Origin of the sequence: Faecousia sp., assembly GCF_048519415.1 — a bacterium.
Lineage (GTDB): Bacteria > Bacillota > Clostridia > Oscillospirales > Oscillospiraceae > JAZOXB01.
This window is the reverse complement of the sequence record NZ_DBFZUT010000003.1, coordinates 1-56,831: the sequence shown is the minus strand read 5'-3', so window position 1 is coordinate 56,831 and position 56,831 is coordinate 1. Positions and strand designations below refer to the sequence as shown.

General features: G+C 61.7%; 47 protein-coding genes and 11 tRNA genes (1 of these 58 running past the window's edge). 14 read left to right on the top strand and 44 right to left on the bottom strand.

Translation table 11 applies throughout. From position 1 onward, the window contains the following. The 3 genes in view from tpiA to ACMKFF_RS00405 are tightly spaced (at most 35 nt apart) and all read right to left on the bottom strand, a layout consistent with a single transcriptional unit that may run on beyond the window. On the bottom strand, positions 1-47 hold the 5' portion of the coding sequence (tpiA, locus tag ACMKFF_RS00415; protein WP_349136638.1) for a triose-phosphate isomerase. Its footprint begins 730 nt before the window's first position; only the first 47 of its 777 coding nucleotides appear in the window; the start codon lies at positions 45-47; its stop codon lies off the left edge, out of view. Positions 48-60: 13 nt separating this feature from the next. Further along, positions 61-1,260, bottom strand: coding sequence for a phosphoglycerate kinase (locus ACMKFF_RS00410; RefSeq protein WP_367928002.1), 1,200 nt, complete (start codon positions 1,258-1,260; stop codon positions 61-63). A gap of 35 nt (positions 1,261-1,295) precedes the next feature. After that, a complete protein-coding gene (locus tag ACMKFF_RS00405; protein WP_419495691.1) occupies positions 1,296-1,778 on the bottom strand; it encodes a tRNA (cytidine(34)-2'-O)-methyltransferase in 483 nt (160 codons plus the stop codon). A 245-nt stretch (positions 1,779-2,023) separates the two neighbouring features. Here ACMKFF_RS00405 and ACMKFF_RS00400 point away from each other — a divergent pair, with 245 nt between their 5' ends. Together ACMKFF_RS00400 and ACMKFF_RS00395 are read left to right on the top strand one after the other, a co-directional pair. Next, entirely contained in the window at positions 2,024-3,346 is a 1,323-nt protein-coding gene (locus tag ACMKFF_RS00400; RefSeq protein ID WP_419495701.1) for a TrkH family potassium uptake protein, read from the top strand. A gap of 20 nt (positions 3,347-3,366) precedes the next feature. Next, positions 3,367-4,017, top strand: coding sequence for a potassium channel family protein (locus ACMKFF_RS00395; protein ID WP_419495690.1), 651 nt, complete (start codon positions 3,367-3,369; stop codon positions 4,015-4,017). Between the two features lie 483 nt (positions 4,018-4,500). Here the strand turns inward: ACMKFF_RS00395 and ACMKFF_RS00390 are convergent. From ACMKFF_RS00390 to ACMKFF_RS00345, 10 genes are all read right to left on the bottom strand, one after another. Next, a tRNA-Lys gene (locus ACMKFF_RS00390) sits at positions 4,501-4,576 on the bottom strand. Positions 4,577-4,618: 42 nt separating this feature from the next. Then, a tRNA-Gln gene (locus ACMKFF_RS00385) sits at positions 4,619-4,693 on the bottom strand. Between the two features lie 37 nt (positions 4,694-4,730). Continuing rightward, positions 4,731-4,807, bottom strand: a tRNA-His gene (locus ACMKFF_RS00380). A gap of 44 nt (positions 4,808-4,851) precedes the next feature. Next, positions 4,852-4,928, bottom strand: a tRNA-Arg gene (locus tag ACMKFF_RS00375). Between the two features lie 3 nt (positions 4,929-4,931). Continuing rightward, a tRNA-Gly gene (locus tag ACMKFF_RS00370) sits at positions 4,932-5,006 on the bottom strand. 126 nt (positions 5,007-5,132) lie between these two features. Beyond that, positions 5,133-7,727 carry an ATP-dependent chaperone ClpB gene (clpB, locus tag ACMKFF_RS00365; RefSeq protein WP_418464519.1) on the bottom strand — a complete coding sequence of 865 codons (2,595 nt, stop codon included), beginning with the start codon at positions 7,725-7,727 and terminating at the stop codon, positions 5,133-5,135. 302 nt (positions 7,728-8,029) lie between these two features. Further along, a complete protein-coding gene (locus ACMKFF_RS00360) occupies positions 8,030-9,658 on the bottom strand; it encodes an NlpC/P60 family protein (RefSeq protein WP_418468166.1) in 1,629 nt (542 codons plus the stop codon). Next, a complete protein-coding gene (locus ACMKFF_RS00355; RefSeq protein WP_418465346.1) occupies positions 9,655-10,422 on the bottom strand; it encodes an exodeoxyribonuclease III in 768 nt (255 codons plus the stop codon). The genes ACMKFF_RS00360 and ACMKFF_RS00355 overlap by 4 nt, the downstream gene beginning before the upstream one ends. Before the next feature lie 112 nt (positions 10,423-10,534). Beyond that, positions 10,535-11,104, bottom strand: coding sequence for a uracil-DNA glycosylase (locus ACMKFF_RS00350; RefSeq protein ID WP_419495689.1), 570 nt, complete (start codon positions 11,102-11,104; stop codon positions 10,535-10,537). Beyond that, positions 11,097-12,686: a D-alanyl-D-alanine carboxypeptidase family protein gene (locus tag ACMKFF_RS00345; RefSeq protein WP_419495688.1), complete on the bottom strand. Its 1,590-nt coding sequence runs from the start codon at positions 12,684-12,686 to the stop codon at positions 11,097-11,099. The genes ACMKFF_RS00350 and ACMKFF_RS00345 overlap by 8 nt, the downstream gene beginning before the upstream one ends. 149 nt (positions 12,687-12,835) lie before the next feature. On the opposite strand from ACMKFF_RS00345, the gene ACMKFF_RS00340 reads away from it, so the two are divergent. The 8 genes from ACMKFF_RS00340 to ACMKFF_RS00305 all read left to right on the top strand — a co-directional run bounded on the left by ACMKFF_RS00340 (position 12,836) and on the right by ACMKFF_RS00305 (position 19,805). Then, the gene (locus tag ACMKFF_RS00340; protein WP_419495687.1) at positions 12,836-13,267 is read left to right on the top strand and encodes a ComEA family DNA-binding protein; all 432 of its coding nucleotides are present in this window, start codon (positions 12,836-12,838) and stop codon (positions 13,265-13,267) included. After that, entirely contained in the window at positions 13,264-13,938 is a 675-nt protein-coding gene (locus ACMKFF_RS00335; protein ID WP_367927994.1) for a response regulator transcription factor, read from the top strand. The genes ACMKFF_RS00340 and ACMKFF_RS00335 overlap by 4 nt, the downstream gene beginning before the upstream one ends. Beyond that, positions 13,916-15,358: a sensor histidine kinase gene (locus ACMKFF_RS00330; RefSeq protein WP_419495686.1), complete on the top strand. Its 1,443-nt coding sequence runs from the start codon at positions 13,916-13,918 to the stop codon at positions 15,356-15,358. The genes ACMKFF_RS00335 and ACMKFF_RS00330 overlap by 23 nt, the downstream gene beginning before the upstream one ends. Positions 15,359-15,476: 118 nt before the next feature. Beyond that, complete coding sequence (locus ACMKFF_RS00325) at positions 15,477-16,853, top strand: GerMN domain-containing protein (protein WP_419495685.1); 1,377 nt, start codon at positions 15,477-15,479, stop codon at positions 16,851-16,853. A 113-nt stretch (positions 16,854-16,966) separates the two neighbouring features. Next, on the top strand, positions 16,967-17,287 hold the full coding sequence (locus ACMKFF_RS00320; RefSeq protein ID WP_349136625.1) for an STAS domain-containing protein: 321 nt from the start codon (positions 16,967-16,969) through the stop codon (positions 17,285-17,287). After that, on the top strand, positions 17,284-17,724 hold the full coding sequence (gene spoIIAB, locus ACMKFF_RS00315; RefSeq protein WP_349136624.1) for an anti-sigma F factor: 441 nt from the start codon (positions 17,284-17,286) through the stop codon (positions 17,722-17,724). The genes ACMKFF_RS00320 and spoIIAB overlap by 4 nt, the downstream gene beginning before the upstream one ends. Next, positions 17,721-18,419, top strand: a complete 699-nt coding sequence (locus ACMKFF_RS00310; protein ID WP_419495684.1) for a sigma-70 family RNA polymerase sigma factor — start codon at positions 17,721-17,723, stop codon at positions 18,417-18,419. The genes spoIIAB and ACMKFF_RS00310 overlap by 4 nt, the downstream gene beginning before the upstream one ends. Before the next feature lie 96 nt (positions 18,420-18,515). Beyond that, positions 18,516-19,805 carry a glycosyltransferase family 2 protein gene (locus tag ACMKFF_RS00305; protein ID WP_419495683.1) on the top strand — a complete coding sequence of 430 codons (1,290 nt, stop codon included), beginning with the start codon at positions 18,516-18,518 and terminating at the stop codon, positions 19,803-19,805. A gap of 39 nt (positions 19,806-19,844) precedes the next feature. Here ACMKFF_RS00305 and galE read toward each other — a convergent pair whose 3' ends face one another. From galE to ACMKFF_RS00290, 3 genes are read right to left on the bottom strand one after another with little or no spacing between them, the layout of a single operon-like run. Beyond that, entirely contained in the window at positions 19,845-20,852 is a 1,008-nt protein-coding gene (gene galE / locus ACMKFF_RS00300; protein WP_419495682.1) for a UDP-glucose 4-epimerase GalE, read from the bottom strand. After that, positions 20,849-22,351 (bottom strand): UDP-glucose--hexose-1-phosphate uridylyltransferase, encoded by a 1,503-nt coding sequence (gene galT, locus ACMKFF_RS00295; RefSeq protein WP_419495681.1) that lies wholly within the window; start codon positions 22,349-22,351, stop codon positions 20,849-20,851. Before galT ends, galE begins: the two co-directional genes overlap by 4 nt. Next, positions 22,344-23,531: a galactokinase gene (locus ACMKFF_RS00290; RefSeq protein ID WP_419495680.1), complete on the bottom strand. Its 1,188-nt coding sequence runs from the start codon at positions 23,529-23,531 to the stop codon at positions 22,344-22,346. Before ACMKFF_RS00290 ends, galT begins: the two co-directional genes overlap by 8 nt. A gap of 155 nt (positions 23,532-23,686) precedes the next feature. Here ACMKFF_RS00290 and ACMKFF_RS00285 point away from each other — a divergent pair, with 155 nt between their 5' ends. Beyond that, positions 23,687-24,544: an AraC family ligand binding domain-containing protein gene (locus ACMKFF_RS00285; RefSeq protein WP_419495679.1), complete on the top strand. Its 858-nt coding sequence runs from the start codon at positions 23,687-23,689 to the stop codon at positions 24,542-24,544. A gap of 251 nt (positions 24,545-24,795) precedes the next feature. Here the strand turns inward: ACMKFF_RS00285 and ACMKFF_RS00280 are convergent, their stop codons facing one another. From ACMKFF_RS00280 to ACMKFF_RS00270, 3 genes are all read right to left on the bottom strand, one after another. Beyond that, positions 24,796-25,524, bottom strand: a complete 729-nt coding sequence (locus tag ACMKFF_RS00280; protein WP_418488031.1) for an amino acid ABC transporter ATP-binding protein — start codon at positions 25,522-25,524, stop codon at positions 24,796-24,798. A gap of 4 nt (positions 25,525-25,528) precedes the next feature. Continuing rightward, a complete protein-coding gene (locus ACMKFF_RS00275; protein ID WP_419495678.1) occupies positions 25,529-26,227 on the bottom strand; it encodes an amino acid ABC transporter permease in 699 nt (232 codons plus the stop codon). 97 nt (positions 26,228-26,324) lie between these two features. Beyond that, positions 26,325-27,200, bottom strand: coding sequence for a transporter substrate-binding domain-containing protein (locus tag ACMKFF_RS00270; RefSeq protein WP_419495677.1), 876 nt, complete (start codon positions 27,198-27,200; stop codon positions 26,325-26,327). Between the two features lie 243 nt (positions 27,201-27,443). Between ACMKFF_RS00270 and ACMKFF_RS00265 the strand changes: the two genes are divergently transcribed. Further along, positions 27,444-27,519: transfer RNA gene (locus ACMKFF_RS00265), tRNA-Thr, on the top strand. A 130-nt stretch (positions 27,520-27,649) separates the two neighbouring features. Here the strand turns inward: ACMKFF_RS00265 and ACMKFF_RS00260 are convergent. Both ACMKFF_RS00260 and ACMKFF_RS00255 read right to left on the bottom strand, forming a co-directional pair. After that, entirely contained in the window at positions 27,650-29,008 is a 1,359-nt protein-coding gene (locus ACMKFF_RS00260) for an MATE family efflux transporter (protein ID WP_419495676.1), read from the bottom strand. Between the two features lie 371 nt (positions 29,009-29,379). After that, entirely contained in the window at positions 29,380-29,544 is a 165-nt protein-coding gene (locus tag ACMKFF_RS00255; RefSeq protein ID WP_349135805.1) for a hypothetical protein, read from the bottom strand. A 300-nt stretch (positions 29,545-29,844) separates the two neighbouring features. Here ACMKFF_RS00255 and ACMKFF_RS00250 point away from each other — a divergent pair, with 300 nt between their 5' ends. Together ACMKFF_RS00250 and ACMKFF_RS00245 are read left to right on the top strand one after the other, a co-directional pair. Beyond that, positions 29,845-30,864 (top strand): GNAT family N-acetyltransferase, encoded by a 1,020-nt coding sequence (locus tag ACMKFF_RS00250; RefSeq protein WP_419495675.1) that lies wholly within the window; start codon positions 29,845-29,847, stop codon positions 30,862-30,864. A 68-nt stretch (positions 30,865-30,932) separates the two neighbouring features. Continuing rightward, the gene (locus ACMKFF_RS00245; RefSeq protein WP_418469094.1) at positions 30,933-31,457 is read left to right on the top strand and encodes a hypothetical protein; all 525 of its coding nucleotides are present in this window, start codon (positions 30,933-30,935) and stop codon (positions 31,455-31,457) included. A 389-nt stretch (positions 31,458-31,846) separates the two neighbouring features. Here ACMKFF_RS00245 and ACMKFF_RS00240 read toward each other — a convergent pair. The 23 genes from ACMKFF_RS00240 to ACMKFF_RS00130 all read right to left on the bottom strand — a co-directional run. Beyond that, positions 31,847-31,921, bottom strand: a tRNA-Cys gene (locus tag ACMKFF_RS00240). A gap of 55 nt (positions 31,922-31,976) precedes the next feature. Further along, positions 31,977-32,052: transfer RNA gene (locus ACMKFF_RS00235), tRNA-Gly, on the bottom strand. 3 nt (positions 32,053-32,055) lie between these two features. Beyond that, positions 32,056-32,131, bottom strand: a tRNA-Phe gene (locus ACMKFF_RS00230). Positions 32,132-32,171: 40 nt separating this feature from the next. Beyond that, positions 32,172-32,248, bottom strand: a tRNA-Asp gene (locus ACMKFF_RS00225). Positions 32,249-32,254: 6 nt separating this feature from the next. Beyond that, positions 32,255-32,330: transfer RNA gene (locus ACMKFF_RS00220), tRNA-Val, on the bottom strand. Positions 32,331-32,431: 101 nt separating this feature from the next. Then, positions 32,432-33,310, bottom strand: a complete 879-nt coding sequence (gene hslO / locus ACMKFF_RS00215) for an Hsp33 family molecular chaperone HslO (protein ID WP_367927982.1) — start codon at positions 33,308-33,310, stop codon at positions 32,432-32,434. Positions 33,311-33,315: 5 nt separating this feature from the next. Beyond that, complete coding sequence (locus tag ACMKFF_RS00210; protein WP_418488022.1) at positions 33,316-34,074, bottom strand: class I SAM-dependent DNA methyltransferase; 759 nt, start codon at positions 34,072-34,074, stop codon at positions 33,316-33,318. Continuing rightward, on the bottom strand, positions 34,071-34,373 hold the full coding sequence (locus tag ACMKFF_RS00205; RefSeq protein ID WP_349134802.1) for a YerC/YecD family TrpR-related protein: 303 nt from the start codon (positions 34,371-34,373) through the stop codon (positions 34,071-34,073). Before ACMKFF_RS00205 ends, ACMKFF_RS00210 begins: the two co-directional genes overlap by 4 nt. Positions 34,374-34,513: 140 nt before the next feature. Next, the gene (gene ftsZ, locus ACMKFF_RS00200; RefSeq protein WP_417323970.1) at positions 34,514-35,596 is read right to left on the bottom strand and encodes a cell division protein FtsZ; all 1,083 of its coding nucleotides are present in this window, start codon (positions 35,594-35,596) and stop codon (positions 34,514-34,516) included. 152 nt (positions 35,597-35,748) lie between these two features. Further along, positions 35,749-36,654 carry a cell division protein FtsQ/DivIB gene (locus tag ACMKFF_RS00195; RefSeq protein ID WP_418488023.1) on the bottom strand — a complete coding sequence of 302 codons (906 nt, stop codon included), beginning with the start codon at positions 36,652-36,654 and terminating at the stop codon, positions 35,749-35,751. A 25-nt stretch (positions 36,655-36,679) separates the two neighbouring features. Beyond that, positions 36,680-37,924, bottom strand: coding sequence for a UDP-N-acetylglucosamine 1-carboxyvinyltransferase (gene murA, locus ACMKFF_RS00190; RefSeq protein ID WP_418488024.1), 1,245 nt, complete (start codon positions 37,922-37,924; stop codon positions 36,680-36,682). A gap of 42 nt (positions 37,925-37,966) precedes the next feature. Next, positions 37,967-39,100 (bottom strand): UDP-N-acetylglucosamine--N-acetylmuramyl-(pentapeptide) pyrophosphoryl-undecaprenol N-acetylglucosamine transferase, encoded by a 1,134-nt coding sequence (locus tag ACMKFF_RS00185; protein ID WP_349135244.1) that lies wholly within the window; start codon positions 39,098-39,100, stop codon positions 37,967-37,969. 18 nt (positions 39,101-39,118) lie between these two features. Further along, complete coding sequence (gene ftsW, locus ACMKFF_RS00180; RefSeq protein ID WP_419495674.1) at positions 39,119-40,267, bottom strand: putative lipid II flippase FtsW; 1,149 nt, start codon at positions 40,265-40,267, stop codon at positions 39,119-39,121. 41 nt (positions 40,268-40,308) lie between these two features. Next, complete coding sequence (gene mraY / locus ACMKFF_RS00175) at positions 40,309-41,307, bottom strand: phospho-N-acetylmuramoyl-pentapeptide-transferase (protein ID WP_417323975.1); 999 nt, start codon at positions 41,305-41,307, stop codon at positions 40,309-40,311. A gap of 3 nt (positions 41,308-41,310) precedes the next feature. Next, positions 41,311-42,672 (bottom strand): UDP-N-acetylmuramoyl-tripeptide--D-alanyl-D-alanine ligase, encoded by a 1,362-nt coding sequence (locus ACMKFF_RS00170; RefSeq protein WP_349135242.1) that lies wholly within the window; start codon positions 42,670-42,672, stop codon positions 41,311-41,313. Beyond that, positions 42,662-44,119 (bottom strand): UDP-N-acetylmuramoyl-L-alanyl-D-glutamate--2,6-diaminopimelate ligase, encoded by a 1,458-nt coding sequence (locus ACMKFF_RS00165; protein ID WP_419495673.1) that lies wholly within the window; start codon positions 44,117-44,119, stop codon positions 42,662-42,664. The genes ACMKFF_RS00170 and ACMKFF_RS00165 overlap by 11 nt, the downstream gene beginning before the upstream one ends. A 15-nt stretch (positions 44,120-44,134) precedes the next feature. After that, the gene (locus ACMKFF_RS00160; RefSeq protein ID WP_418469083.1) at positions 44,135-46,483 is read right to left on the bottom strand and encodes a penicillin-binding transpeptidase domain-containing protein; all 2,349 of its coding nucleotides are present in this window, start codon (positions 46,481-46,483) and stop codon (positions 44,135-44,137) included. Between the two features lie 139 nt (positions 46,484-46,622). Continuing rightward, a complete protein-coding gene (locus tag ACMKFF_RS00155) occupies positions 46,623-47,135 on the bottom strand; it encodes a septum formation initiator family protein (protein ID WP_419495672.1) in 513 nt (170 codons plus the stop codon). Positions 47,136-47,153: 18 nt separating this feature from the next. Next, on the bottom strand, positions 47,154-48,089 hold the full coding sequence (gene rsmH / locus ACMKFF_RS00150; RefSeq protein ID WP_418469081.1) for a 16S rRNA (cytosine(1402)-N(4))-methyltransferase RsmH: 936 nt from the start codon (positions 48,087-48,089) through the stop codon (positions 47,154-47,156). Then, positions 48,089-48,502, bottom strand: a complete 414-nt coding sequence (mraZ, locus tag ACMKFF_RS00145; RefSeq protein ID WP_349135237.1) for a division/cell wall cluster transcriptional repressor MraZ — start codon at positions 48,500-48,502, stop codon at positions 48,089-48,091. The genes rsmH and mraZ overlap by 1 nt, the downstream gene beginning before the upstream one ends. 490 nt (positions 48,503-48,992) lie before the next feature. Then, positions 48,993-52,685 carry a DNA-directed RNA polymerase subunit beta' gene (gene rpoC / locus ACMKFF_RS00140; RefSeq protein WP_349135236.1) on the bottom strand — a complete coding sequence of 1,231 codons (3,693 nt, stop codon included), beginning with the start codon at positions 52,683-52,685 and terminating at the stop codon, positions 48,993-48,995. Positions 52,686-52,699: 14 nt separating this feature from the next. Then, a complete protein-coding gene (gene rpoB, locus ACMKFF_RS00135; RefSeq protein WP_418488154.1) occupies positions 52,700-56,461 on the bottom strand; it encodes a DNA-directed RNA polymerase subunit beta in 3,762 nt (1,253 codons plus the stop codon). 41 nt (positions 56,462-56,502) lie between these two features. Further along, a partial coding sequence (locus ACMKFF_RS00130) for a hypothetical protein (protein WP_419495671.1) occupies positions 56,503-56,831 on the bottom strand: 329 nt, incomplete at its 5' end.

Below are 56,831 nucleotides of genomic sequence, written 5' to 3'. Positions count from 1 at the left end.
ATTTTCCAGTTGCCGGCAATGAGCGTTTTGCGATATTTTCTGTTCATTCCGCGCTCCCGCTCAGCGATCCTGCAGGCAGGCGATACCCGGCAGCTCGAGGCCCTCAAGGAACTCCAGAGAAGCGCCGCCGCCCGTGGAGATGTGCGTGATCTGATCGGCAAAGCCGAGCTGCTCGCAGGCAGCCGCGGAGTCGCCGCCGCCGACGATGGTCACGGCATCGGAATCGGCCAGAGCCTGTGCCACGGCGATGGTACCCTGTGCAAGCGTCGGATTCTCAAACACGCCCATCGGGCCGTTCCAGACGACGGTCTTGGCGCTCTTGACGGCGTCCGCAAAGAGCTTGCGGGTCTCTTCGCCAATGTCAAGGCCCTCCATGTCGTCGGGGATGGCGTCCGCGGCGACAGTCTTCACGGCGATGTCTGCGTCGATCGGGTTCGGGAAGTCCGCAGCGACGACGGTGTCGACCGGCAGCAGCAGCTTGACGCCCTTAGCCTCGGCCTTGGCCATCATGTCACGGCAGTAGTCGATCTTCTCGTTGTCGAGCAGGGACTTGCCGACGGAGTAGCCCTTCGCGGCAAGGAAGGTGTAGGCCATGCCGCCGCCGATGATGAGGGTGTCGACCTTCTCGAGGAGGTTATTGATGACGTTCAGCTTATCGGAGACCTTCGCACCGCCGAGGATGGCGACGAACGGGCGGGTCGGATCGGCCAGAGCCTTGCCCATGATGGACACTTCCTTCTCCACGAGGAAGCCGCAGACAGCGGGCAGATAGTCCGCTACGCCGGCCGTGGAGGAATGGGCGCGGTGCGCCGTGCCGAATGCATCGTTCACAAAGATCTCCGCCAGAGAAGCCAGCTCCTTGGACAGCTCGGGATCGTTCTTCGTCTCGCCCTTCATGAAGCGGACGTTCTCCAGCAGCATCACATCGCCGTCCTTCAGGGCAGCGGCCTTGGCCTTGGCATCCTCACCGACGACGTCCTTGGCCATCACGACGGGCTTGCCGAGCAGCTCGCTCAGGCGGTCCGCAACGACCTGCAGGGACAGCTCGGGCTTCCACTCGCCCTTCGGCTTGCCCATATGGGAGCAAAGGATGACGCGGGCGCCGTGGTTGACAAGGTACTCAATGGTCGGCATGGCAGCGACGATGCGCTTGTCGCTCGTGATCTTGCCTTCCTTGGTTGGGACGTTGAAATCGCAGCGGCAAAGCACGCGCTTGCCCTTGACATCGATGTCTTCAACGGATTTCTTGTTGTAGTTCATAATTAACCTCCTGATAGACTTGCGATACGCAGAATTCACACTTTCATCTTTCCATAGTCCCGCAGGTGCGGGAAATTCAATTGCCGCAGCGCTTCAAACACGCCGATGGCAACGGAATTGCTGAGATTCAGGCTGCGCGCCTCCTCCCGGATGGGGATGCGGACGCAGTCATCATAATGGGCCTCGAGGAACGGCTCCGGCAGGCCCTTCGTCTCCCGGCCGAAGAACAGGTAGCACCCGTCGTCATAGGAGACATCGCAGTAGGAGCGCGGCGCCTTTGTAGAGAACAGCCGCTGCTGGACAACGTTGTTTTTCGCATAGAAGTCCTCGAGATCGTCGTATACGCGCACATCGACCAGATGCCAGTAATCCAGCCCGGCGCGGCGCACGGCCCGCTCGGAGATATCGAAGCCCAGCGGCCGGATGAGATGCAGCACGGAGCCGGTTGCGGCGCAGGTGCGGGCAATATTGCCGGTGTTCTGCGGGATCTCCGGCGCAACAAGGACAACGTTCAGCATGGTGCTCCTGCGGAGAAGAGATTTTCGCGGCAGCATGCTCTCCAAAACACTGCCGACCAATATTCTATGACAAACGACCCCAAAATTCAACTGTTTTTCTTGAATTTTCAAAAATAATTCATACAATTTCGTGTCAAAAATCACAGTTGCGTTTTTGCTCCAAATCCGCTATACTGTCTGGGAAAGCAACACCGGCCCATCTGCACGAAGGCCGGTCGGAAGGAAGCGATCCTCATTTGAAAAAAATGCACCTGACCCCCTCGCGTCTCATCGCGGTCGGGTTCCTGCTGGTCATTCTGACCGGCGCGGGGCTGCTGATGCTCCCCATCGCCTCACGCGGGGAACCTGCCGGGTTCCTCGACGCCCTGTTCACCTCAACGAGTGCAACCTGCGTGACGGGTCTGGTCGTCCGCGATACGTTCACCGGCTGGACGGTCTTCGGCCAGCTCGTGATCCTCGCGCTCATCCAGCTCGGCGGTCTCGGCTTCATGACCTTCATCACGCTGACGTCCATGCTGCTCGGCAAACGCCTCGGCCTTTATGACCGCAAGGTCCTTATGCAGTCTGCGGGCAACATCACGCTCGACGGCACGGCAACGCTCATCCGCAAGATCATTCCCTTTACGTTCGTGTTCGAATTTGCGGGTGCCGCATTGCTTGCCATCCGGTTCATCCCGGAATTTGGCGTTCTGCGCGGCATCTACGCCGCCGTGTTCCACGCCATCTCCGCCTTCTGCAATGCAGGCTTCGACCTCATGGGCATGCGTGCGCCGTTTTCTTCCCTGACGGCCTATGTGTCCGATCCGCTTGTGAGCCTGACGATCTGTATGCTCATCATCATTGGCGGCCTCGGCTTCCTCGTCTGGCGTGATCTTGTCCGCTGCCGCTTCCGCTGGAAGCGCCTGCAGCTGCACAGCAAGCTCGTTCTGACGGCATCCGGCATTCTGCTGTTCGGCGGCTGGCTGCTGCTCCTCGGCTTTGAGTGGAACGCCTCCATGGCGGACCTCTCCATCCCGGAAAAGCTCCTCGCCTCTTTCTTCCAGGCCGTCACGCCGCGCACGGCAGGCTTCAACACCGTGGACCTGTCCAAGCTGTCCGACTCCGGCAACCTGCTGACGGACTTCCTTATGCTCATCGGCGGCAGTCCCGGCTCCACGGCAGGCGGCATCAAGACGACGACGCTGGCCGTTCTGGTGCTCAGTGCGCTGGCCTCGGCACGCGGCCGCATGCGCGTCAATACCTTCCGCATGTCCATTGAGCGTGAAACGCTCCGGCAGGCCAGCTCCATTCTGCTCATCTATCTCGGCATGAGCCTGACGGCCATTCTGGCCATCTGCGCCATCGAGCCGTTCGGTCTGAAGGCCGTCACGTTCGAAGTCGTCTCCGCCATTGCGACGGTAGGTCTGTCGCTCGGGCTGACGCCGCAGCTCAGCGCCGCGAGCCGTGTCATTCTCATTCTGCTCATGTACGCCGGGCGTATCGGTGGTCTGAGCTTCGTTCTGCTGTTCTCGGAGCGGCGCTCCGAGCCGCCGCTGGATCGTCCCACCGGCAAGATCCTCATCGGATAATCAGAGAAAGGAACCGTTTCATGAAATCTGTTCTCATCATCGGCATGGGCCGCACCGGCCGCCATCTGGCCAGCAAAATGCAGGAGCTCGGCAACGACGTCATGATCGTCGACAAAAACCCCGCCATCATCGAAGCGCTCTCCGGCCGCTTCACGGACTCAAATATCTGTGACTGCACGAACGATGCCATCATCAAGGCGCTCGGTGTCGACAATTTCGACATCTGCTTCGTCACCATCGGCGAGGACTTCCAGGCCTCGCTCGTCGTCACGTCCCTGCTCAAGCAGTTCGGCGCGCGCATGATCGTCTCGAAGGCCAAGCAGGACATTCAGGCAGACCTCCTGCGCAAGATCGGTGCAGACGAGATCGTCTGTCCGGAGCGCGAGATCTCCGAAAAGCTCGCCGTGCGCTACAACGCAGACAACGTCTTTGATTTCATCCCGTTGACCGCAGATTATTCCATTTATGAGCTGCCCATTCAGGCCGCATGGATCGGTCAGACGCTGTCCGGCCTGAATGTCCGCCGCAAATATCAGATCAACATCATCGCCGTCAAGCATGACAACGAGATCAACCCGAACGTCGGCCCGGATTACCGCTTCCGCGAGGGCGACCACATCATCCTCATCGGCCGCTCCAACGAGGTCTTCAAGCTGGCCGCAAAAATGTAAGACTAAGACAGAGAAAAGCGCTCCGTCTTCCGGCGGAGCGCTTGACAAAAAGGCAAAACTGGAGTATAGTATAGGTACAAAAGGGTGCTGCCAGTAGGTCGGCTCCCCAAATGACTATGAAGAGATAATCGTTCCTTTGGGGAGGCGGCGATTATCTCTTCTTATTGTTGTCCTGATAAATCAGGGCAATGACCGCAAGTATGACCATGCAGAATTGAAAGAATTCTCCCCATGTAACCATGCCTGTCACCCCCTCTCTTTCGATCGGGAGCAAAAAGAAGTTGTCACCCCCGAATGAATTCGAGGAGAACCGCCTACCGGGGTACTGGTAGCATCGCGGACAGCATATCACAGGATTCGGCAAATTGCAAGCAAGAACCGTGAGTTATCGTATTCGTAATGTGTTAATTCAATGATTCCCCCGTTTCAGGGTCATCGAAAGGTCAAAAAAACCGGCAAACGTCATCAGGCGTTTGCCGGTCGTGGTGACCCGCTGGAGATTCGAACTCCAGACCCATTGCTTAAAAGGCAATTGCTCTGCCAACTGAGCTAGCGGGTCATAAAGCAAAAAATTCGGAGCAAAGTGACTTTGCTCCGACGATGGCTGGGATGGCAGGACTCGAACCTACGAATGCCAGAGTCAAAGTCTGGTGCCTTACCACTTGGCGACATCCCAATATCCGGCGTGTGCCAAGCCCCGGCGCGGGGGAAAATGGGGTGAGTGAAGGGACTCGAACCCTCGATCTTCAGAGCCACAATCTGACGCGTTAACCAACTACGCTACACCCACCATATTTCGACCCGATCTTTGTGGCAGCTGATGCATCCCTGCGCTGGTACGCCAGGAGGGACTCGAACCCCCTACCTACTGCTTAGAAGGCAGTTGCTCTATCCAGATGAGCTACTGGCGCATTTGGAGCGAGTGATGGGAATCGAACCCACGCCCACAGCTTGGAAGGCTGTTGTACTAGCCGTTATACTACACCCGCGTGGGCAGGCTTTGCATCAGCCCTAAAATAGTAACATACTCCGACAGGATTGTCAAGTCCTGTTTTTCATTTTTGTAAAAAACAGCCGGGAAGCGGCAACCCGCTCCCCGGCTGTTTGGAATTCACTCAGACGACCTGCAGGGCGTCGTCCCGCACCTCGACGCGGAGCGTCGCGCCGGGCGACACATTGCCCTCGACGATGCGGCGGGCCAGCAGCGTCTCGACTGTGTGCTGCAGATAGCGGCGGAGCGGACGCGCACCGTACTGCGGATCATAGGCTGCGTCGATGATGAACTGCTTGGCCTCCGGCGTCAGCTCGCAGCGCAGCTGCTTGTCAGCCAGACGTGCATTGAGCGCATCCATCTGCAGATCGATGATCTTGACGATATTTTCCTTCGTCAGCGGCTTATAGAAGACGATCTCGTCCAGACGGTTCAGGAACTCGGGGCGGAACGAACGCTTCAGCAGCTGCTCGACCTGTGAACGGGCCTCCTCGGAAATTTCGCCGTTGTCGGTAATGCCGTTCAGCAGATACTCCGAGCCGAGGTTGCTCGTCAGGATCAGGATCGTATTCTTGAAGTCGACGGTGCGGCCCTGCGAATCGGTGATACGGCCGTCGTCAAGCACCTGCAGCAGGATGTTGAAGACGTCGGGATGGGCCTTTTCGACCTCGTCGAACAGCACGACGCTGTACGGCTTGCGGCGCACGGCCTCGGTGAGCTGGCCGCCCTCGTCATAGCCGACGTATCCGGGAGGCGCGCCGATCAGGCGCGTCACGGAGAACTTCTCCATGTATTCGGACATATCGATGCGGACGAGGTTCTTCTCATCGTCAAACAGCGCCTCTGCCAGCGCCTTGGCGAGCTCGGTCTTGCCGACGCCCGTCGGGCCGAGGAACAGGAACGAGCCGAGCGGGCGGTTCGGGTCCTGAATGCCGGCGCGGCTGCGGAGGATGGCCTCCGAGACGGAGCGGACGGCTTCATCCTGACCCACGACGCGCTTATGCAGCTGCTCGTCCAGATGCAGGAGCTTTTCGCGCTCGCCCTCGACGAGCTTTGCGACCGGGATGCCGGTCCAGCGCTCGACGATCTTTGCGATCTCCTCCTCCGTGACCTTGTCGCGCAGGAGGTTGCTCTGCTTGGCGTTCTGCGCCAGCGCCTCTTCCTGCGCCAGCTGCTTCTTGAGCTCGGGCAACTCGCCGTACTTCAGACGGGCGGCCGTCTCGAGGTCATAGCTCTGCTCTGCCTGCTCGATCTGCGCACCGAGCTTTTCGATCTGCTCACGCAGCTGCTGGACCTTGCCGATGGCATTCTTCTCGTTTTCCCACTGGGCCTTCATGGCGTTGAACTTATCGCGCTGCTCGGCCAGCTCCTTTCGCAGCTCCGTCAGACGGCCCTGCGAGAGCTCGTCGGTCTCGTTCTTCAGCGCAGCCTCTTCGATCTCCATCTGGATGATCTTGCGGCGGATAACGTCCAGCTCCGTCGGCATGGAATCCATCTCCGTGCGGATCATGGCACAGGCCTCGTCGATGAGGTCAATGGCCTTGTCCGGCAGGAAGCGGTCCGTGATATAGCGGTCAGACAGCGTGGCTGCCGCAATGATGGCGGGGTCCGTGATCTTCACGCCGTGGAAGACCTCGTAGCGCTCCTCCAGGCCACGCAGGATGGCGATGGTATCCTCGACGGACGGCTCCTTGACGAGCACGGTCTGGAAACGGCGCTCCAGCGCGGGGTCCTTTTCGATATACTTGCGGTATTCATCGAGCGTCGTTGCGCCGATGCAGTGCAGCTCGCCGCGCGCCAGCATCGGCTTGAGCAGGTTGCCCGCGTCCATACTGCCCTCGGTCTTGCCTGCGCCGACGATGGTGTGCAGCTCATCGATGAACAGGATGATGCGGCCCTCGGAGTTCTTCACTTCGTTCAGGACGGCCTTCAGGCGCTCTTCAAATTCGCCGCGGTACTTTGCGCCCGCGATGAGCGCGCCCATGTCCAGCGAGAAGATCGTCTTGTCCTGCAGGGACTTCGGCACGTCGCCGCGGACGATCCGCTGCGCCAGTCCTTCGGCAATGGCCGTCTTGCCGACGCCCGGCTCGCCGATGAGCACGGGGTTGTTCTTCGACTTGCGCGACAGGATGCGGATGACGTTTCGGATCTCGTCGTCACGGCCGATGACCGGGTCCGTCTTCTTTTCGCGGGCGTTCTTCACCAGATCGGTGCCGTATTTCTGCAGCGCCTCATAGGTGTCCTCCGGGCTGTCCGTCGTCACGCGGCTGCTGCCGCGGATGGCCTGCAGGGTCTTCAGGCAGTCCTCCTTGCGGATGCGATAGTCCGCAAACAGCGGCGCGACGGTCTCGTCGGCCGTGTCGAGCATGGCAAGGAACAGGTGCTCCACGGAGACGTATTCGTCCCGCATGCCCTGCGCCGTGCGCTCGGCCTCAGCCATCAGGCTGTCCATGCCGCGGGAAATATAGAATTTGTCGGCATCCCGGCCGGAACCGCTGACGCCCGGCAGCTTTTCCACGGCGGCCTGCGCCGCAGCCGTCAGGCTCTCGACGCTCACGCCCATTTTCTTCAGCAGCTGCGGGATGAGCCCGCCGTCCTGCTGCAGCAGAGCCAGAAGCAGGTGAGCCTGCTCGATCTGCTGATTCTGATGCGCCGCTGCGATCGTCTGCGCACTCTGCAGGGCCTCCAGTGTTTTCTGCGTATACTGATTCGTGTTCATAACCTCATTCTCCTCTCCGGCGGCGAATTCCGCCGAGGGGTTTCAAGAAGCATCCGACGCATTCGCCGGAGCCTCTTTAGCACTCTCATCTGTAGAGTGCTAACCTCTTTTGACCCCATGATACCACCATTTTGGATTTTGTCAAGAGGTACAGATGAAAATATTTTCTCCAAAATTACGCAATATAACAGTCATTATCTATGCAGTTTCGCACAATACGATCTTTCCCATGCTATTATGCCACCGTAAAAAGCAGGCGTGCCAAACATGACACGCCTGCTTTATATGTTTGATCGTATGGTTCATTCAAAAATGATGCGGTTCGCGCCGAAGTAGCGGGCATTGTAATAGCTCTCGCTCAGGGAGCTGATGATGACGCCCTTGCGCGGATTGGCCGCGTGGATGAAACGTCCGCCGCCGATGTAAATGCCGACATGCGTGATCTCACCGCCGGAGCCGAAGAACACGAGGTCGCCCGGCATCAGCTCGCTGCGGCTGACATGCTCGCCGTCGTTATAATACTGCGACGTCGCCGTGCGCGTGATGTTGAAGCCGAAGTGGCGGTAGACATACTGCACGAAGCCGGAGCAGTCGAAGCCTGCGGGCGTTGTGCCGCCGTAGACATAGTCATAGCCCTCGAACGTCAGCGCGTAGGCCACCAGATCGTCCGCCAGCGAGGGCTGCTCGATCGTGCCGTCCCACGATGTGGTGAACTTATAGCAGCGCAGGAAGATCACAAGCGCCTCCAGACTGCTGGTGGACGACTGCGGCAGGAGCTTGCCGTCGCTGCCCTTGACCGCGCCGATGTAGCACAGCAGGCGCGTCGGCGTTTTGGCCCACTCGGCAAGCTGCTTCAGGTCGGAGAATTCACTGAGAGAATAGCGGTTCACGCGCGGGTTCTGCTCCGTCGGATAGCCGACAGTCTGCATGAAGTTGCACGAAATTTTGAAGAACTGCTCGCGCGTCAGCGTATCGTTCGGGCCGAAGCGGCCGTCACCGTAGCCCTGCACGATCTTGAGCTCATAGGCCGCGTTCACGTCCGGATCGTTCGTATCCGTGAAGTGCGCCGTGCCGGACGGCGTGTATTCCGTGCCCATCAGGCCGTTATAGGCCAGCATGGCAATGGAGCACATCTGCGCGCGGGAGATGGGCTTGCTCAGGTCTGCATTGTCGAGGCTCGACGGGATGATGCCGAGCTTCACGACCTCAGAGAACTCTGCAACGGCCCACGCCGGGATGCCGCTGTAGCCGCCGTCGTCATCCGGGTCCGGATCGACCGGCATATCATCATTTTTGCGCAGCCACTCGCTGACAATGTAATACGCGCGGCGGAACATGGCGATGGCCGCCTGCCGCTCCGTCGTGCCCTTCGGCTCAAGGGCCGTGCCGGTGCCGCGCACCACGCCGAGCGCGACCATATACTGCGTCGGCTCAAGCGCATAGTCGCTGACGGAGGCTGCGTCCGTAAACTGGGAAAGATCGGACGGCTCGACGCTCTCGTCCTTCCAGAACAGCGCGCGCGTCATCAGGTTATAGGTGATCTTGAAGAAGTCCTGACGGCTCAGCGGCTCATTTGGGCGGAACGTCTGGTCCTCGTAGCCGTTGATGATGCCCTGCTCAAAGGCGAAGTTGATCTCCATCTCCTGCGTGTCCGTGAAATACCTGGCCCCACTGGCGCAGGATGCCTCCACGTTCATCAGGTTCTCATAGACCTCGACGGCCATTTTGCACATCTCGCCGCGCGTGATATTGGCGGAAAGGTCGGCGTTCAGCAGGCAGTCCGGCAGCAGGCCGAGCGCCTCCATCTCCGCGACCTCGGACTTTGCCCAGTCGCTGACATTCGAATAGGCCATGGCCGCAGGGGCGAACCCTGCCAGCAGGCACAAGCACAGGAGCGCGCTGAGACAGCGGATAATGCGTTGCTTTTTCATGCAGATACCTCCAGATCCAACTCCAGACCGACCGGACAGTGGTCGGAGCCGTAAATTTCCTGATAAATGGGCGCGGCCGCAACAGACTCGCGCAGGCGGTCGGACACCAGAAAATAGTCAATGCGCCAGCCCGCGTTCTTCTCCCGCGCATGGAAGCGGTAGCTCCACCACGAATACGCGCCCGTGAGGTCGGGATTGCGGTAGCGGAACGTATCCGTGAACCCGGCCTGCAGCAGCTCGGTGAACTTGCCGCGCTCCTCGTCCGAGAAGCCCGCGTTGCCGCGGTTCGGGCCGGGGTTCTTCAGATCGATCTCCTGATGCGCCACATTCAGGTCGCCGCAGACGATCACCGGCTTCTGCCGGTCGAGCGAGACGAGATAGGCGCGGAACGCATCGTCCCAGGCCATGCGGTGGTCAAGGCGCTTTAATCCGTCCTGCGCGTTGGGCGTGTAGCACGTTGCGATAAAGCAGTTCGGATATTCCAGCGTGATGAGCCGCCCCTCGTGGTCCAGCTCCTCCACGCCGACGCCGTAGGTCACGGCGAGCGGCTCGTACCGGGCAAAGATCGCCGTGCCGGAGTAGCCCTTCTTCTCGGCGGAGTACCAGTACTGCCGGTAGCCCGGCAGGTCCAGTTCGACCTGATGCGGCTGTGCCTTCGTCTCCTGCAGGCAGAAGAAATCGGCGTTCAGCGTCCGGAAGGCGTCCTCAAAGCCCTTCTGCAGGCAGGCGCGGATGCCGTTGACGTTCCACGAGATCAGTTTCATGGGCTGCTCCTTTTGTTTTTCCTTATGGTAACAAATTATTACAAAAATTACAACCGTTTTCTGCAAAAAAGAGCGCCCCGCCGCGAAAAAAATCCGGTGGGGCGGTACGGGTTCAGGCATTCGGCAGCGGGCCGAGCGTCCGCACGGCCTCGCGCAGCGTCAGCAGGTCCGTGTATGTCTCCGGGCGGCGCGCCGGGTCCCGCAGCAGAGCGGAGGGATGATACATGGCAAGATAGCGCACGCCGTTCCGCTCGAACCACTGGCCATGCTCCCGCGTGATGCGGAAATCCGGCCGGATGAGCCGCATGGCCGCAATGCGCCCGAGGCAGACGATGATGCTCGGCTGCAGCAGCCGGAGCTGCCGCTCGAGCCAGCCGAAGCAGGCGTCCTGCTCCTGCGGCTGCGGATCGCGGTTTCCGGGCGGGCGGCATTTGACGATGTTGCAGATATAGCAGTTGTGCCGCCCGAGGTCGATGATGGACAGCATGTCGTCGAGCAGCTGCCCGGCCGGGCCGACGAATGGCTCGCCGCGCAGGTCCTCCTGCTGGCCGGGGCCTTCCCCGATGAAGACGACGGGCGAGGGGCATGGTCCGACGCCGAACACGACGCTGTGGCGCGTGGCGGCAAGGCCGCAGCCCGTGCAGCCCTCGCAGGACATGCGCAGGGCATTGAGCTCATCCACGGCGGTCCTCCCTGCCCTGACGGGCTCCCGGACGGCGCGCGCGCATGGCGCGCTTTTTTGCGCGGCGGCGGTTGATGGAGCGCAGGATGGCAACGATGAGCCAGAACACCAGCGCCAGCAGCACCGGTACGGTCACGAACCACAGCCGCCACATGCCCTTCCAGATCTTCGCCAGCACACTTTCCGTCTGCTTGACAACATACTTCGGCGTGGAGCGCATCACGGCCGTCAGCGTCACAAGGTCGCAGGTCGCCAGCACCTTGCCGTCCAGCACGGCACTGACGGTACCGACCTTCGTCTCGGCCTCAAGCGGCGCCTCGAGCGGGGCTTCGGAATCATACTGCACGGTCAGCGTGATGCCGGAGGTATCGCAGCTGTCCGGCAGCAGAACGGAGATGTTGTCCTTCGCGCGCACGACAACGCTGTCGCGTCCGTCGGCATACAGCACCTGCGGCATGTCCACAAGGGCCGTGTCCGCCAGCACCTGCACACTGTTCAAATGATTGAAGCCGTATTCGAACAGCCGCTTCGTCTCCGTGAAGCGCTGGTCCGTCTCCGTGCCGTCGTCGTTCTGCAGCGTCTCGCAGCCGCAGACGACGCTGAGGAAATGCATCGAACCGCTCTCCGCCGTGGAGATGAGGCAGCCGCCCGCAGGGGTCGTGAAGCCGGTCTTGATGCCGCGCGCCTTGTCGTAGTAATACTTTCCGACGGTCTGACCGCTCGTCAGATAGTTCGTCGTGTGGAGCACGCGCTCCTCGGACTTGTTCGTCGCAGGCACCGTGTGGGATGTCTGCGTGGAGAATTCCTGAAACTGCTCACTCTGCCAGGCCCAGCGCGCCAGCGTAACGAGGTCGCGCACGGTGGTGTAGTGATTCTCGTCATGCAGGCCGTGGGCATTGGCAAAATGCGTGCCTGTCATGCCGAGGGCCGCCGCCTGCGCATTCATGAGCGCCACGAACGAAGGGATATCCCCCGCGATGTACTCCGCCACGACGTTGCAGGCCTCGTTGGCGGACGAGATCATCACGCAGTACAGCAGCTCGCGCAGAGACAGCTGCTCGCCCTCGAGCAGGCCGGCGGAGCTGCCCGCTGCATTCAGATCCTGCAGAGCCTCATGGCTGACTGTCACGATGTCGTCGAGGTTTCCGTGCTCCAGCGCCAGCATACACGTCATGATCTTCGTCAGGCTGGCGGGATAGACCTTTTCGTCCAGATTCATGCCATAGACGAGCGTATCGCTGTTCAGCTCCACGAGCGCCGCCGCCCTGGCCTGCACCGTGGTGTCGAGATACTGGCCGAAATCGTTCAGCGCGGGCGGCGTCTCATCCGTCACGGCGGCGGGAGTCCTGCCGTTTTCGGCAGGCGCAGCGGTCTCCGGCTCGGTGGCGTCTGCCGCGCTCGGCTCCGTCGTATCCGCCGACGCAGCCGTTTCCGCCGGCGCAGCCGTGGGATCGGCTGCGGTCTCCGAGGCGGACGGCTCCGTGGGATCGGCCGGTGCGTCCGTCGGCTCCGCGAAGGCCGGGAGCATCAGGCACTGCAGCAGGGCCAGCAGGACCAGCCCGGACAGAAGTCTTTTTTTCATATTCTCCTCCAAAAACGCCGCGGCGGCATTGCCGCAGGGCGGAACTGTGTGATATAATGAGTATGGGCAGGCCGCGCGGAATACCGCATGCCGGTCCGACAGACACATTATAACAAAAATCCGGATTATGTCAACGGAGCAGAGCAAAAATGGAGCAGAAACCGCGTTGGAACTGGGTCATCACCCTGGCGGCCGTCTTTCTTGCCTTCTGTCTGGGCTTTGGCGTGGCGCGCTGGACACAGCATACGGACGGCGTTACGGTGCGCACGGCGCGCACCGTCCCCGCACAGACGGAGTCTGCCCTGCCGTCCGTCCCGGCGGCTTCCTCCCCGACAGGGAAACCGACAGAGGCCGCGACGCAGCCGCCCACGGAGCCGGGTCCGCTCGATCTCAACCGCGCCACGACGCAGGAGCTGACGACGCTTCCCGGCATCGGCGAGGTGCTGGCACAGCGCATCGTGGACTACCGCGAGGCGCACGGCCCCTTCCGCAGCGTGGAGGAGCTCATCGCGGTCGAGGGCATCGGTGAAGGCAAGCTGGAAAAGCTCCGCGAACTGGTCACGGTGGAGGAAGAACCATGAAAATACTGGTCGTAGATGATGAAGAGCTGCTGGTCAAGGGCATTCGCTTCAACCTGCAGAACGACGGCTATCAGGTCGTCACCGGCAGCAACGGCCGTGAGGCCATCGAGCTGGCGCGCGATCCGGACATCCGGCTCATCGTGCTGGACGTCATGATGCCGGAGATCGACGGGCTGACTGCCTGCCGCACCATCCGGGAATTTTCGGACGTTCCCATTATCATGCTCACTGCCCGCACAGAGGACATGGACAAGCTGCTTGGCTTTGAGCACGGCGCGGACGACTATCTGACAAAGCCCTTCAACATTCTGGAGCTGAAGGCGCGCATCCGCGCCCTGCTGCGCCGCAGCGGCGGGCTGGAGAATCAGAACAACCGTATCACGGCAGGCAGCCTGACTGTCGACACGCAGGAGCGCAACGTCTATAAGGACGGCAAGCCCGTCGAGCTGACGGCCCGCGAGTTCGACCTTGTCGAGCTGCTCATCCGCAATCCGAACCGCGTCTATTCCCGCGAGAACCTGCTCGACCTCATCTGGGGCTATGAGTATCGCAGCGATATCCGCACAGTGGACGTCCACATCCGCCGCATCCGGGAAAAGCTGGAGACCGTTCCGGCTGAGCCGGAATATATCATGACAAAGTGGGGAGTTGGGTACTATTTCAAAGCGTAAACGCCGCAGCTTTCTGCCTGCCAGCTCACAGCTCCGCTATGCCGCCGCCTACATTCTCATCACGGCGGCCGCCCTGTTCCTGCTGAACCTCTATGCCTCGACGACCATCCGCAGTGTGACGTTCCACGCGCAGGCCGATTCGCTTGAGAGCAAGGCGCAGCTGCTGAGCAATGCCCTGCTGCAGCTCGACGAGCTTTCCGCAGGCCGGGCCGCGCAGGCCGTGAATTCCATGGAGGAGCTCCACACCACCCGCACCGTCGTGACTGACGCTGCGGGCGTTGCCGTATACGATTCCCTGACCACCGGCAACGCCGAGGGAAAGACGCTGCTGTTTCCGGAGCTTGTCACGGCGCTGGAGGGCAGCGACGTCTTTTTTTCCCGCTATGCCGACGGCGCCGTGGAGAGCCACGCCGCCGTGCCGCTCATGCGGGGCGGGCGGACGCTGGGCGCCGTATACCTCATGTCGTACGACACGGATCAGGGCGAGCTGATCGCCGCGCTGGAGCGCAACATTCTGCGCATCTCCTTTGCGCTGGAGGGCGGCGTGGTGCTGTTCTCTCTGTTCTTCTCGGCCGCATTCTCGCGGCGTATGCGCGCCATTCTGGATCAGGTCGGCCGCATGCGCGAGGGCGACTATTCCCAGCAGCCGCCCGTCCGCGGGCACGATGAGGTCGAGCGCCTGAGCCGGGCCTTCAACGAGCTGGCAGCAAGGCTGGAAAGCTCCGAGGCGCGGCGGCGGCAGTTCGTCTCCGACGCGTCCCACGAGCTGAAAACGCCGCTGGCCTCCATCAAGCTGCTGTCTGACTCCATCCTGCAAAACGAGATGGACCCCGAGACGCAGCGCGAGTTCATCGGCGACATCGGCCGCGAGGCAGACCGTCTCGGCCGCCTGACGCAGAAGCTTCTGACGCTCACGAAGCTCGACAGCAGCGTGGAAGAGGAGCGCGAGATCCTCGATGCCGCGCCCGTCGTGCGCAAGGTCGTGCGCATGCTGCTGCCGCTGGCGCGGCTGCGCGGCATCGGCATCGACACAACGTTCGAGCCGGACTGCAGCGTCATGACTGTGGAGGACGATCTGTATCAGATCGTATTCAATCTAACGGAAAACGCTATCAAATACAACCGGCAGGACGGCTGGGTCGGCGTGTCCGTCCGCCGGGCGGGCGATCAGGTGGAGCTGCGCGTCGAGGACAACGGTGCAGGCATCCCGCCGGAGTCCATGGAGCATATTTTCGAGCGTTTTTACCGTGTGGACAAGGCACGCTCCCGCGCCGCGGGCGGCGCCGGGCTGGGCCTTTCCATCGTGCACGACATGGTCGAGCGCAGCTACGGCACCATCACTGTGCAGGCCCGGCCGGGCGGGGGCACGATCTTCACCGTGCGGTTCCCGCATTTTGATCTGGAGGAGGACGAAACATGAAACCAGACTGTCGAAAAATCTGCCCGGTCGAAAGTTTCGAAGGGAAGAAAACTGTGAAAGGAAACCGTCAGGGTATCCTTTCGCGTTCCATAACCTGGCGCAGCAGCAGGATTGCAAAATGATGCTACAAAATTTTATTTTGCAATCCTGGAAGCAGCTTGTCAGAAAAGCCCGAAGGGTCGTTTTTGACAAGCTGAAACGCCCGCTGCTGCTTCTGCTGCTCCCGCTTGTGCTGCTGTGCGCCTGTACCACCGCGCCTGCAGAGCAGGAGGACGCTCCATTTTCCTTCTACTACCGCTGTGCTGAGGTCGCCTTCGGCGGCGAGGACGGCGTGATCCGCGCCGAGGCCGCGCCGCTCGAGGCAGACGCCGGTCTGCGCACCGTCGTGCTGCAATACCTGAAGGGGCCCGCCTCGCCGGAGCTGCGCACTCCCCTGCCTGCAGACTGGGCGCTGGAGTCCATTGGACTGACCGAGGGCACGGCGGAGCTGGTCTTTTCCGGCATACCGTGCCGGAGCCTCGACCGCACCATTCTCAACGCCTGCCTTGCCCGGACGCTCCTGCAGCTGCCCGGCGTGCAGCGCGTGAGCATTCTGCGCAGCGGCGACGGCGCGGCCGATGTGCTGGCCGCCAAAGACATCCTGCTGCGCGACAACGGCATGGAGGAGCAGGAGGAAGAGCTCGTGCTCTATGTGCCGGACGAGGCGCAGCGCTATCTCGTGCGCGAAACGCAGACCGTCGCCGCCATGAATGCGGCCGACCGGCCCGCGGAGATCGTGCGCCGCCTGCTGGCCCTGCCGGAAAGCGAGAGCGCCATTCCCGAGGGCACGGCACTGCGCAGCGTCAGTGTAGAAAACGGCGTTTGCACCGTCGATCTCTCCTCGCAGTTCCTGACGGGGATGCCGCGCAGCTGGAACACGGAGCGGCTGGCCGTCTATGCCATTGTGAATTCTCTGACGGAGCTGCCGCAGATCCAGACCGTGGATCTCTGGATCGCGGGCGCGCCCTTGGAGCGGCTGTATGTACTGGAGCTGGAGAACGGCCTTGCACGCGACGAGCGCATGATCTATGTGCCTGCACTGGACGGAACGCTGGACGTCACGCTCAGCCTGACCTGCGACACGATGCCGCTGCTGGCGCAGGTGCCGGTGCAGCTCACGCTCGCTGAGGGCACCAGCAGCGTGCAGTGTGTGCTGGAGGCCCTGCTGGCGCTCGAGGGCGAAAACGGACTGGAAAACTCCATCCCGCAGGGCACGAAAATTCTGTCCCTCAAGCTGGCAGGCGGCGTATGCACGCTCGACCTAACAGCCGAATTTCTCGAAGGCTGCCGCACGGCCGAGCAGGAGCGCATGGCCGTGCGCGAGATCGTCGCTTCGCTGAGCGCCCTGCCGGAGGTCGAGACCGTTGACCTGCTGGTCGAGGGTCTCGAGCCAAATTACCGGGACGACTCCCTGCAGGCCGTACACACGGCACGCAACTACTGGTTTGTTTCCTGATAAAATTACCGCCCGCGCATCCGCTTCGACAAACGGCGCGCGGGCAGTGCTTTATACTAAACGCACACGGGTTCCGTGTGCGTTATTTTTTTTGCTGGAGGCGAACCATACCAATGAATCTGACGAGCTATGTGCAGGACAGGCAGCTGACGATCGCTCTGCGGGGCGAGATCGACCACCATGCCGCCCGGGAAATCATGCAGGCGCTGTCAGCCAAGATCGATCTCTACCTTCCCCTTCGCTGCATTCTGGACTTCCGCGATGTGACATTCATGGATTCCAGCGGGATCGCCGTGGTCATCCATACGCTGCGCCGCATGAACACGCTGCAGGGCCGCCTGCTGCTGCAGAACATCCCGCCCCAGCCCTATAAGGTGCTGCGCGCGGCGGGCATCGAAAAAATCACGGAGATCAGGGAGGAATGCAACCGATGAAGAGCGAAAACTACATGAATCTGGAATTTCCCAGCCGCTCGGCCAATGAGGCCTTTGCGCGCTCTGCCATTGCCTGCTTTGCCGCGCAGCTCGACCCGACGCTCGACGAGCTGGGCGACATCAAGACGGCCGTGTCCGAGGCCGTGACGAACTGCATCGTCCACGCCTACCCCGAGACGATCGGGCCGGTCATCCTGCGGGCGCGGCTGCTGCCGGACAATGTGCTGGACATTATGGTCAAGGACCGCGGCTGCGGCATCGCGGACCTTGAGCAGGCCTGCCGTCCCATGTTCACGACCGGTGGAGAGGAGCGCTCCGGCATGGGCATTACCATCATGGAGAGCTTTATGACCGAGTTCCGCATCAGCTCCGTGCCCGGCAAGGGTACGACCGTCCATATGAAGCGCCGGATTGTACGCCGGGGTGGAAAAAAATGAATCAGGAGGAGCTGCTCATCCGCGCCCGCGACGGAGACCGCGAGGCGGGAGAGGCGCTGATTCAGGCGAATTCCGGCCTCGTTTGGTCCGTCGCGCGGCGATTTTTCGGGCGCGGCGTCGACCCGGACGACCTGTATCAGCTCGGCTGCCTCGGCTTTCTCAAGGCCGTGGCCGGGTTCGACCTGAGCTACGGCACGCAGTTTTCCACCTATGCCGTGCCGAAGATCGCGGGCGAGATCCGCCGCTTTCTGCGGGACGACGGCACCATCAAGGTCAGCCGCAGCCTGAAGGAACGCGCCGCCCTCATCCGCACCGCGCGTCAGCGGCTGACCGGCACGCTCGGCCGCGAGCCAACGCTGGCAGAGCTGAGCGAGGCCACGGCCCTGCAGCCGGAGGACATCGCCGTAGCCGAAACAGCCACCTGCGCGACGGAGTCCCTGCAGCGGCGCTCCGGTGAGGACGGCTTTGCGCTGGAGGACGTCCTGACCGAGGGAGAAATGGAGGAGAAAATATTGGAACGCATCGCACTGCGCGAGGCGATTGCCCAGCTCACCGAGCGCGAGCAGATGGTCATCCGCCTGCGCTATTTCCACGGCCTGACGCAGGACAAAACGGCCAAAATTCTCGGCGTTTCGCAGGTGCAGATCTCCCGCATCGAGAAAAAGGCTCTTGCGGCACTGCGTCAACACATCTAACGTTCATAAAATCTTAATCCGGGCGGCATTTCCTTTTTCGGCCTTCTGTGCTATAATCAGGCGTGCATTTTGAGTTCGAAAGAGGAAGTGCCGCCTATGCTGCATCTGCTGCCCAAAATTTTTGCCGCCATCGGCGCCCTGCTCGGCGCGATGAGCTGCTATTATACCGTCTACGCCATCGTCGGTCTGTTCGCCACACGGCGCTTTGCACCCGCACGGCGGCAGCACCGCTATGCCATCGTCATTGCGGCGCGCAACGAGGAGGCCGTCATCGGCCGCCTGCTCGAGAGCATCCGCCTGCAGGACTACCCGTCGGAGCTGCTCACGGTCTTTGTCGTGGCCGACAACTGCACGGACGGGACGGCGCAGGCGGCGTGCAGCGGCGGTGCGGTCTGCTATGAGCGCTGCGACCCAGACCACCGCACAAAGGGCTACGCGCTGGAATATCTGTTCTCCTGCATCGCGCGGGACTACGGAACAGATGCCTTTGAGGGCTATTTTGTATTTGACGCAGACAACCTGCTCAACCGCGACTATGTCTCGCGCATGAATGAGGCCTTTGACGCAGGCGAGCGCATCGTAACGTCCTGCCGCGCCAGCAAAAATTTCGGCGACAACTGGATCTCCGCATCCTATGCCCTGCACTGGCTGCGAACCGTGCGCATGGAACACCGCGCGCGCTCTGTGTTCGGACTGGCCACGCGCATTCAGGGCACGGGCTTCCTGTTCGCCTCTGAGCTGGTCAAAAACGGCTGGCACTACACCTCCCTGACGGAGGACCGCGCCTTTACGGCCGATGCCGTCGCTGCAGGCTATCCCATCTCCTACTGCGATGCAGCCGTGTTCTATGACGAGCAGCCCGTCTCCCTGCGCATCGCCCTGCGCCAGCGCATCCGCTGGGCCAAGGGCCACCTGCAGGCCTTTGCCGAGACGGGCTGGCCACTGTGGAAGCATGTGTTCACGTCGCACGACGCCCCGACGGCCTTCATGTCCTACGACATGTTCCTGCTCGTCTGCCCCCGCGCGCTGTGGAGCATCTTCACCTACGCCGCCCGGCTGCTGTGCGCCCTTGCGCTGTGGCTGTTCACAAAGGAGAGCTTCGGCATGGTCGGCGCGGCGCTGCTGGCATGGGCCGTCGGCTTCGGGAAGCGCTGGCTGCGGAACGCGGTCATCGCGCTCTATGTCTTTCTGACGGAGCGGCAGCATATGCCCGCCCTGCCGTGGTACCGGAAGCTCTGGTTTGCCGTGACGTTCCCGCTGTTCGACGTCATCGGCCGCGTCAGCACGGTCATCGCGCTGTTTTCCCATGTGGACTGGAAGCCGATCCCGCACGACTGCGCCGCCGGGATCGACGAGATGCAGACAGCAAAAACAGCCATCTCGTAATGAGACGGCTGTTTTGTTATTCCGATTCCTGACCGGACATTACTGCTTCTTCACGCTGCAGACGAAGTTCCAGCTGTCGCGGCACATATCGGCCACGGTCTTCTCGGCCTTCCAACCGAGGACGGTCTCCGCCTTGTGCGTGTCCGCCCACATCTGGGGCAGGTCGCCCTCACGGCGCGGGCCGATGACATAGGGCACGTTCACGCCGGTGGCCTCCATAAACGTGTTCACCAGCTCCAGCACGCTCACGGCGTGGCCGGTGCCCAGATTGAAGGCCTCCGCGCCCGTGTGCTCCATGGCATAGTCGATGGCCTTGAGATGGCCCTTGGCCAGATCGACGACATGCAGATAGTCGCGGCGGCAGGTGCCGTCCGGCGTGGGATAGTCGTCGCCGAAGATCGTCAGCTTGTCCAGCTGACCGGCCGCCACGCGGGCGATATAGGGCATGAGATTGTTCGGAATGCCGTTCGGATCGTCGCCGAGCAGGCCTGAGGGATGGCCGCCGATGGGGTTGAAGTAGCGCAGCAGCACGGCTGTGAAGCCCGGCGTTGCGGTGCAGTAGTCGCGCAGGATCTGCTCGATCATGACCTTCGTCCAGCCGTAGGGGCTCGTTGCGACATAGGTGGGCATCGTCTCGACATAGGGGATGGCATTGTCCGGGCCATAGACCGTCGCAGAGGACGAGAACACGAAGCGCGTGCAGCCCGCCTGCGCCATTTCCTCGAGCAGGGCCAGCGTGGAATCCAGATTGTTGCGGTAATAGGCCAGCGGGATATGGCAGCTCTCGCCGACCGCCTTGAAGCCCGCAAAATGCACGACGGCATCGATGCGGTGCGCCGTGAAGATCTCATGCAGGACGGCGCGGTCCTTCGCATCCGCCTGATAGAACGCGGGGCGCTTGCCCGTGATGGTCTCAATCTTGTCGATGACCGTACCGGACGCATTGGACAGGTCGTCCAGAATGACGACGTCGTGGCCCGCCTCAAGCAGCTCGACGCAGGTGTGGCTGCCGATGAAGCCCGCGCCGCCGGTTACCAGAATTTTCATAACGATCCCTCCTGATCTGCAGTGCCGAGGAAGCGGCGGAATGCCGCCCGCCCGGCTTCATTTCGTTTGAAGACGCCCGCGTCTTCCAGCACCTGCGCAAACACCGCGCCGACCTCCCGGCGCAGGATGTCAGCCGTGTTTTCCGGCGTGAACGCATAACGTGTTTTCAGTTCGTCGACCCAGTCGGCATGCTTGCCGAGGGTCTCGTCTGCGCGGATGTCCGCGCCGGACAGGATGGCCTGCTCCAGTGCGGCCAGCTCGCCCTTCAGGCGGGCGGGCAGAACGGCAAGGCCCATGACCTCAATGAGGCCGATGTTCTCTTTTTTGATATGGTGCAGGGCCGCATGCGGGTGGAACACGCCGAGCGGATGCTCCGGCGTTGTGATGTTATTGCGCAGGACGAGGTCCAGCTCATAGTCTATGCCGCGGCGGCGGGCAATGGGTGTGATGGTGTTGTGCGGCTCGCCGTCCGTCTCGGCAAAGACGAAGGCACTTTCGTCCGTGTAGCCGCGCCATGCGCGCAGGATGCGGTCCGCCAGCTCCACAAGGCGGTCACTGTCCGGGCCGGTCAGGCGCAGAACGGACATCGGCCACTTGACGATGCCTGCGCGGATATCGTCAAAGCCGCAGAAGCGGACAGGCTCCTCGACAGGCGCGCGCTCCATGGCAAATGTGTAGTGCCCGCCCTGGAAATGGTCGTGGCTCAGGATGGAGCCGCCGACGATGGGCAGGTCGGCGTTCGAGCCGACAAAGTAGTGCGGGAACTGGCCGACGAAGTCCAGCAGCTTGCGGAAGGCCGCGCGGTCGATCTTCATCGGCGTATGCGTGCCGTTGAAGACGATGCAGTGCTCGTTATAATAGACATACGGCGAATACTGCAGATACCAGCCGCTGCCGTTGATCGTCACGGGAATGACACGGTGATTCTGGCGGGCCGGGTGGTTCATCCGTCCGGCATAGCCCTCGTTTTCGGCACAGAGAGCGCACTTGGGATAGCCGGACTGCGGCGCGAGCTTGGCCGCCGCAATGGCGCGCGGGTCCTTCTCCGGCTTGGAGAGGTTGATCGTGATGTCCAGCGGACCGTAGGCGCTCTCGTAGACCCATTTCTGATCGCGCGCGATACGGTCGCGGCGGATATAGTTCGTGTTCTGGCTGAAGGCGTAGAACCAGTCCGTCGCCTGCTCCGGCGAAACGGCATACAAGCTGCGGAATTTAGCCCGCACCTCATGCGGAGCAGGTGTCAGCACGCCCATCAGCTTCGTGTCGAACAGGTCGCGCGCCACGGAATTATCCTGTGCAACGCCGCGGGAAACGGCGTCCTCCGTCAACTCGCGGAGCAGGTCCGCCAGCGGCAGCTCCGCCGGGGCGCAGTTTGGGTCGCAGCCGTCGAGCTGCAGGGCCTCAAGCAGACGGTTGCGCGCCCAGAGGCGGTCGTCCGCCTCGATGAGGCCGGTATCCTCCGCATAGCGGAGCAGGCCGGCGATGCAGGCGTCAATCATGGCTGCACACCTCCGCCAGAATGCCACCCTCCGGGCGGATGGACAGCACATGACAGCTGCCCTCGCCCAGAACAGCCTCGATGCCGCCGCGGAATTCCTCGAGCTGCTCATTCGGCACGAAGGCCTGAATGGTGCCCGCAAAGCCGCCGCCGTGCACGCGGCATGCGCCGTGGCCGCCCAGCAGATGCTTGGCAAGCGCCAGCGCGAACGCGACCTCCTGACGGGCCGTGCGGCCCTCGGGGATCACATTCTGCAGATACATCCACGACGAATCGCCGGATTCCTTGACATATTCGAGGAAGGCGGCGAAATTGTCGTTTTCGAGTGCACGCAGCTGCAGACGAACGCGCTTGTTGTCCTCATAGACATGGATCGCGCGCAGCACGGCGCGGTCCCCTGCCGCCTGCCGCACCTCGCCGAGGCGGGCATAGAACTCGTCCTCCGGCACATCGCGCAGGGCCTCCTTGCCGAACACACGGCACACGGCCTTCAGCTCGTTCGTGATGGCGGCATAGCAGTCCGTCAGGTCGCTGTGGCTCGCGCCGGAGTCGATGATGCACAGGCTGTAGCCGCAGGAGGCGAAGTCAAAGGCGATGGGCTGGATCTTCGGATGGGCCGGATCGGCAAAATCGATGCCGATGATGTTGCCGACGGCGGAGGCCGTCTGGTCCATCAGGCCGCAGGGCTTGCCGAAGTAGACATTCTCGGCATACTGGCCGACCTGCGCGATCTCCGGGGCCGTCAGGCCGCAGCTGCCGAGATGGTTCAGGATCACACCGATGAGGACCTCGAACGCCGCCGAGGATGACAGGCCGCTGCCCGGCAGCACCGTGGAGGTCACATAGGCGTCAAAGGCCATGGGCGAATGGCCCAGCGCGGCGAACCGCGCGGCAATGCCGCGGATGAGGGCCTTCGTCGTGCCCGCCTCGGCGGGGACGGCCTCCAGCTCCGACAGGGAGACCTCACAAAGGGGATAGCCCTCGGACAGCACGCGGATCGCGCCGCGCTCGCTGCGGGCGACGGCCGCCACAGTGTCGAGGTTCACGGCGCCCGCCAGCACGCAGCCGTGCTGATGGTCCGTGTGGTTGCCGCCGATCTCCGTGCGGCCGGGTGCGGAGAATACGAAGCCGGGCTTCGTGCCAAACTGATCTGTAAATCGCTTCTTGAGAGATTCGTACATCGGAATGACGCACCTTTCTGTGATTTCTTTTTGTTCGCTTTTAATTACCGATATCTTTATTTTAGGGAAATATGTTGCGGATGCAATGGAATTTTCAAGCGAAGATATGGAAATTTGTTGCCTTTTGTGGTATTCTGGTACGGGAGGCGGGTATCATGGCAGTTTACTTCAAGAATTCCTATAAATCCGACGGCGCCGTTCTGCCGCTGTCGGTAAAAAACGTCGGGTTTCAGCAGTGCACGCCCGGCTACCGCTGGGGCGCGGGCGTGCGGGATCACTATCTCATCCACTACGTTGTCTCCGGCCGCGGGACGTTCACGGCGGCCGGGCGGGCCTTCCCCGTGCGCGCGGGCGAGGTCTTTCTCGTCTGGCCGAACGTCGTGGTGAGCTACGAGGCAGACACGGAATCGCCGTGGGAATACTACTGGCTCGGCTTCAGCGGGCCGGATGCCGCCGCCCTGCTGGCGCGCACGGACCTGCGCCCGGACGCGCCCGTGCTGCACATCGACTTTGGGCGGACGTTCCAGCGCTACATCACCGCGATCTACGAGGCGCGCGGCCAGTCCGCGTGGAGCCGGACGCAGATGCTGGGCTATGCCTACCTGCTGCTCGGCAAGCTCATCGAGGGACGGGAAGGCCCAGAGGACCGCGGAGACGTCATCGACCGCGCGGCGGCCTATATCGAGAACAACTACGCCGAGCCCATCACCGTCGACGACATCGCCGCCTTTGCCGGGGTGAGCCGCAGCTGGCTCTACCGCGGCTTCATGCAGCGCTTCGGCCACTCCCCCACCGCCCTGCTGCGGGAGACCCGGCTGAAAACGGCGCGCACCCTGCTGCGCGGCACGACGATGCATATCTCCGAGATCGCGTGGTCCGTCGGCTACCCGGACGCGCTCTATTTCTCGCGTGTGTTCGCCGCCAGCGAGGGCTGCTCCCCGAGTGTCTACCGCGCCGAGAGGCGCACTCCGCAAGGAAGTGCGCCTCAGTTATATTCGCCGGACAGCGAGTGATATTGTCCTTCGGACAGTGAAATGATGCTTCGCATCGTGATATTGCCTGCGGCAGTTTGAGCGGCGAATAGAATATCACAAAAGCCAGGCGGCTTTTATATCACTTTCCGAATAGAAAAATATCACTCCGGGCAAAGCCCGGAATATCTTTTGTCGGTAGACACAGCGAGCATCGGATCGTGCAAAAAGAAGGCAGTGCAAATTTGGCACTGCCTTCTTTTTATTCGGTCGGCGATCCCGTTTTTTGAAACTCAAAGCACTTTTGCAAGAAAATCCTGCAGGCGCGGGTTTTTCGGCGCGCCGAAGATCTGGTCCGGCGTGCCCTCCTCGACGAGCTTGCCCTGGTCGAGGAAGAGCACGCGGTTTCCGACCTCGCGGGCAAAGCCCATCTCATGCGTGACGACGACCATGGTCATGCCGGTGTGCGCCAGCTCCTTCATGACGTCGAGCACCTCGCCGACCATCTCGGGGTCGAGCGCGGATGTCGGCTCGTCGAACAGCATGACCTCCGGCTCCATCATGAGTGCGCGCACGATGGCCACACGCTGCTTCTGGCCGCCGGAGAGCTGGATGGGATAGGCGTCAGCACGGTCCTCGAGGCCGACGCGGCGCAGCAGCTGCAGAGCCTTTTCCGACGCGGCCTCGTGCGGCACGCGGAGCACCTTTTCCGGCGCCAGCGTCATATTCTGCAGGATCGTCCGGTGCGGGAAGAGGTTGAAATGCTGGAAGACCATGCCCATCTTCTGGCGCAGCTGGTCGATGTTGACCTTTTTCTGCGTGATATCGACGCCGTGGAACAGGATAGATCCGCTCGTCGGCGTCTCCAGCAGGTTCAGGCTGCGCAGGAACGTGCTCTTGCCGGAGCCGGAGGGGCCGATGGCTGCGATGACATCGCCCTGCCGGATATCGACGGAGATGCCGTCCAGCGCGCGGATGGCGTCCTTTTTGAAATACTTGCAGAGATTCTGCACGGAGATGATGACATTATCTGCGGTCGCCACGGCTCATTCTCCTTTCAAAATACTGGATGATTTTCGACGTCGGGAACGTCAGGCAGAAATACACGCAGGCAGCGATGATCAGCGGCTCGCCAATGGAGAACGTCGCGGACTTCACGGAGTTCACTGCGGACATGATCTCCTGCACGCCGATGGTATAGCAGATGGACGACTCCTTGATGATCGTCACGAACTCATTGGCGATGGCCGGGAGGATGTTCTTGATGGCCTGCGGCAGCACGATGGACTGCAGCGTCTGGCGGCGCGTCAGGCCGAGGCTGCGGGCGGCCTCCGACTGGCCGGGGTCGATGCTCTGGATACCGGCGCGGATGATCTCGCTGAGATAAGCAGCGGAGTTCAGCGCCAGTGAAATGACGCCCGGCAGAAAGCGCTCAAAGCGAATGAAGCCGAACAGCTTGAACGACGGCAGATTCACGCCGCCGAAAACGATATAATAGATGATGAACAGCTGCACGAGCATCGGCGTCGCGCGGAACACCTCCACATAGATGGAGGCGAAAATGCTCAGAGGCTTGATGCGGCTCATACGCATCAACGCCAGAACGAGAGCCAGCAGAAAGCCAAACACGACCGTCAGGAACGACAGCGAGACGGTGCAGATCATACCCTCCTTGAACATGGTCAGGTATCGCAGGGCGGCGCGGAAGCCATTGACAGAAAGCAACGGGGGTCCCTCCTTTTTTATTTTGACAGACAGGCAGACTTCTCTCGCCGTTCCGGCGGGAGAAGTCTGCGATTTCCTTACTCTTTCAGATGTGTGCTTACCCCTGATTATCCAGCAGACCTTCGTAGGTATTGCCCTCGGCAAGCGTGTTGGCCTCGGCGACAAACTTGTCCATGGAGCCGTCCTCCTTGGCAGCGGCAATGGCGAGATTCACGGCTGCCAGCAGTGCGCCATTGTCCTTGCTCACGCCGACGACGGAGCCCTCCTGCTCATAGGGGACGTCGAACTTGACGCACAGCTCCGGATAGTTCTTGGCATAGGCCTCGGCAACGACCGTCTCGATGAACGCACCGTCCAGCTTGCCGCTCAGCAGCTCGGCAATGATGTCCGTGACCTTCGAGAGCTCCACGATATCGGCGTCCGGCGTGTTCTCCTTGGCGAGGTCGGCCTGAATGGAGCCGAGCTGCGCGCCGATCTGGTACTCCGCCTTGTTGGCGTCGGCCAGCGTGGAGAAGGAATCCGCCTTGTCCTGCACGGTCACGAACGACTGGCCGCCGACATAGTAGATATCCGAGAAGTCCATCTTGTCCTCACGGGCGGGATCAGGTGAATAGCCGGAAAGTGCAAGATCGACCTTCTTCGCACTGAGCTCGCTGAGCGTGCCGTCGAAGTCCATGGGGATGATCTCGAGCTCGAGGCCGAGATAATCGGCGATGTACTGCGCAAGCGCGATGTCGAAGCCGGCCAGCGTCGGATTCTCGTTCTCATCGATGGAATAGAATTCATACGGGGCGAAGTCCGGGCTGGTCGCGACGGTCAGCTTGCCGTCCGTGACCGTCTTCAGCAGAGGCTTCAGCTCCTCGATGGACATGGATGCATAATCGGTTTCATCTGCGTCTGCGCCCTTGCCGCAGCCCGCAAACAGAGACAGCGCCAGCGCAAGGGCCAGTGTCAGGACGATCCATTTTTTCATGCTTTCATTCTCCTTCATGTTCCGGCGGAGCGTGTCCGCTTTATCGCTTGAATTTATATACATTCTATATCAATTTTTATTCAAAGTCAATCCCAAAAACCGACGAAGAATCCATCATGCAGAGACACAATGCTGTGCAGCTTTCACAAGAACGGCCCAGAAATTGAATTTTCTGAAATAGCAAAAATATGGCTTGACAAATTCCGCAAAATGAAGTACAATAATTCACGCAAATCGCGCCATGCTACTGTGGCTCAGTTGGTAGAGCAGCTGATTCGTAATCAGCAGGTCGCCGGTTCGAGTCCGGCCAGTAGCTCCAAAAGCAGTCCTTGTTCGCAAGGGCTGCTTTTTCGTTGTAGAAACCACCCCCACCGGCTGCGCCGGTGGGGGTCCTTTTCTCAGCAAAAGCCGGCCGCCCGGAAAACCCGGACGGCCGGTTTGAAATTGTGTTACAGCAGCGCCTTTTTCTGCTCCAGCCGGTCGTAGTTATGCAGCCAGTCGGATTTAAGGAAGTAGATGAGGAAAATGACGCAGCTCACGCCCCAGGTAAGCGGATAGGCCGTGAAGATGACGTCGATTTTGGCCACAAGCGGCACGACGATGGAGATATAGGCCACGCGCAGCACACACCAGATGGCAAGCATGATGAACATCGGCACCGTCGGCTTGCCCGCGCCGCGCATAATGCCCGCGATGCAGTGGGCAAAGGCCAGGAAGCAGAAGAACAGCGCCTCCACATGGGCCTGCCGCACGCCGATCTCAATGACGGCGGGGTCGTTCTGGAAAATGGCCACGAGCGGCTCTGCCAGCAGGAACAGCACCACGCCGATGCACTCGGCCAGCGTTGTGGAGCAGACGATGCCGAAGCGCACGCCCTTCTTCACGCGGTCATACTGATGTGCACCGAGGTTCTGGCTGACGAAGGTCGTCAGCGCCATCGTGAAGCAGGTGATGGGAAGGAAGGCAAAGCCCTCGAGCTTGGCATAGGTGCCGCAGCCCGCCATGGCGTTCGAGCCGAAGGCGTTGATGTTGCTCTGCACGATGACGTTTGCGAAGGCGATGATGGAATTCTGTACGCCGGAGGGCAGGCCAAAGTGGATAACCTGCTTGAGCATAGGCAGATGGAAGCGAATCTTGCGCAGGCGCACACGGTAGACCGTGTCATAGTGGCACAGGCGGAAGATGCACAGGCCGAGGCTCACGAACTGCGAAATACTCGTGGCCAGTGCGGCAGACCAGACCCCCCAATGGAACACACCGACAAACAGCAGATCGAGCGCGATGTTCACAAGCGACGACAGGATCAGGTAATACAGCGGGTGGCGGCTGTCTCCCACGGCCTGCAGGATGCCAACGCAGAGGTTATACATGACGATGGCTATGGAGCCCGCAAAATACATCCGGAAATAGTCGATGGAGTTCGGCAGCACGTCCGTATCCGTCTTCATGAGGCGCAGCAGCTGCGGCGTGAGCGTCATGCCGAGCACCGTCAGCACGATGCCCGCCGTCAAGCCGAAGGCCAGCGTCGTATGGACGGCCGTCTGGAGTTTCTCGTTGTCCTTCGCGCCGTAGTAGCGTGCGATGACGACGCCCGCGCCGACGGCGATGCCGTTGAAAAAGCCGACGAGCAGGAAGATCAGACTGCCGGAGGAGCTGACGGCGGCATAGGCGTTCTTATCCAGGAAGCGGCCGACGATAAAGGCGTCAGCTGTGTTGTAGAGCTGTTGGAAAATGTTTCCGAGCAGGATAGGCAGGGCAAAAAACAGCATGCCGCGCCAGATCGAGCCGGAGGTCAGCGAATGCTTCATCTTCGTCTCCTTTTCTTTTCTGAAATTTTATTTAGACACAGACGCTCTGTGCCGCAATCATGCTTGAGGACCGGTAATCGGGGGAAGGAAAGAAGGAACGGAAACCATCAGGGTGTCCTTTCGCGTTCCTTCACCCGCCGCAGCGGCAAAAAATGCAAAATAATAATTCTATTTTACACTTTTGCAAACGGCTTGGCGAAAAAGTCCGAAAGGGCCTTTGGGATAAGCCGCAGACCTGCTGCCTAAAATTGGCCGCAGGTCTTTTTTTGCAGAGATTCTGCCATAATTATAGCATGGTTTTTCCGTTCCCGCAAGTCCCACTGCACGCCGCGAAAAAAAATGCTGCGGAGGTCCTCCGCAGCATCGGGCCGTCAGGGCTTCAGTTTCTGCACCGCATCCGTGATGGTCTGCTCCACGGCGTCGGCGGCCTTCTGCGCCTCCCGGCGCACGCCGGACTGCCGCGGCAGCATCAGCGCTACCGTGCCGCCTGCGGCCATGCCGAGGCCGAGCGTCAGCAAAAAGGAGCGTACCTGCATCGTTCTTCCTCCCTTCGTGCTTTTCTGCACGGTTAGCATGCCCGCGCCTGCGCAAAAAAACACTTCAGCTTTTTGCCAAGCTGCTTTCGAAATTGCAAACATGAAATTTTGAAATATTATTTTGCAATTTTGCCGCTGCAGGAGTGATGGAACGAGAAGGGAGACCCTGACGGTTTCCATTCCTGCTTTTCTTCCCCTCCGAAGCTTTTGGCCGGCAGTTTTTTGACCGTCTGTCACTTTTCATTTTTGAATTGCTGTGCTATACTGAAGGAAAATCCCATGCACAGAGAGGAACGGACTATGACAACAATCTACCTGATCCGGCACGCGGAGGCGGAGGGCAATGTCTTCCGCCGCATCCACGGCCAATATGATTCCTGCGTGACGCCGAACGGCCGCCGCCAGATCGCGGCGCTGGCGCAGCGCTTTGCAGGCATCCCCGTCGACGCGGTCTATGCCAGCGATCTGAAGCGCACCTGCCTGACGGCGACGGCCATCTACCGGCAGAAGGGCCTGCCGCTCCACCGCGACGCGCGCTTCCGCGAGGTCGGCCTCGGCCCGTGGGAGGACACGCCGTTTGGCGAGTTGGAGCGACGTTATCCCGCGCAGCTGCACGCCTTCTCTCACGATTCCTACCATTGGTATGTGGAGGGCGCGGAGTGCTTCCTGCAATATGCACACCGCTTCCTTGCCGGGCTGGACGACGTCGTCCGCCGTCACGAAGGACAGTCCATCGCCATTTTCTCTCACGGCATGGTCCTGCGCGGCGCGCTGATAGAGCTGTTTTTCCCCGGGCAGGACGAAGGCGTCAGCCACAGTGAAAACACGGCCGTCACGGAGCTGCACTGGGAAAACGGCAGCTATGAGCTCGTCTCGCTGAACGACGCTACGCACCTGACGCCGGAGCTTTCGACGCTCGGCCGTCAGAACTGGTGGCGCGGCAGCCGCTATCTGGATTTCAATATGTGGTATCGCGACGTGGCTCCGGAGGACGCTCCCCTGCTGGCCGCGCTTGGCTGCCCGCAGACGGAGCCGGGCGACCGCGTTCGCATCGCCATGCTGCGCGATACCCCCGCCGGGGTGGTCGCCACGCGCCGTCTGGACGGCGATGAGGGCGCGCTGCTGCATCTGGCCCTGCTGCCGGAGCACCGCGGCCGTGGGCTGGCGGCGCAGCTTCTGGGCGAGGCGATCTGCCCGCTGCGCGCCGGGGGCGCAAAGCACCTGCGCCTGCTTCGCCCGGTAACGGACAAGGGCACAAAGCGCCTGCTCGCCACCTATGGCATCACGGACGGCTGCTCCATCGTGCCGACGGAGGAATAACTACTTCTTGCTTTCTCCTGCCCGGCATGGTAGAATAGGCTTACAGAAAAGAAAGAGAGGTACCTCCCATGGCAGAACCCTATGTCAACCCTGCGGAGCTTCCGGTGAAGCGCCGCGAAAACATCGCCCTCGGTGTGCTCGGCGCGCTGCTCTTCTCCGCCGCCGGTGGCCTGGTCCATTTCGGCTTGCTGCAGCTCGGCTATATTGCGTGGATCAGCGCGCTGGTCGGCATGGCCGCCGGTTACTTCGGCTATGGCCTGTTTTCCGGCCGGAAGAACACCGTGCACGGCGCGATCCTCGCCGTCGTATTCACCATGCTGATGATCGTCGCCGCCGAATATTTCGGTCTGGCAAAGGAGATCTTTGATGCGCTCAAGGAAACCTACGATATCGCGTTCCGCGATGCCTTGGCATCCGTTCCCGATTTCCTGACGGAGGCGGAAATCCGAACCAGCGTTCTGAAGGACCTTGGCATCGCCTTTGTCTTCAGCATTCTGGAGGCCGTCTTTTTCATCCGTGACGCCGTCCGCAAGTCCAAGGCCGCCGCTGCCGCCGAGACAGAAGCTGCCGCAAAGAACCCCGCAGAGTTCTGATCCCCGATCTATCCAAAGAGCCGCCCACCGAGGGCGGCTCTTTTCAGCTTGTCAAAAAAGTCCCTTCGGGCCTTTTCTGCAAGCTGCTTTCCGAATTACAAAATCAAATTTTGCAGCAAGATTTTGCAATTCTGCCGCTGCGGCGGGTAATTGAACGTGAAAGGACACCCTGACGGTTTCCTTTCACACTGTCCGTCCCTCCGAAACCGTCGGCTGGGCAGGGTTTTTGACAGTCTGAGCCGCCCACCGAGGGCGGCTCTTCAACTGTCAGGAAAGCCATTCGGGTCTTTGGGGCGATGGGATGCCATACACTTCCGACTGTGTTCTGCAGGGCTTTCGATACACTGACACCAAAAAAGAAAGACACGCATCTGCGTGTCTTTCTTTTTTGGAGGTGCCGCCCAGATTTGAACTGGGGAGTCAGGGTTTTGCAGACCCTTGCCTTACCACTTGGCCACGGCACCATATGAACTTATCTCGTAAAAAAGGAACGCGGGGTGCGTTCCTTCAGTTAACGAATGGAGCGGGTGACGAGGCTCGAACTCGCTACCTCCACCTTGGCAAGGTGGCGCTCTACCAGATGAGCTACACCCGCATCTGGTGCCTCCGGTCGGAGTTGAACCAACGACACGCGGATTTTCAGTCCGCTGCTCTACCTACTGAGCTACAGAGGCATGTTGAGCCGAGTAAAACTCGGCTCAGATGCTTTAAAAATGGCGACCCGGAACGGACTCGAACCGTCGACCTCCAGCGTGACAGGCTGGCGTGCTAACCGACTGCACCACCGGGCCAGATAATGGTGGGAACAACAGGGCTCGAACCTGTGACCCCATGCTTGTAAGGCATGTGCTCTCCCAGCTGAGCTATGCTCCCCTGCGTCCTTCTGAGTGGCGATCACTCATCAGCGACGGGTCTTATTATACACGCAGGCCCCCATTTTGTCAAGCACTTTTTTCGATTTTTTTCAAGTTTCTTCAAATCTCTTTCAGGAGGTCTGAGATCTCCTCCGGCGTGAAGGTATAGACCTGATCACAGAACTGGCACTCGAGATTGATGGGCTTTCCTTCCGCGACGATCTCCTCGAGGTCCTTGCGGCCGATGGCAATGAGCGTTGAGGTCACGCGCTCGCGCGAGCAGTAACAGCGGTAGCTCACCGGCGTATTCTCGAGGAACTCCAGCTCGAAGCCGTCCAGCACGCGGCGCAGCATAGCCTCCGGCGTCAGCCCCTCGGACAGCATGGGCGTCACGGCGCCCGCAGCGCGGATGCCTGCCTCCAGCCGGTCTATGAGGGCGTCCGGCGCATCCGGCAGCAGCTGGATGAGATAGCCGCCCGCCACGCTGACCGTCTGGTCGCGGCCGACGAGCACACCGAGCGCACAGGCCGTCGGCGTCTGCTCGCTCTGGGCAAAGTATGCCGTCACATCATCGCCGATCTCGCCGGAGACGAGCGCGACGGAGCCGACATAGGGTTCCTTCATCTGCAGGTCGCGGATGACCGTGAGCATGCCGTCCGTGCCGACGGCAGCGCCGACATCCAGCTTGCCCGCATACTTCTCCAGCAGCGTGATGCCGGGATTCTGCACATAGCCGCGGACATTGCCCTCGGCATCCGAAACGGCCAGCAGCGTCCCAAGCGGGCCGCCGCCCTTGATCTGCAGCGTCAGCGTGCCGTTTTCGACCTTCTGCATGTTGCCCATCATCGAGGCAGCCGTCAGAACGCGGCCGAGCGCGGCTGTGGCCGTGGGCGTGGTGTGGTGGATCTGGCGGGCGCGCTCCGCGATCCCCGTGGAGCAGATGGCCGTCGCCTTCAGAAAGCCATCCTTCGTGATGGCGCGAACAATGTGATCCTGCATTGCAGTTACTCCTTCCATGCGGCAAAATACATGCGCTGCTCCTCCGGACCGGGCGGCGTCAGCGTGCGGTCACCGAAGCACTCTACACGCGCAAAGCCCGCCTCGCGGAGCCACTGCTCCAGCGTGTCCGGGTCATAGGCATATTCACAGTGCTGCTCAAAGCTGCGCGCCCACAGTGCACCCCTGCGGCGGAACAGATCGATGCCATAGTAGCAGCAGTTCTCTTCTTCGTCAAATTCCGCTCGCCAGACGCAGTAGGACTCGTCATTCTCATCGAGGAAGACCTGCCCGTCCAGCCCGCGCAGCTTTTGCGGCGTGTTGATGTCGAAAAAGAACATGCCGCCGGGCCGCAGCGCGCGCCAGACACGGTGAAACGTCTTGCGGCAGTCCTCCGGCTCCGTCAGATAGTTCAGGCTGTCCAGGAGGCACACAATGGCCTCCACAGGCTCCGGCAGGGTCAGGCGCTGCATGGGCTGGCAAATGAAGAACGGCGGGTTTTCCGCCATGGCTGCAGCCTTCTGTGCGGCGGCCGTCAGCATTTCCTCGGAAATATCCGCACCGATGACGCGATAGCCGCGCTCCGCCAACAGCACGGACATAGAGCCGGTGCCGCAGGCAAGGTCCAGCACGGTCTTTGGCGAATGCCCCGCGCGCTGCAGGACGGTCTCGAAAAACTGCAGCACGGCGGCATAGTCCACATCGGTCGTCAGCCCGTCATACGCGCCCGCGAGCGTTTCATAGGGTTCCCTTGCTTCGGGGCTCATTTCTTTTCCTCCGCATCGACTTTTGCAAAAGCGCGCTCATAGCCGCCCGTACCGCCCGTCAGGCAGCGGTTCACGCGGCTGATGGTTGCGGAGCTGGCGCTCGTCTCGGCGAGGATGTCGCTGTAGATCATGCCGCGATCAAGCATGCGGGCGACCTCATAGCGCTGCTCCATGGCCTTCAGCTCCGGCTGTGTGCACAGGTCGACGAGAAAATCATAGCAGTCATCGAGCGAATCCAGCGCGGTGATCGCGCGGTACAGCTCGCTGTTTTTATCTGAGCGTTTGTTCCTGCTGTCCATGGGATAACACCTCCGGATATTTGGATATCTTTATTTTAACACACTATATTGTGAAAGTAAACCGCATTCTGCGGATATTTACGGCAAATTGCGCAGAAATCTCCCCCGGTGCTTTGCGCCGGGGGAGATCAGAGCGTTTTTTACTTGTTGAAGATCTTGAAGATCTCGTCGATGTCGTTGATGTCCGAAGCGGCATCTGCGGGAATGCTCTGCTGCTTGCTGCCCGCGGCAGGCTTCGAGGAGGAATAGATCCCCTTGGACTCCGGCTTCTTCTCGTCAAAGCCGGTTGCGATGACCGTCACGCGCATCTCGTCCTCGAAGTCCTCGGAGAACGTCGCACCGAAGATGATGTTCGCCTCGGGGTTCGCCGCTTCCATAACGATGTTCGCGGCAGTCTCGACGTCGTCGAGGCCGAGGTCCGCAGCGCCCGTCACGTTGATCAGGACGCCCGTTGCACCGTTGATGGAGGTCTCCAGCAGGGGGCTGGCGACGGCGGCCATGGCGGCCTGCTCAGCCTTCTCGCGGCCGGAGGCAATGCCGACGCCCATGTGTGCGCGGCCAGCGTTCTTCATGATGGAGGAAACGTCCGCAAAGTCGAGGTTGATGATGACGCGGTCGGAGTAGCCGACGAGCTCGGAGATGGAGGTCACGGCCTGCTTCAGCACATCGTCTGCGATGCCGAATGCGTTGGCGAACGTGATCTTCTGATCCGTAACGTACTTCAGACGGTCGTTCGGGATGATGATGAGGGAGTCGACCTTATCGGACAGGGCGGCGATTCCGGCCTCTGCCTGCTTCATGCGGTTTGCACCCTCAAATTTGAAGGGCTTCGTCACGACACCGACGGTCAGGATGCCGGCCTCATGTGCGAGATCCGCAATGATCGGGGCTGCGCCCGTGCCGGTGCCACCGCCCATACCGGCGGTGATAAAGACCATGTCTGCGCCCTCAAGGCACTTGGAGATGGCCGCGCGGCTCTCCTCGGCGGACTTCTTGCCGATGTCGGGCTTGGAGCCTGCGCCCATGCCGCCCGTCAGCTTCTCACCGATCTGCAGCTTGTTATCGCACTTGGACTTATTGAGATCCTGACGATCCGTGTTCACAACGACGAATTCGACTCCGCCGATGCCGCTGGTGATCATCCGGTTGACAACGTTGTTGCCGGCGCCGCCGACACCGATCACTTTGATATTTACGACCTTATCTGTGTAAGTTTCAGACATTGACAATCTCCTCCTATGTATCCACTGTTCGGGCGCGGCGCGCCGTACATAATATATGCAGATTTATACCGTTTTATTTTATCGTGGAATGGTCCGCAGGTCAATAGACTTTCTCGGATTTCAGAAAATAATTTACATTTTCCGTATCGTTTTCACTGCTTCGGGGTGAATCTGGCCTCGCTTCCCTCGCTGAAGGACAGATCGATCGTGCCGGTCTGGTAATCCGCGAGGCTTTCGAGCACCTTTTCAAGATAGGCCAGCTTATAGGGGAGATTCTCGGAATTTCCCAGCTTGACCTCGTACTGATCGCCGTACCAGAACGAGAGCTCATAGGAGCTCGGCACGGCGACGGATGCGGCCTTCTTCGTAAGGCCGGCCTCCTCGAGCGCCTGCAGCAGCGCGCACAGCGCGTCGTGCTGGCCCTGCGCGGCGACGTCATCGTCCCCGGCGACTGTGAGCTGCTGGCCGACGACCGGGTCGGCGAGCTGCAGGCCCGTCACGGCGATGTGGCCGCGCGCGGCGGTCTCGTCGATCTTTTCCGTGATCTTGCCGTCCGCCGTGATAAGATAGGAAGCACCGTCCGCGCCCTGCGCCGCATAGGTGACGTCATATTCCGTCACGGTCAGCTCCAGCGTGTCCGGCAGGCGGCGCGTGACCTGCACCGTGCTGACATAGGGCAGCTCCGCCATGATATTCCCGGCGATGCGCGCACGGGAGAGCGTGAGCAGGTTGTCGCCCTGAGCCACGCCGCAGGCGGCGCGGATCTCGTCGGCAGTATAATATGCCGAGCCCGTCACCTCCACGGAGCGCACGCGGAAGAACAGCACCATGCTCAGCACGACGGCAGCGACGACCGCCGCCATGATGAGGATGCGCTTCCAGACGCCGGGATTGATCCGGCGGCGCGTGCGGTGCCGCGCGCGCTTGCGCTGCTTCTGGCGCAGCTCCTCCAGATGCGCCTGCTCGCGCCGCTGGTCACGGCGCTGCTTCGCAGCCTGTGCTGCGCGGGAATTTCGCTCCGGCGGCCTGCGCCGCGGCTCGTTTTTCTCGTGTTCCATGGTGTCCACCCCTCCGTGGGTCTTGTCAGCGTTCTGTAATGTCCGCGCCGCAGGCACGCAGCGTCGGCACGAGCTCCGCATAGCCGCGCTTCAGGTGCGCAGTCCCGGCAAGCTCGCTCTCGCCACGGGCGCAGAGTGCTCCGATGACCATCGCAGCCCCGCCGCGCAGGTCCGTTGCCGTCATGCTTGCACCGTGCAGCTCCCGCACGCCCGTCACAACGGCGTAGCGCCGCGCGGCATGGATGTGCGCACCAAGCGCCCGCAGGGCCGGGACATGGCGGAAGCGGTTCTCAAACAGATTTTCTTCAAATACCGTCACGCCCTCCGCAACGGCCATGGCGGCCATCAGGGGCGCCTGCGCATCCGTCGGAAAGCCGTCATACGGCGCGGTGCGGATCGGCCCCGCCGCCCGCAGACGGCTGCACCGCAGGCGGAGCATGCCGTTTTGCTGCGTGAGCGTGCAGCCCGCGCGTTCGAGTGCGGCCAGAACGGCCGTCAGATGCTCCGGCCGGACATTCGTGAGCGTCACGTCGCCGCGCGTTGCGGCAGCCGCGGCCAGATACGTCGCCGCCTCCATGCGGTCCGGCAGGACCGTGTGGCACGCGCCGGTGAGCGGAACGCCGCCGCGGATGCGCAGCAGGCTCCCCTCGCCGCGGATGTCTGCGCCGCAGGCGCGCAGGAAGGCGATCAGGTCGCCGATCTCCGGCTCACGCGCGGCGTTGCACAGCGTCAGTGTTCCCCGGCAGCCGAGCGCCGCAAGGATGAGATTCTCCGTTGCGCCGACGCTTGGAAGCGGCAGCGCGACCGTGCAGCCGTGAAGGCCGTCGGTCCGGGCCGAAATATGCTCGCCGTCAAGCGTGATCTCCGCACCCATCCGGCGCAGGCCGCGCAGGTGCAGATCGATCGGCCGCGCGCCGAGCACGCAGCCGCCGGGCAGGCTCAGCTCCGCCGTGCCGAAGCGCGCGAGCAGCGGCCCGAGGAACAGGACGGCAGCGCGCATTTTCCGCATGAGTTCTGCCGGAATATCTGACCGGCATGCGGAGCCGGCATCGACTGCAACGATCCCGCCGTGCTGCTCCACCGCGCAGCCAAGGTGGCGCAGAATGGCGCAGGCAGCCGTGACGTCGGAAATATCCGGGCAATCGAGAAGCTCGCAGCGCGCACCGGTCGCCAGCGTGGCGGCCAGCAGCGGCAGCGCGGCATTTTTTGCGCCGTGCAGCGCAATGCGACCGTGCAGCGGCGTTCCGCCGCGGATGCAGAATATGTCCATGACCGACCTCCGGATGGGAAGATGCCCCATCCTATGCGGCGGTCAGGATTTGTGTGTTTTAGCCAGATTCAGAATGATATCACAGATGCGGGACGCGGAATCGACGACAGCCAGCTCCTGCAGCGCTTTGCGCATGGATGCGCGGCGCGGAGCATCGGCCAGCAGCTCCTGCGTCGTGCGGAACAGCAGCTCGCCGTCGCAGTGGTTCTCATGCAGTACGACGGCCGCGCCGTGCTGCTCGAGGATGCGGGCGTTTTTCTCCTGATGATCGTTCGTCACATTCGGCGACGGGACGATGATGCACGGCGTGCCCGCTGCGGCGATCTCGTTGAGTGTCGAGGCTCCGGCGCGGCTGATGACCACATCGGCCGCCGCCATAAGCTCCGGCATGTTATAGATATATTCCTGCATCGTGATGAGCGGGTGCTTTTCCAGCTCGACCCCCTGCTCCTTCACATAGTCCGGCATCCAGCGCCAGCCGAACGAGCCGGTCGCATGGATATGCCGCCAGCAGTCCTGCTCGCATTCGAGCTTCATGAACTGCGCGATCTTCTTGTTCATTTCGCGCGCGCCGAGACTGCCCCAGGCAGAGACGATCATCGGCGTCTTCTCGTCGAGGCCGAGAGCGCGGCGGGCGTCGGCGCGGCGGGTGAAGACGAACTCCTCCCGCACGGGCATGCCGACCGCGATAACACGGGACGGGTCGCGGTAGGCCGAGCGGCTGTCCGCGAAGCTCACAAGGATGCGGTCGACCTTATCGGCCACCATTTTTGTAGCGAGGCCCGGCACGGCATTGGACTCGTGCACGGCCGTGGGGATGCCGAGGCGCGCGCCCTCGTGGAGCATCGGATAGCTGGCATAGCCGCCCGTGCCGAGGATGACGTCCGGCTGGAAATCGCGGATGATGCGGTCCGCCTTTTTCAGTGCGCGGCGGATGGAGAGCGCAGCCCTGACGTTATGCCGGATGGCGCTCGGCTTCAGGCTGCGCATATAGCTGGAGATCTGCAGCGTTTCGAGCCGGAAGCCCTCGCGCGGGACCAGAGTGGCCTCCATGCCGTCCTCCGCGCCGACAAACAGGATCTCGCTGTCCGGACGGCGCTCGAGCAGCACGCGCGCAACGGCAAGGGCGGGATTGATGTGTCCGCCCGTTCCGCCGCAGGTGAATACGGCCTTCATGGGCCTGCCTCCTTTGACTTATCTGGGACTTTGGGTAATGCTGCGCGACACATTCAGCACGATGCCGTTTTCGGCGAGCTGCATGATGAGCGCGGTGCCGCCGTAGGAGAAGAACGGCAGCGAAATGCCCGTGGAGGGCAGAAGATTCGTCACAACGGCGACGTTCAGGAACACCTGCAGGGCCAGAAGCGTCGTCAGGCCTGCGGCCAGCAGCATGGAGAAGCGGTCGCGCGCATGCATGGCGATCCAGTAGCTGCGGATGATGAGCAGAGCGAACAGGATGAGGATGCCGATGGCTCCTACAAAGCCCAGCTCCTCGCACGCAATGGCGAAGATATAGTCGTTATGCTCCTCCGGCAGGTAGAGATACTTCTGGCGGCCGCGGCCGAAGCCGAGGCCCAGCAGGCCGCCGGAGCCGATGGCATACTGCGACTGCAGCACCTGCAGGCCCTTGTCGAGCGGGTCGTTCTCCGGGTGCAGCCATGCGCTGATGCGTCCGCCGGTGTAGCCCTTCGTCAGAAGATAAACGGCAACGAGCAGGCAGCCCAGAATAACAAGGCCGACCAAATACTTCCAGTCTGTACCGCCGAGCGTCATGAGGATAAAGCCGAGTGCCAGAATGATGAGCGTCGCAGACATGTGCGGTTCGAGGTAGAGCAGCACGGCGATGATGCCGAGGATCACGACATAGGGCGCCACGCCGTAGCGGATCGTCTTCATATCCCGCGTGTGCGCTGCCATAATGGCCGCAAACGAGCAGATGACGCCGAATTTTGCAATCTCGGACGGCTGGAAGCTCACGAAGCCGAAGTCGAGCCAGCGCGTCGCGCCGCCGCTCTCCGTGCCGATGAACGGCACGAGGACCAGCAGGCCGATGGACGCAGCCAGGATCAGGAGCGACAGCTTCTGATACCATTCATATGGCACGCGGCTGATGAGCCACATCACACCGATGCCCATCACGGCAAAAATGAGCTGATTCACGAAGACTGAGGCCGCGTTTTTCGTCTCGTAATAAGCGCGGGCATAGCTTGCGGAGAACAGCACCAGCAGACCGATGGCCACCAGCAGCAGCGTCAGCAGCAGGTACGGCAGGTCAATGACGCCGAGATCGCTCTCCACAACACGCACCGCGCTCTTTTTCAGTTGCTTTTCTCTGTGGGACATGGCCGCACCTCCTCTCCGCGGGATAGCGTGCAGAAATCAGATCAGAACCAGATGCGCACGCCGAACCAGGCGATCACGCACATGATCACGGTGACGGAGACGAAGACCACCCAGATCTTTTTCTCCGACCAGCCGCACATTTCAAAATGATGATGGATCGGGGCCATCTTGAAGATGCGCTTGCCATGCGTCAGCTTGAAGTAGCTCACCTGCAGGATATCGGACAGCGTCTCAATGATGTAGATGAGGCCCACGAACAGCAGCACGAGCGGCATATCGAGCGCATAGGCAAGGCCGCACACCGCGCCGCCGAGATACAGCGAGCCGGTATCTCCCATAAATGTCTTGGCGGGATAGAAATTATAGAACAGGAAGCCGCCGAGCGCGCCGACAAGCGTCGCCGGGAACGTGGCAAGGCCCCACTGCTTTGCCGTCATGGACACGAGCGTGAAGAACAGCATCACGGGAAGCGTCACGCCCGTGGCAAGGCCGTCGATGCCGTCCGTCAGGTTGACGGCGTTGACGCAGCCGACGATGATGAACACGGACAGCGCCAGATAGACCAGCGGCGGGATGTGGACGAGCGGCTCCCGGACAAACGGGATATAGAGATCATACGTCAGGGCATTCGTAAAATGCATGCCGGCAAGGAACAGGCAGGCCGCCAGCACCTGCAGAACGAGCTTCTGCAGGCCCGTCAGGCCGAGATTGCGCTTTTTCTTCACCTTGATGAAGTCATCGGCAAAGCCGATCAGGCCGAACATCAGCGCCAGCGCCAGCACAAGCAGGTGCTTATAGTCGCCGGTCTCGCGCATGGCATGCCAGCCGGTGACGATGCACAAAAGCGACGACAGAATAAAGACGATGCCGCCCATGGTCGGCGTGCCCGCCTTGCCCTGATGCCACTTCGGGCCGACTTCCCGGATGGACTGGCCCGCCTTCAGCGCGCGCAGCGCCGGAACAAGCCCCCGGCCGAGCAGCAGCGCCAGGACAAAGCCGCCCAGCACCGAAACAAGGATCCAGATCAGCGTAGGTTCCATTTTTTATTCCCCCATATGTTCTTTCGTTTTCAAAAGGCGCGCAAGCACCTGCTCCATATGCATGCCGTGGCTGCCCTTGAACAGCAGCGTGTCTCCTGCGCGGCAGGTCTCCTCCAGCGCAGCGACGAGCGCATCGTGCGTGGCAAAGGCCCGTGCCCCGGCAAGGCCCGCCTCGTGCGCACCCTGCACATAGCATTCGCTGCACGGGCCGTAGGCCAGCAGCAGATCCGCCGTCTTTGCGGCCTCGCGGCCGACCCCGGCATGGAGCTCCGGCGCAAAATCGCCCAGCTCCAGCATACCGCCGAGTACAGCGATGCGGCGGCCCTCCGTCGGCGTGCCTGCCAGCACCCGCAGCGCGGCGCGCATGGACTCGGGCCCGGCGTTGTAGCAGTCATCAATGATCGTCATGCCCGCCGCATGGCTGACCCGCTGCCGCAGCGGCGCATAGGACCGCAGGCCTTCTGCGATCTGCTCCGGGCTCAGCCCGAGCAGCAGGCCGACGGCCGCAGCTGCCAGTGCGTCGAGCACATTGTGCAGGCCCGGCACGCTCAGTGCGGCCTCAAAGCTCTTTCCGAAGGCGTGGACCGTAAATTTGCTTCCCTCCGCCGATTCGCACACGCGGGAGGCGCGCACGTCGCAGCCCTCGGAGAGGCCGAAGCACACGGCGTGATACCGCGCGGCCAGCGGCCGCAGCAGGGCGTCGTCCCCGTTGAAGATCACGCGTCCGCCGGGACGCAGGCCCTCGAGGATCTCAAGCTTGGCGCGGAGGATGCCCTCGCGCGAGCCGAGATTTTCGATGTGCATCGTGCCGATGTTCGTGATCACGGCCAGGTCCGGCTGCGCGATGCGCGTGAGCACGGACAGCTCGCCGAAGTGGTTCATGCCCATCTCGAGCACGGCCGCCTCGCAGTCCGGCTTCAGCCGCAGGACGCTGACCGGCAGGCCGATCTCATTGTTATAATTCTTTTCCGTCCACTGCGTGCGCAGTGCCGTGCGCAGGACGGCAGCGATCATTTCCTTCGTCGTCGTCTTGCCGACGCTTCCCGTGATGCCGACGCAGCGGCACGGCAGGCTCTCGCGGTAGCCGCGGGCGATGTCACGCAGGGCGCGGGACGTGTCTTCGACATAGATCGCAGGACCGTCCACCGGGCGGCTGGCCAGCACGGCAGCCGCGCCGCGCTCCAGCGCGGAGGCCGCAAAGTCATGGCCGTCGCGCGCGCCGGGCAGGGCTGCGAACAGCTCGCCGGGCCGGATCAGGCGAGAATCAAAATTTGCGCCGAAAAACGGCCGTTCTTCCAGCTCGGGGGCGATCTGACCGCCGCACCACGCGGCGGCCTGCCCGAGCGTCAGGGTCTTATTGCTCATGGTCTTCCTCTTGCAGACAAGCGGCGACTTCCTCGCGCTCGTCAAAGCGAATTTTTTCCGTACCGAGGACCTGATAGGTCTCATGTCCTTTTCCGGCGAGCACTATCATATCATCTTTTTGCGCGAAACGCAAGGTCATGCGGATGGCCCTGCGGCGGTTCTCCTCCACATAGACGGGCTTCTCCGTCTGCGGGATCCCGGCAAGGATCTCGCGGATGATGGCCATCGGCTCCTCCGTGCGGGGGTTATCCGACGTCACAACGAGCACGTCGGCCAGCCGCGCGGCGATCTCGCCCATGATGGGGCGCTTTGTCCGGTCGCGGTCGCCGCCGCAGCCGAACAGCACAATGAGGCGGCCGCGGCAGAAGTCGCGCACGGAACGGAGAATGTTCTCCAGTCCATCCGGCGTGTGGGCATAATCGATGAGAACGGTGTAATCGCGGCCCGGCGTGGGCACGACCTCGATGCGGCCCTTTACGCCCGCCGCCGTGCCGAGCGCGCGGCAGGCGTCCTCCAGCCCAATGCCGAGGGCGCGGGCAATGCCGAGCGTCAGAAGCGCGTTCGAGACCGTGAAGCGGCCGGGGATGCCGATGCGGACATGCGCCGCCTTCTCCCCTTCCCGCACCTCCATCGCCACATGGTCCGGCGCAAGCTGCACCTGCTCTGCGCGCAGCGCGGCGTCCTTCCCCGTGCCGACGAGCAGCGGTGTACAGGTCGCGCCCTGCAGCATGGTCCGGTAAGCCGGGTCGTCCGCATTGAGCACACCCGTCCGGCAAAGCCGGAACAGGCGGGCCTTGGCGGCCCCGTAGGCCTCCATGGTCTTATGGAAATCGAGGTGGTCCTCCGTCAGGTTCGTGAACGCACCGACCGTGAACGGGATACCGTCCACGCGGTGCAGCGCCAGCGCATGGGACGAGACCTCCATCACCACATGCGTGCAGCCCGCATCGAGCATCTGCCGCAGCAGGCCCTGCAGGGCAAAGCTCTCGGGCGTCGTGCGCTCCGTGGGGAGGACGGTGTCGCCAATGCGGTTTTCGATCGTGCCGATGAGGCCGACCTTCGCGCCGAGCGTCTGCTCGAGCACATGCTTGACAAGGCAGGTCACGGTCGTCTTGCCGTTCGTCCCCGTCACGCCGATCATGCACAGGCGCTCCGCCGGATGGCCGAACCAGTTGCAGCCGAGCTGCGCCAGCGCCGCGCGCGCATCGCGCACGCGCACCCACGGCGTGTGCTCCGGCATGTCGTGCTCGCACAGCACACAGGCCGCGCCGCGCGCAAGGGCGGCGGGAATGAAGCGGTGGCCGTCCGTGGCATAGCCCGAAATGGCGGCAAACAGCTCGCCGGGCGCGGTCGAGCGGGAATCATAGCTCACGCCCGTCAGCTCCAGCTCCGGGTCGGCGTTCTGTTCGAGCACCTCGATGCCCTGCAAAAGCTCGTGTAATTTCATTGCATTCAACCTTCTTTAATCCAGTGCGGTCGTATCCGTGAATGTGACGGCGATCATCGTGCCGCGCGGGACCTTTGTTCCGGCGTCGATGTCCTGCTTTGTCACCAAGACGTACCATGCATTCGAATCCGTGCCCTTGGCCTGCAGATAGAGCCCGAGCTGGGACAGCGTCGTGCTGGCCTGCGCCACGGTCATACCCGTCAGATTCGGCACCTCGACCTCGTCGGTCGGCATGGAATCGTCCGTATAGAGCAGCACGGTCGAATTGCCGGGCAGCTCACGGCCGTGGGCCGGGATCTGGCTGACGATCTTGTCGCCGTCGCCGATGATCTTGTAGTTCAGGTGATCTTCCTCCAGAATGGCAGCCGCCTCGGACTCGGTCTTCCCGGCCAGATTCGGCATGCGAACCGTCACGCGGGACATATCCACCTCGGAATAATCCGGCTCGACGCCGAGATAGGGCAGGATGTCCTCCATCACGCGGGCGACGGTCGGCGCGGCCATAACGCCGCCGGAGATATAGGTGCCGGTGGCGGGGTTCGGCGTATCAAGTGCGATGAGTACCACATACTCCGGATCATCCATCGGCGCAATGCCGACAAACGAGACGATCTTGTCGTTCGTCTGCTGGCCGTTCGAATCGGTCTGGTCGGTCTTTTCGGCCGTGCCGGTCTTGCCGCCGATGCGGTAGCCGACGACGCTGCCATTCTTTGCCGTGCCCTCCGTGACGACGGACTCAATGATCTGCCGCATCGTGGCAGACGTCTCCTCGGAGATGACCTGCCGCACGACGGTGCGGGCGTTCTGCTGCACGACGTTGCCCTCGGAGTCGACGATCTCCGAGACGACATAGGGCTCGAGCAGGTAGCCGCCGTTCACCACGGCGGAAATAGCCGTGACGAGCTGGATGGGCGTCGGCTTGATGGTCTGGCCGAACGACGTTGCGATGAGGTAGCTCGTGCCGTAGGAGGCGGTGTTGGCCAGGCGCTCGCGCGTGTGGAACACGCCGGAGGCCTCGCCGGGCAGGTCGATGCCCGTCTGCTCCATCAGGCCGAAGGCGCGGCAGTAGTCATACAGCGTGCCGCCGCCCGTCCGCAGGCCGATGTGGGCGAAGGCGATGTTGCAGGATTTCTGCAGGGCCTGCGCCGTAGTCTCGCTGCCGTGGCCGGCATGGTTCCAGCAGTTGAGGATCTGCTCGCGGCCCTCGATCTTCTCGGAGCCGCCGCAGTAGAACGTATCGGCCGTCGTGACTGCGCCGGAATCGAGCGCCGCCGCCAGCGTGAGGATCTTGAACGTCGAGCCAGGTTCATAGCCGTCGGAGACGCAGCGGTTGCGCCACTGCTTCAGGCGGGCGTCGCGCACGGCGGCGTTATAGGCGTTGAAGGCCTCCGTGCGGGCCGTGGAATTTTCGGGCTGCTTTTCCGCCTTGGTGTAAAGCTCCTCGATCTGTGTGCGCAGGTCCTCGTCATAAATTTCCTGATAATCGTTCGGGTCATAGCTGCCGAGCGTGCACATGGCGACGATCTCGCCCGTTTTGCAGTTCATGACGATGCCGAACGCGCCGTTGAGCACGTCATAGCGGTCCACGGCGTCCTGCATCTGCTTCTGCAGATAATACTGCACCGTCGTGTCGAGCGTCAGGTGGATGCTGTCGCCGTCGGACGCCTGATAATACTTCTCATAGGAATAGAGCATCTGCGTCTCGTAGTTGCCCTTCGTTGTGATGACGGCTCCGGCCGTGCCCTGCAGCTCGTCATTATAATAGGCCTCCAGCCCCTCGGAGCCGACGTTCTCGGTGTTCGTAAAGCCGATGATCTGCGCCGCGACATCGTGATAGGGATAGTAGCGCTGAGAATCCGGCTCGAGATGCACGCCGATGATCTTATCCTCCGCAATGATCTCGCGGACCTTGTCGCAGACCTCCTGCGCCTGGCGGCGCTTGATGACCTTGTAGCGCAGGCTCGTATCGGCGGCCTGCTCCTCGATCCAGCCCGCATCCAGATCGAGCACGGCCGCGAGCTTCTTTGCCAGCGCCGGGACGTCGACCTTGTTCTGCGACAGCTCCAGCGGGTCGAGGAAAACATTCTCCACACTCGACGAGGCCGCCAGCACATTGCCATTGCGGTCATAGATCGTGCCGCGCGAGGCGGTGACGCTCGTGCTGCGGGTCTGGTTGCGGATGGCCTTTGCCTCATAATAATCGTGGTCGACGAGCATGAGCTTCACGAGCATGCCCGCCACGGCGCAAAAGCTGACGACACCCAGCAGGATCATCAGGAAAAAGATGCCCTTGCGCACATGGGTCGTCGAGACCTCCTCGCGCTTTGGCGCGCGGCGGCGTCTTCTCTGCGGTTGCTGCTTCATAGTATTCCCTCCCGGGGCAAAACAGTGGAAAAAAGATGGGCGGCAATTCTCACTCACCGCCCATGCTCTGTATACGATATGAATCGGGCGGCGGGACCATGCCTGAAATGGCCGTCCCTCCCGAAATTCTGCGGCAGGCTCAGGAGAAGTAGTTGATGGCGTCCGTAAAGGCGCTGCGGAATGCGTCGATCACGCGGACGAACACATTCTTCTCCGCAGGCGCGGCATAGACCTCCGTCGTATCGTCCGCATCGACCTGCACATAGATGATCTGCGAGCTGCCCGGCTGGCGCATGCCAAGCTCCTTGGCGCGCTTTTCGATCTGCTCGAGATCGAGGGCATTGTCATACTGCGACTGCAGTCTGGCCTGCTGCTCCTCCAGCGTGCTGAGCTGCGTCTGCAGCTTGCCGACATCGCTGCGCGCCTCATAGAGGCGGATATAGCTGAACACCACCAGTGCCAGCATCAGCACGGCGGCGGCCGCGCCGAGCGCCGTCAGGGGCGAGATACCCAGACGTGCACGGACATGGCGCGCCGGCTTGTGCCGCGCAGGCGCGTCCGGCAGACGCTCCGGCTGCTCCAGAGGCTGTGCGGTATTCCGGCGGCGGACATCATAGGCCGCCGAGCCGTTGCTGCGATAAGGGTCTGCCATGGTGGCTCATCCTTTCTGTCAAAGTTTTTCCGCAACGCGGAGCTTCGCGCTCCGGGCGCGGGGATTTTCCTCCAGCTCCGCAGGGCCGGAGACGATGGGTTTGCGCGTAACGAGCTTCACGAGCGGCTTTTTGCCGCAGACGCACACCGGGAATTCCGGCGGGCAGGTGCAGCCGCGCGCCGCCTGCTGCATCTCGCTCTTGACGATGCGGTCCTCGAGCGAATGGAAGGTGATGACGGCCAGTCTGCCGCCGGGATTGAGGCGGCCGACCGCAGCCTGCATCATGCGGCTGACGGCGCCGAGCTCATCGTTCACGGCGATGCGGATGGCCTGAAAGCTTCTCTTTGCGGGGTGCTGCTTTTCGCGCAGCGCCTGCGCGGGCATGGCCGAGCGGATGATGTCCACCAGCTCCAGCGTCGTTTCGACGGGTGCCTTCTCACGCGCCCGGCAGATGGCTGCCGCGATCTGCGGTGCATAGCGCTCCTCGCCGTAATCATAGAGAATGCGGCGCAGCTCGCCCTGCGGCCAGGTGTTGACGACCTCCCCCGCCGTGAGCGCATCGTCCTTATCCATGCGCATATCGAGCGGGGCGTCCGCCATGTAGGAAAAGCCGCGCGAAGCATCGTCGAGCTGCGGCGACGAAACGCCGAGGTCGAACAGCATGCCGTCCACGGCCGGAATCCCAAGGGAATCGAGGATCGCGTCGATCTCCGCAAAATTGGAATGCACGAGTGTCACGCGGTCGGCATAGGGGGCCAGGCGCTCCTTTGCGGCGGCCAGCGCCGTGCGGTCGCGATCCACGCCGATGAGACGCCCCCCCTCCGTCAGGCGGCGGGCGATCTGACTGGAATGCCCTGCGCCGCCGAGCGTCCCGTCGAGGTAGATCCCGTCCGGGCGGATGTTCAGCGCGTCAATGCACTCCTGCAGCAATACGGATTTATGTTGAAATTCCATCAGATCCCGATCTCTTCCATCAGTGCGGCCAGCTCCTCGGCGGAGACATTGGCCTCTTCCTCCTCGTAGCGCTCTGCCGCCCAGATCTCAGCGCGGCCGGCCTGCCCGAGGAAATAGACCTCCTGCTGGATCCCGGCATATTTGCGGAGGTCGTCCGGCAGCAGGAAGCGGCCCTGCTTGTCCGGCTCACAGCGCACGACGTTGGCAAAGAACGTGCGCAGGCCGCGGGCCTTGGACGACGGCGCAGCCTTGCTGCGCTCGACGATGCGCTGCCACTCCTCCTCGGTATAGACCGTCAGGCAGGGGTCCAGTGAACGGGCAACATAGAACGCGCTGCCGAGCTCCTCGCGCAGCTTGGCGGGAACGAACAGCCGTCCCTTGGGGTCAAGCGTGTGCTTGTATTTGCCGAACATTCCCTCACCTCCGCTCCATTTTGCTCACATTTCATCCATTTCGCTCCACTTCGCTTGTAGTATACTATTCCTGCCCCAAAAATGCAATCACTTTTTCGGATTCTGCCCGAGATTTTTCCGGAAATTTTTCCCAGAAACCCGGAAAATCCTAATTTTTGAACATATGTTTGCCTATATTATGGTAACAAGCCCCAAGGCGCACAAAAAGGCCCGTACAGCAAATCGCTGCACAGGCTCAACTGCCGGGAAACCCCTTCGGGCTTTTCCGGCAAAAGGCTTGCAGTCCGCTGCGCGCACGAATCGCCCGCCAAGGGCGGACAATTCGCACACTGGCGGACTGAGCGGTATTTTCTCCGACGTACACGCCGCCGGAGAAAATGATTTCCATTTTCTTTGCGCCTGCGGGCGCAAACTCTGCGAGGCTTTTTCGATAGTCTGAAAGGCCCGCGCAGGGATTCCCTGCACGGGCCTTCGAAGACTTAGGCTGTATTTACTTCTGCTCGTTATCGATCATGCTCTGCGTCACGGAGGACTCCGGCCAGTTGGTCGGCTCGAAATCGCGGTAGATATCGAGGCCGGAACCGGCAGGGATGAGCTTACCGATGATGACGTTCTCCTTCAGGCCAACCAGATGGTCCACCTTGCCCTTGATGGCGGCTTCGGTCAGGACCTTCGTCGTCTCCTGGAAGGAGGCAGCGGAGAGGAAGGACTCCGTGGCAAGGGAAGCCTTCGTGATACCCATGAGGATGAGGGAATCCGTGGCCAGACGGAGGTCCGTCTCGCCCGCATCGATGCGCGCCTGCACAACGGCATTGGCGTCCTCGAACTCATAGACATCCACGACGGTGCCGCTCAGGAGCGTGGTGTCGCCGGGATCCTCGACGCGCACCTTGCGCATCATCTGGCGGATGATGACCTCGATGTGCTTGTCGTTGATATCGACGCCCTGCTGGCGGTACACGGCCAGAACGCCCTGCGTCAGATATTCCTGCACGGCCTCGACACCGGAAATGCGCAGCACGTCATGCGGGTTGAGCGCGCCGTCGGTGATGGGCTCGCCCTTGCGCACACGCTTTCCCTGCTCGACCTTCAGGCCGACGGAATACGGGACCTGATAGAGCTTGACCTCGCCGTCGTCCGCGGTGATCGTGATGTCGCGCAGCGCGCTGCGGTGGCTCTCGTCGATCTCGACGACGCCGTCGATCTCGGCAATGGCCGCCATCTTCTTCGGCTTTCTGGCCTCGAAGAGCTCTTCGACTCGCGGAAGGCCCTGCGTGATATCGTCGCCGGCAACGCCGCCGGTGTGGAAGGTACGCATGGTCAGCTGCGTGCCCGGCTCGCCGATGGACTGGGCGGCGATGATGCCGACCGCCTCGCCGAGGTTCACAAGCTCGGACGTTGCAAGGTTCATGCCGTAGCACTTGGCGCAGACGCCGCTGCGGGCGCGGCAGCCGAGCACGGTACGGGCATAGACGGAGTGAATGCCGTGTGCCTCGAGCATCTTGGCATCGTCCTCATGCATCATGCGGTTGTTCGGGATGAGCACCTCGCCCGTCTCCGGATCGACGATATCATGCACCGGGAAGCGGCCATGGATGCGAGAGCCGAAGGACTCGATGACCTGGCCCTTTTCCACGACCTCGGACAGGTGGATGCCATGCGTCGTGCCGCAGTCGGGGATGCGGATGATGACCTCCTGCGAGACGTCGACCAGACGGCGCGTCAGGTAGCCGGAGTCGGCGGTACGCAGCGCAGTGTCGGTCAGGCCCTTACGGGCGCCTCGGGAGGAGATGAAGTATTCCAGAGCGGAAAGGCCTTCACGGAAGTTTGCCTTAATCGGAATCTCGATCGTGCGGCCGTTCGTATCTGCCATCAAGCCGCGCATACCGGCGAGCTGACGGATCTGGTTCATGCTGCCGCGGGCGCCGGAGTCGGCCATCATATAGATCGGGTTGAAGCGGTCAAGGTTCTCCTGCAGAGCGCCGGTGACGTCCTTGATCGTCTGCTCCCACTGGTGGACAACGAGGCGATAGCGCTCGTCGTTCGTGAGGAAGCCGCGCTTGTACTGGCGGTCGATCTTGACTGTCTGCTTTTCGGCCTCTTCGATGAGAGCGTACTTCTTCTCCGGAATGGCCATATCGGCGATGGAGACGGTGATGGCGCCCTTCGTGGAGTACTTGTAGCCGAGGGCTTTGACGCGATCGAGCATCTCGGTGGCGATGGTGAAGCCATGACGGCGGATGCACTTGTCGATGATGACGCCGAGTTTCTTCTTGCCAACAAGGAAGCTGACCTCAAGGTCGAACAGATGCGCGGGATCGCTGCGGTCCACGAAGCCAAGGTCCTGCGGGATCGGCTCGTTGAAGATCAGGCGGCCGACCGTCGCCGTGATGATGCGGTACTGCATCACGCCGTCGATCTCCTTGCCGTAGCGCACGCGGATGGGCGCATGCAGGCCGATGCAGCCATCGGCATAGGCCGTGATGGCCTCATCGACGCTGGAATAGGCATGCAGCGGCAGATAGGACGGGGCGCGCTTCTTCTCATTCTCGGCCTTCTCGACCGCGGCTTCCACAAGGTCGCCGTCGACGAGCTGGTTCACGGGAAGGTCGAAGTCGCCCGCATCGGTCACAAAGACCTGCTCCGCACCCTTCTCCTCCTTGCCCAGACGGACATAGGTCAGGTAGTAGGTACCGAGGATCATATCCTGCGTCGGCACGGTGACGGGCTTGCCGTCCTGCGGACGCAGCAGGTTGTTTGCGGAGAGCATCAGCACACGGGCCTCAGCTTGGGCCTCTGCCGACAGCGGGACGTGGATTGCCATCTGGTCGCCGTCGAAGTCGGCGTTGAAGGCGGTGCAGCACAGCGGGTGCAGCTTCAGGGCGCGGCCCTCGACCAGCACCGGCTCAAAGGCCTGAATGCCGAGGCGGTGCAGCGTCGGCGCACGGTTGAGCATGACGGGGCGGTCCTTGATGATGTCCTCGAGGGCATCCCAGACCTCGGGCTCGCCCTTGTCGATCTTCTTCTTGGCGCTCTTGATGTTGTTGGCAACACCGTCCTCGACGAGCTTCTTCATGACAAACGGGCGGAACAGCTCAATGGCCATTTCCTTCGGCACGCCGCACTGATAGAGCTTCAGCTCCGGGCCGACGACGATAACAGAACGGCCGGAATAGTCGACGCGCTTGCCCAGCAGGTTCTGACGGAAGCGGCCCTGCTTGCCCTTGAGCATGTCGGACAGGGACTTCAGCGCACGGTTGTTCGCACCGGTGACAGCGCGGCCGCGGCGGCCGTTGTCGATGAGGGCATCCACGGCCTCCTGCAGCATGCGCTTTTCGTTGCGGATAATGATATCCGGCGCATTGAGCTGGATGAGGCGCTTGAGGCGGTTGTTGCGGTTGATGACGCGGCGGTAGAGGTCATTGAGGTCGGACGTTGCGAAACGACCGCCGTCGAGCTGGACCATCGGGCGGATGTCCGGCGGGATGACCGGCAGGACATTCATGATCATCCACTCGGGCTTGTTGCCGGAGGCGCGGAAGGCCTCGGCGACCTCGAGCCGCTTGATGATGCGCAGCTTCTTCTGGCCGCTGGCGTTGACGAGCTCACTGCGGAGCTGGCTGCACAGGGCCTCGAGATCGATCTCGGCCAGCAGCTTCTGCACGGACTCGGCGCCCATACCGGCCTCGAAATCGTTCTCATACTTTTCGCGCATGTCGCGGTATTCTTTTTCCGTCAGGATCTGGCACTTGCTCAGGGGCGTGTCGCCGGGATCCGTGACGATATAGTTGGCAAAATACAGGACCTTCTCCAGAATGCGCGGGCTGATGTCCAGCAGCAGGCCCATACGGGAGGGGATGCCCTTGAAATACCAGATGTGGCTGCACGGCGCGGCCAGCTCGATGTGGCCCATGCGCTCGCGGCGCACCTTGCTCCGGGTGACCTCGACGCCGCAGCGATCGCAGATCTTGCCCTTGAAGCGGATCTTCTTATACTTGCCGCAGTGGCACTCCCAGTCCTTCGTCGGTCCGAAGATGCGCTCGCAGTACAGGCCGTCGCGCTCGGGCTTCAGGGTGCGGTAGTTGATGGTCTCCGGCTTTTTGACCTCGCCGTAAGACCAGTCGCGGATCATTTCCGGAGAAGCAATGCCGATTTTGATCGCGCTGAAGGTTTTATTGCTCATCGTCTGCCTCCTCCTTATTCTTCGTCCTCGGGCGCATCGGAGATGTCATACGGGCACTCCGGCTCGGGATCTTCCTCTTCCTCGTCATCGTCGATGCCGATGATCTTTTCCAGAGCGTCGAGGCCCTGCTTCGCCTCGCTGTCGGCATCGATGCCGTAGCCGGAGGAGAGCACCTCGTTCTCATCGGTGACCAGATTCTCGCGGCCGGAGTCGGTGTAGACGATCTCATCATCATCGTCATCCTCCCGCAGCTCGATCTCCTCACCCTGATCGTCGAGCACGCGAACGTCGAGGCACAGGGCCTGCAGCTCCTTGACAAGGACCTTGAAGGACTCCGGAACGCCGGGCTTCGGCACGTTGTGGCCCTTGACGATGGCTTCGTACGTCTTGACACGGCCGGTCACGTCGTCGGACTTCACGGTCAGGATCTCCTGCAGCGTGTGGGCTGCACCGTAGGCCTCGAGGGCCCAGACTTCCATTTCGCCGAAGCGCTGGCCGCCGAACTGTGCCTTGCCGCCGAGCGGCTGCTGCGTGACCATGCTGTACGGGCCGGTGGAACGGGCATGGATCTTATCATCGACCAGATGATGGAGCTTGAGGTAATACGGATAGCCGACCGTGACAAGGTTATCGAACGGCTCGCCGGTGCGGCCGTCATACAGGACCGTCTTACCGTCCTCGCGGAGGCCTGCCAGCTTCAGAGTCTCGCGGATGTCCTTCTCGTTCGCGCCGTCGAAGATCGGCGTTGCGACCTTCCAGCCGAGGGCGTGGGCGGCGTAGCCAAGGTGGACCTCCAGGACCTGTCCGATGTTCATACGGGACGGAACGCCCAGCGGGTTCAGAGCAATATCCAGCGGCGTGCCGTCCGGCAGGAACGGCATATCCTCCTCCGGGAGGATGCGGGAAACGACGCCCTTGTTGCCGTGGCGGCCGGCCATCTTATCGCCGACGGAAATTTTACGCTTCTGCGCAATATAGACGCGGACGATCTTGTTGACGCCGGGGGCCATCTCGTCGCCGTTCTGGCGGGTGAAGACCTTGACGTCCACGATGATGCCGGACTCGCCGTGCGGGACCTTCAGGGAGGTATCGCGGACCTCGCGGGCCTTTTCGCCGAAAATGGCGCGCAGCAGGCGCTCCTCAGCCGTCAGCTCGGTCTCGCCCTTCGGGGTGACCTTGCCGACGAGATAATCGCCGGACTTGACCTCTGCACCGATGCGGATGACGCCGTTCTCGTCGAGGTCCTTGAGGGTGTCCTCGCCGACGTTCGGGATGTCGCGGGTGATCTCTTCCGGCCCGAGCTTCGTGTCGCGGGACTCGGTCTCGTATTCTTCAATATGAATGGACGTAAAGACGTCCTCGCGCACCAAGCGCTCATTGAGCAGGATGGCGTCCTCGTAGTTATAGCCTTCCCAGGTGACGAAGCCGACAAGCACGTTCTTGCCCAGTGCGATCTCGCCCTGCGAGCAGGCGGGGCCGTCGGCCAGGACCTGCTCCGTCGTCACGCGCTCGCCGACCGTGACGATCGGGCGCTGGTTGACGCAGGTGCCCTGATTGGAGCGGGCGAACTTCGTCAGGGTGTAGTCGCGGACGCTGCCGTCGTCATAGCGGACGCTCACGCCGTCGGCGGAGACGCGGGTAACGACGCCGTCGCCCTCGGCCTTGATGCAGACCTCAGAGTCCACGGCGCACTTCTGCTCGACGCCGGTAGCGACGATCGGAGCCTCCGTGACCATCAGCGGCACGGCCTGACGCTGCATGTTCGCGCCCATCAGGGCACGGTTCGCGTCGTCGTTCTGCAGGAAGGGGATGAAGGCCGTTGCGATGGAGGTCATCATCTTCGGCGAGACGTCGATATAGTCGATGACCTCGCGATCGACGGCGATGATCTCGTCGCGGTGGCGGCAGGTGATGCGCTCATTGAGGAGCATGCCGTTCTCGTCGACCGGCTCCTTTGCCTGCGCGATATGGTAGTCGTCCTCGACGTCGGCGGACATGTATTCCACCTCATCCGTCACGCGGGAGCCGACATATTTGCCGTTTTCGTCATAGATGCGCTCGACCTTGCGGTACGGCGCTTCGACGAAGCCGTATTCATTGATCTGGGCGTAACTCGCCAGATAGTTGATCAGGCCGATGTTCGGACCTTCCGGCGTCTCGATCGGGCACATACGGCCGTAGTGGCTGTAGTGGACGTCTCGGACATCGAAGGAAGCGCGCTCACGGCTCAGGCCGCCGGGGCCGAGGGCAGACAGGCGGCGCTTGTGCGTCAGCTCTGCCAGCGGGTTGTTCTGATCCATGAACTGGGACAGCGGCGAGGAGCCGAAGAATTCCTTGATGACCGCCGTGACCGGGCGGATGTTGATGAGGCTCTGCGGCGTAACGGTATCGAGATCCTGCACGGTCATGCGCTCGCGGATGACGCGCTCGAGGCGGGTGAAGCCGACGCGGAACTGATTCTGCAGCAGCTCGCCCACGCAGCGCAGACGGCGGTTGCCGAGGTGGTCGATGTCGTCCGTCGTGCCCGCGCCGATGACGACGCAGTTGAGATAGTTGATGGTGGCGAGGATATCGTCGCGCGTGATGTGCTTCGGGATGAGCTCATCGCGGCGCTCCTCAATGGCATCCTCCCAAGCCTCGGGAGCCGCACCCTTGAGCTGCTCGAGCATCTCGAACAGGACCTTGCGGCAGACCTTCTCGTGGATGCCGTACTGCTCCGGGTCGAAGTCCACGAAGTTCTTCATGTCGACCATGTAGTTCGAGAAGACCTTGTGGTCCTTGTCGCCGACGCGGATGACGGCGTCGCACACGCCGCGGGCCGACAGGGCCTGCGCCTGTGCACGGGTCAGGACGGTGCCCGGCATGGCAAGGATCTCGCCCGTCAGCGGGTCAGCGACCGGCTCGGCCAGCTCCTGACCGCTCAGGCGGGTCCAGATGTCCATCTTCTTATTGAACTTGTAGCGGCCGACACGGGAGACGTCGTAGCGGCGCGGATCGAAGAACAGCGCGTCGAGATAGGCCGCGGCGTTGTCGACCGTGGGCGGCTCGCCCGGACGCAGACGGCGGTAGATCTCGAGGAGGCTGTCCTCGCGGGTCTTGCACGGGTCGCGCTCCAGCGTGGCGACGATGCGGGGATCCTCGCCGAACAGCTCCAGGATCTGCGCGTCGGTCTCCACGCCGAGAGCGCGAATGAGGCAGGTGATGGGGAGCTTGCGGTTCTTATCGATACGGACGTAGAACACGTCCTGCAGGTCGGTCTCATATTCCAGCCATGCGCCGCGGTACGGGATGACCGTTGCGGTATAGATGTGCTGGTCGGCCTTGTCCACGGTGTCGCCGAAGTACATGCCGGGGCTGCGGACGATCTGGGAGACGATGACGCGCTCTGCGCCGTTGATGACGAACGTGCCGCCGTTGGTCATGAGCGGGAAATCGCCCATGAAGATCTCCTGATCCTTGATCTCGCCGGACTGCTTGTTGAGCAGGCGCACGCGGACCTTGATCGGCTTCGCATAGGTGGCATCGCGTTCCTTGCACTCTTCAATGGTGTACTTGGGCTTCTCATCGAGGGAGTAGTCCAGGAAGGACAGCTCGAGGTTGCCGGTGTAGTCGCTGATGGCGGCCACATCGCGGAAGACCTCATGCAGGCCCTCCCGCAGGAACCAGTCGTAGGAGTCCTTCTGGATCTTCAGCAGGTTGGGCATCTGCAGGATCTCCTGATACTTGGCATAGCTCTTGCGAACGGTCTTGCCATAGTTCACGTCCTTGACTTGCATTTGCTTGATCACGCCTTTCTGTCGTCGTTTCGTGCGCTGTCTCAGCAATGACACGCGTGGGTCAGTTGCTGCTTTTTCATTTTAGTCCCTTGCCGTGCGGCGCGGTCTGTGGTATAATCTGACCATGAGGTGGAGGTTGGCCTGCGCCGCACTTCACAGCATTGGGTATTGATTTTACCACATTTTTTCTTCCGCGTCAATGCATTTCTTTGGAATATCCCCTGATTTTTTCGTCCGGCTTCCCGAAAGCCGGGCTTTTTTTGCCCAATTTTTCCGCCCATTCGTCCATTTTTCGGGAAAAAATCCTGTTTTTGTACATTCTGACGGATTCCGGCCCCGAATTGCGCGAAAAAATCAGAAGGTTGCGGAT

Bases quoted from the DNA above. Each gene is read 5' to 3' on its own strand.
- spoIIAB (WP_349136624.1), top strand. From the start codon at position 17,284: ATGAAGAGCGAAAACTACATGAATCTGGAATTTCCCAGCCGCTCGGCC.
- ACMKFF_RS00250 (WP_419495675.1), top strand. From the start codon at position 29,845: ATGACAACAATCTACCTGATCCGGCACGCGGAGGCGGAGGGCAATGTC.
- ACMKFF_RS00310 (WP_419495684.1), top strand. From the start codon at position 17,721: ATGAATCAGGAGGAGCTGCTCATCCGCGCCCGCGACGGAGACCGCGAG.
- ACMKFF_RS00355 (WP_418465346.1), bottom strand. From the start codon at position 10,422: ATGAAACTGATCTCGTGGAACGTCAACGGCATCCGCGCCTGCCTGCAG.
- ACMKFF_RS00205 (WP_349134802.1), bottom strand. From the start codon at position 34,373: ATGGACAGCAGGAACAAACGCTCAGATAAAAACAGCGAGCTGTACCGC.
- ACMKFF_RS00160 (WP_418469083.1), bottom strand. From the start codon at position 46,483: ATGAAGCAGCAACCGCAGAGAAGACGCCGCCGCGCGCCAAAGCGCGAG.
- ACMKFF_RS00170 (WP_349135242.1), bottom strand. From the start codon at position 42,672: ATGAGCAATAAGACCCTGACGCTCGGGCAGGCCGCCGCGTGGTGCGGC.
- ACMKFF_RS00285 (WP_419495679.1), top strand. From the start codon at position 23,687: ATGGCAGTTTACTTCAAGAATTCCTATAAATCCGACGGCGCCGTTCTG.
- ACMKFF_RS00410 (WP_367928002.1), bottom strand. From the start codon at position 1,260: ATGAACTACAACAAGAAATCCGTTGAAGACATCGATGTCAAGGGCAAG.
- ACMKFF_RS00155 (WP_419495672.1), bottom strand. From the start codon at position 47,135: ATGGCAGACCCTTATCGCAGCAACGGCTCGGCGGCCTATGATGTCCGC.
- rsmH (WP_418469081.1), bottom strand. From the start codon at position 48,089: ATGGAATTTCAACATAAATCCGTATTGCTGCAGGAGTGCATTGACGCG.
- ACMKFF_RS00305 (WP_419495683.1), top strand. From the start codon at position 18,516: ATGCTGCATCTGCTGCCCAAAATTTTTGCCGCCATCGGCGCCCTGCTC.
- ACMKFF_RS00195 (WP_418488023.1), bottom strand. From the start codon at position 36,654: ATGGAACACGAGAAAAACGAGCCGCGGCGCAGGCCGCCGGAGCGAAAT.
- ACMKFF_RS00210 (WP_418488022.1), bottom strand. From the start codon at position 34,074: ATGAGCCCCGAAGCAAGGGAACCCTATGAAACGCTCGCGGGCGCGTAT.
- ACMKFF_RS00360 (WP_418468166.1), bottom strand. From the start codon at position 9,658: ATGAAAAAGCAACGCATTATCCGCTGTCTCAGCGCGCTCCTGTGCTTG.
- rpoC (WP_349135236.1), bottom strand. From the start codon at position 52,685: ATGAGCAATAAAACCTTCAGCGCGATCAAAATCGGCATTGCTTCTCCG.
- ACMKFF_RS00320 (WP_349136625.1), top strand. From the start codon at position 16,967: ATGAATCTGACGAGCTATGTGCAGGACAGGCAGCTGACGATCGCTCTG.
- ACMKFF_RS00165 (WP_419495673.1), bottom strand. From the start codon at position 44,119: ATGAAATTACACGAGCTTTTGCAGGGCATCGAGGTGCTCGAACAGAAC.
- ACMKFF_RS00185 (WP_349135244.1), bottom strand. From the start codon at position 39,100: ATGAAGGCCGTATTCACCTGCGGCGGAACGGGCGGACACATCAATCCC.
- mraY (WP_417323975.1), bottom strand. From the start codon at position 41,307: ATGGAACCTACGCTGATCTGGATCCTTGTTTCGGTGCTGGGCGGCTTT.
- ACMKFF_RS00405 (WP_419495691.1), bottom strand. From the start codon at position 1,778: ATGCTGAACGTTGTCCTTGTTGCGCCGGAGATCCCGCAGAACACCGGC.
- ACMKFF_RS00400 (WP_419495701.1), top strand. From the start codon at position 2,024: ATGCACCTGACCCCCTCGCGTCTCATCGCGGTCGGGTTCCTGCTGGTC.
- ftsZ (WP_417323970.1), bottom strand. From the start codon at position 35,596: ATGTCTGAAACTTACACAGATAAGGTCGTAAATATCAAAGTGATCGGT.
- ACMKFF_RS00260 (WP_419495676.1), bottom strand. From the start codon at position 29,008: ATGAAGCATTCGCTGACCTCCGGCTCGATCTGGCGCGGCATGCTGTTT.
- galT (WP_419495681.1), bottom strand. From the start codon at position 22,351: ATGATTGACGCCTGCATCGCCGGCCTGCTCCGCTATGCGGAGGATACC.
- murA (WP_418488024.1), bottom strand. From the start codon at position 37,924: ATGGACATATTCTGCATCCGCGGCGGAACGCCGCTGCACGGTCGCATT.
- ACMKFF_RS00335 (WP_367927994.1), top strand. From the start codon at position 13,264: ATGAAAATACTGGTCGTAGATGATGAAGAGCTGCTGGTCAAGGGCATT.
- mraZ (WP_349135237.1), bottom strand. From the start codon at position 48,502: ATGTTCGGCAAATACAAGCACACGCTTGACCCCAAGGGACGGCTGTTC.
- hslO (WP_367927982.1), bottom strand. From the start codon at position 33,310: ATGCAGGATCACATTGTTCGCGCCATCACGAAGGATGGCTTTCTGAAG.
- ACMKFF_RS00345 (WP_419495688.1), bottom strand. From the start codon at position 12,686: ATGAAAAAAAGACTTCTGTCCGGGCTGGTCCTGCTGGCCCTGCTGCAG.
- ftsW (WP_419495674.1), bottom strand. From the start codon at position 40,267: ATGTCCCACAGAGAAAAGCAACTGAAAAAGAGCGCGGTGCGTGTTGTG.
- ACMKFF_RS00255 (WP_349135805.1), bottom strand. From the start codon at position 29,544: ATGCAGGTACGCTCCTTTTTGCTGACGCTCGGCCTCGGCATGGCCGCA.
- ACMKFF_RS00395 (WP_419495690.1), top strand. From the start codon at position 3,367: ATGAAATCTGTTCTCATCATCGGCATGGGCCGCACCGGCCGCCATCTG.
- ACMKFF_RS00290 (WP_419495680.1), bottom strand. From the start codon at position 23,531: ATGTACGAATCTCTCAAGAAGCGATTTACAGATCAGTTTGGCACGAAG.
- ACMKFF_RS00270 (WP_419495677.1), bottom strand. From the start codon at position 27,200: ATGAAAAAATGGATCGTCCTGACACTGGCCCTTGCGCTGGCGCTGTCT.
- rpoB (WP_418488154.1), bottom strand. From the start codon at position 56,461: ATGCAAGTCAAGGACGTGAACTATGGCAAGACCGTTCGCAAGAGCTAT.
- galE (WP_419495682.1), bottom strand. From the start codon at position 20,852: ATGAAAATTCTGGTAACCGGCGGCGCGGGCTTCATCGGCAGCCACACC.
- ACMKFF_RS00245 (WP_418469094.1), top strand. From the start codon at position 30,933: ATGGCAGAACCCTATGTCAACCCTGCGGAGCTTCCGGTGAAGCGCCGC.
- clpB (WP_418464519.1), bottom strand. From the start codon at position 7,727: ATGAACACGAATCAGTATACGCAGAAAACACTGGAGGCCCTGCAGAGT.
- ACMKFF_RS00325 (WP_419495685.1), top strand. From the start codon at position 15,477: ATGATGCTACAAAATTTTATTTTGCAATCCTGGAAGCAGCTTGTCAGA.
- ACMKFF_RS00340 (WP_419495687.1), top strand. From the start codon at position 12,836: ATGGAGCAGAAACCGCGTTGGAACTGGGTCATCACCCTGGCGGCCGTC.